The organism is Acetobacter pasteurianus, from assembly GCF_009914215.2.
Taxonomy (GTDB): Bacteria; Pseudomonadota; Alphaproteobacteria; order Acetobacterales; family Acetobacteraceae; genus Acetobacter; species Acetobacter pasteurianus.
In genome coordinates, this window is sequence record NZ_CP039846.2 from 1,207,252 (window position 1) to 1,263,748 (window position 56,497).

At 50.0% G+C, this 56,497-nt stretch carries 56 protein-coding genes and 5 tRNA genes (1 of these 61 cut by a window edge); 29 read left to right on the forward strand and 32 right to left on the reverse strand.

Translation table 11 applies throughout. From position 1 onward, the window contains the following. Positions 1–68: 68 nt before the first annotated feature. Together FCN51_RS19080 and uvrA are read right to left on the reverse strand one after the other, a co-directional pair. Positions 69–908: a creatininase family protein gene (locus FCN51_RS19080; protein WP_160256603.1), complete on the reverse strand. Its 840-nt coding sequence runs from the start codon at positions 906–908 to the stop codon at positions 69–71. Then, positions 908–3,772 carry an excinuclease ABC subunit UvrA gene (uvrA, locus tag FCN51_RS19085; RefSeq protein WP_160256604.1) on the reverse strand — a complete coding sequence of 955 codons (2,865 nt, stop codon included), beginning with the start codon at positions 3,770–3,772 and terminating at the stop codon, positions 908–910. Before uvrA ends, FCN51_RS19080 begins: the two co-directional genes overlap by 1 nt. A gap of 238 nt (positions 3,773–4,010) precedes the next feature. On the opposite strand from uvrA, the gene FCN51_RS19090 reads away from it, so the two are divergent. The 4 genes from FCN51_RS19090 to FCN51_RS19105 are packed head-to-tail and all read left to right on the forward strand — an operon-like array spanning position 4,011 to position 6,318. Further along, on the forward strand, positions 4,011–4,970 hold the full coding sequence (locus FCN51_RS19090) for a tetratricopeptide repeat protein (RefSeq protein ID WP_160256605.1): 960 nt from the start codon (positions 4,011–4,013) through the stop codon (positions 4,968–4,970). A gap of 14 nt (positions 4,971–4,984) precedes the next feature. Continuing rightward, a complete protein-coding gene (locus FCN51_RS19095) occupies positions 4,985–5,689 on the forward strand; it encodes an LON peptidase substrate-binding domain-containing protein (protein WP_003623250.1) in 705 nt (234 codons plus the stop codon). A gap of 26 nt (positions 5,690–5,715) precedes the next feature. After that, on the forward strand, positions 5,716–5,901 hold the full coding sequence (locus FCN51_RS19100) for a Trm112 family protein (protein WP_003623252.1): 186 nt from the start codon (positions 5,716–5,718) through the stop codon (positions 5,899–5,901). A 30-nt stretch (positions 5,902–5,931) separates the two neighbouring features. After that, positions 5,932–6,318, forward strand: a complete 387-nt coding sequence (locus tag FCN51_RS19105; RefSeq protein ID WP_003623254.1) for a hypothetical protein — start codon at positions 5,932–5,934, stop codon at positions 6,316–6,318. Positions 6,319–6,342: 24 nt separating this feature from the next. Here the strand turns inward: FCN51_RS19105 and FCN51_RS19110 are convergent, their stop codons facing one another. Both FCN51_RS19110 and FCN51_RS19115 read right to left on the reverse strand, forming a co-directional pair. Then, a complete protein-coding gene (locus tag FCN51_RS19110; RefSeq protein ID WP_160256606.1) occupies positions 6,343–7,590 on the reverse strand; it encodes a multidrug effflux MFS transporter in 1,248 nt (415 codons plus the stop codon). Positions 7,591–7,726: 136 nt separating this feature from the next. Further along, entirely contained in the window at positions 7,727–8,254 is a 528-nt protein-coding gene (locus tag FCN51_RS19115; RefSeq protein WP_012812260.1) for a Spy/CpxP family protein refolding chaperone, read from the reverse strand. Positions 8,255–8,493: 239 nt separating this feature from the next. Here FCN51_RS19115 and FCN51_RS19120 point away from each other — a divergent pair, with 239 nt between their 5' ends. Then, positions 8,494–8,973: a YaiI/YqxD family protein gene (locus FCN51_RS19120; RefSeq protein WP_003623258.1), complete on the forward strand. Its 480-nt coding sequence runs from the start codon at positions 8,494–8,496 to the stop codon at positions 8,971–8,973. Between the two features lie 96 nt (positions 8,974–9,069). On the opposite strand, the gene FCN51_RS19125 is transcribed toward FCN51_RS19120, so the two are convergent. Beyond that, positions 9,070–9,145, reverse strand: a tRNA-Ala gene (locus FCN51_RS19125). Between the two features lie 91 nt (positions 9,146–9,236). Then, positions 9,237–9,869, reverse strand: a complete 633-nt coding sequence (locus tag FCN51_RS19130) for a Maf family protein (protein ID WP_020944494.1) — start codon at positions 9,867–9,869, stop codon at positions 9,237–9,239. 369 nt (positions 9,870–10,238) lie between these two features. Here FCN51_RS19130 and hemE point away from each other — a divergent pair, with 369 nt between their 5' ends. From hemE to hemJ, 3 genes are read left to right on the forward strand one after another with little or no spacing between them, the layout of a single operon-like run. After that, a complete protein-coding gene (gene hemE, locus FCN51_RS19135; RefSeq protein WP_160256607.1) occupies positions 10,239–11,318 on the forward strand; it encodes a uroporphyrinogen decarboxylase in 1,080 nt (359 codons plus the stop codon). Then, positions 11,315–12,016, forward strand: coding sequence for an HAD family hydrolase (locus tag FCN51_RS19140; protein ID WP_160256608.1), 702 nt, complete (start codon positions 11,315–11,317; stop codon positions 12,014–12,016). Before hemE ends, FCN51_RS19140 begins: the two co-directional genes overlap by 4 nt. Positions 12,017–12,018: 2 nt before the next feature. Beyond that, positions 12,019–12,471: a protoporphyrinogen oxidase HemJ gene (gene hemJ / locus FCN51_RS19145; RefSeq protein ID WP_160256609.1), complete on the forward strand. Its 453-nt coding sequence runs from the start codon at positions 12,019–12,021 to the stop codon at positions 12,469–12,471. 34 nt (positions 12,472–12,505) lie between these two features. Here the strand turns inward: hemJ and FCN51_RS19150 are convergent, their stop codons facing one another. Further along, the gene (locus tag FCN51_RS19150) at positions 12,506–13,081 is read right to left on the reverse strand and encodes an NUDIX domain-containing protein (RefSeq protein ID WP_160256610.1); all 576 of its coding nucleotides are present in this window, start codon (positions 13,079–13,081) and stop codon (positions 12,506–12,508) included. 96 nt (positions 13,082–13,177) lie between these two features. Here FCN51_RS19150 and FCN51_RS19155 point away from each other — a divergent pair, with 96 nt between their 5' ends. From FCN51_RS19155 to FCN51_RS19165, 3 genes are all read left to right on the forward strand, one after another. Further along, the gene (locus FCN51_RS19155; RefSeq protein ID WP_160256611.1) at positions 13,178–14,410 is read left to right on the forward strand and encodes an MFS transporter; all 1,233 of its coding nucleotides are present in this window, start codon (positions 13,178–13,180) and stop codon (positions 14,408–14,410) included. 48 nt (positions 14,411–14,458) lie between these two features. Then, entirely contained in the window at positions 14,459–15,043 is a 585-nt protein-coding gene (locus FCN51_RS19160; protein WP_003623266.1) for an LOG family protein, read from the forward strand. 78 nt (positions 15,044–15,121) lie between these two features. Further along, a tRNA-Pro gene (locus FCN51_RS19165) sits at positions 15,122–15,198 on the forward strand. A 121-nt stretch (positions 15,199–15,319) separates the two neighbouring features. Here FCN51_RS19165 and FCN51_RS19170 read toward each other — a convergent pair. Continuing rightward, entirely contained in the window at positions 15,320–15,763 is a 444-nt protein-coding gene (locus tag FCN51_RS19170; protein ID WP_160256612.1) for a hypothetical protein, read from the reverse strand. A gap of 254 nt (positions 15,764–16,017) precedes the next feature. Between FCN51_RS19170 and FCN51_RS19175 the strand changes: the two genes are divergently transcribed. Next, complete coding sequence (locus tag FCN51_RS19175) at positions 16,018–16,671, forward strand: hypothetical protein (RefSeq protein ID WP_160256613.1); 654 nt, start codon at positions 16,018–16,020, stop codon at positions 16,669–16,671. Between the two features lie 47 nt (positions 16,672–16,718). Here FCN51_RS19175 and FCN51_RS19180 read toward each other — a convergent pair whose 3' ends face one another. Further along, a complete protein-coding gene (locus FCN51_RS19180; protein ID WP_124305392.1) occupies positions 16,719–17,183 on the reverse strand; it encodes a methylated-DNA--[protein]-cysteine S-methyltransferase in 465 nt (154 codons plus the stop codon). Between the two features lie 162 nt (positions 17,184–17,345). On the opposite strand from FCN51_RS19180, the gene mnmE reads away from it, so the two are divergent. The 9 genes from mnmE (at position 17,346) to FCN51_RS19225 (ending at position 25,377) form a co-directional block, all read left to right on the forward strand. Next, positions 17,346–18,677, forward strand: coding sequence for a tRNA uridine-5-carboxymethylaminomethyl(34) synthesis GTPase MnmE (gene mnmE, locus FCN51_RS19185; RefSeq protein ID WP_160256614.1), 1,332 nt, complete (start codon positions 17,346–17,348; stop codon positions 18,675–18,677). A gap of 21 nt (positions 18,678–18,698) precedes the next feature. Then, complete coding sequence (gene mnmG / locus FCN51_RS19190) at positions 18,699–20,579, forward strand: tRNA uridine-5-carboxymethylaminomethyl(34) synthesis enzyme MnmG (protein WP_160256615.1); 1,881 nt, start codon at positions 18,699–18,701, stop codon at positions 20,577–20,579. Next, positions 20,563–21,159, forward strand: a complete 597-nt coding sequence (rsmG, locus tag FCN51_RS19195) for a 16S rRNA (guanine(527)-N(7))-methyltransferase RsmG (RefSeq protein ID WP_003623272.1) — start codon at positions 20,563–20,565, stop codon at positions 21,157–21,159. The genes mnmG and rsmG overlap by 17 nt, the downstream gene beginning before the upstream one ends. Then, positions 21,152–21,949 carry a ParA family protein gene (locus FCN51_RS19200; protein WP_003623274.1) on the forward strand — a complete coding sequence of 266 codons (798 nt, stop codon included), beginning with the start codon at positions 21,152–21,154 and terminating at the stop codon, positions 21,947–21,949. Before rsmG ends, FCN51_RS19200 begins: the two co-directional genes overlap by 8 nt. After that, complete coding sequence (locus FCN51_RS19205) at positions 21,946–22,869, forward strand: ParB/RepB/Spo0J family partition protein (protein WP_003623275.1); 924 nt, start codon at positions 21,946–21,948, stop codon at positions 22,867–22,869. The genes FCN51_RS19200 and FCN51_RS19205 overlap by 4 nt, the downstream gene beginning before the upstream one ends. Positions 22,870–22,938: 69 nt before the next feature. Then, positions 22,939–23,014: transfer RNA gene (locus FCN51_RS19210), tRNA-Lys, on the forward strand. Between the two features lie 425 nt (positions 23,015–23,439). Continuing rightward, complete coding sequence (locus tag FCN51_RS19215) at positions 23,440–24,138, forward strand: glutathione S-transferase (protein ID WP_160256616.1); 699 nt, start codon at positions 23,440–23,442, stop codon at positions 24,136–24,138. A 220-nt stretch (positions 24,139–24,358) separates the two neighbouring features. Continuing rightward, positions 24,359–24,910 carry a phosphate-starvation-inducible PsiE family protein gene (locus FCN51_RS19220; RefSeq protein WP_014457626.1) on the forward strand — a complete coding sequence of 184 codons (552 nt, stop codon included), beginning with the start codon at positions 24,359–24,361 and terminating at the stop codon, positions 24,908–24,910. 50 nt (positions 24,911–24,960) lie between these two features. Beyond that, positions 24,961–25,377 carry a DUF4186 domain-containing protein gene (locus FCN51_RS19225; RefSeq protein ID WP_003623283.1) on the forward strand — a complete coding sequence of 139 codons (417 nt, stop codon included), beginning with the start codon at positions 24,961–24,963 and terminating at the stop codon, positions 25,375–25,377. Between the two features lie 21 nt (positions 25,378–25,398). On the opposite strand, the gene ubiM is transcribed toward FCN51_RS19225, so the two are convergent. The 9 genes from ubiM to FCN51_RS19270 all read right to left on the reverse strand — a co-directional run bounded on the left by ubiM (position 25,399) and on the right by FCN51_RS19270 (position 33,642). Then, positions 25,399–26,583, reverse strand: coding sequence for a 5-demethoxyubiquinol-8 5-hydroxylase UbiM (ubiM, locus tag FCN51_RS19230; protein ID WP_014457624.1), 1,185 nt, complete (start codon positions 26,581–26,583; stop codon positions 25,399–25,401). Continuing rightward, positions 26,580–27,176, reverse strand: a complete 597-nt coding sequence (locus FCN51_RS19235) for a nitroreductase family protein (protein ID WP_020944491.1) — start codon at positions 27,174–27,176, stop codon at positions 26,580–26,582. Before FCN51_RS19235 ends, ubiM begins: the two co-directional genes overlap by 4 nt. 33 nt (positions 27,177–27,209) lie before the next feature. Next, positions 27,210–27,584, reverse strand: a complete 375-nt coding sequence (locus FCN51_RS19240; protein ID WP_003630321.1) for a histidine triad nucleotide-binding protein — start codon at positions 27,582–27,584, stop codon at positions 27,210–27,212. A gap of 6 nt (positions 27,585–27,590) precedes the next feature. Next, positions 27,591–28,025 (reverse strand): phosphoribosyl-ATP diphosphatase, encoded by a 435-nt coding sequence (locus tag FCN51_RS19245; protein ID WP_050818903.1) that lies wholly within the window; start codon positions 28,023–28,025, stop codon positions 27,591–27,593. 8 nt (positions 28,026–28,033) lie between these two features. Beyond that, positions 28,034–28,810: an imidazole glycerol phosphate synthase subunit HisF gene (gene hisF / locus FCN51_RS19250; RefSeq protein ID WP_160256617.1), complete on the reverse strand. Its 777-nt coding sequence runs from the start codon at positions 28,808–28,810 to the stop codon at positions 28,034–28,036. Beyond that, positions 28,810–30,135, reverse strand: a complete 1,326-nt coding sequence (hisA, locus tag FCN51_RS19255; protein ID WP_160256618.1) for a 1-(5-phosphoribosyl)-5-[(5-phosphoribosylamino)methylideneamino]imidazole-4-carboxamide isomerase — start codon at positions 30,133–30,135, stop codon at positions 28,810–28,812. The genes hisF and hisA overlap by 1 nt, the downstream gene beginning before the upstream one ends. After that, positions 30,135–30,836: an imidazole glycerol phosphate synthase subunit HisH gene (gene hisH, locus FCN51_RS19260; protein WP_201762548.1), complete on the reverse strand. Its 702-nt coding sequence runs from the start codon at positions 30,834–30,836 to the stop codon at positions 30,135–30,137. Before hisH ends, hisA begins: the two co-directional genes overlap by 1 nt. Before the next feature lie 100 nt (positions 30,837–30,936). After that, positions 30,937–31,533: an imidazoleglycerol-phosphate dehydratase HisB gene (hisB, locus tag FCN51_RS19265; protein ID WP_160256620.1), complete on the reverse strand. Its 597-nt coding sequence runs from the start codon at positions 31,531–31,533 to the stop codon at positions 30,937–30,939. 75 nt (positions 31,534–31,608) lie between these two features. Next, positions 31,609–33,642 (reverse strand): NAD(+) synthase, encoded by a 2,034-nt coding sequence (locus FCN51_RS19270; protein ID WP_160257164.1) that lies wholly within the window; start codon positions 33,640–33,642, stop codon positions 31,609–31,611. 196 nt (positions 33,643–33,838) lie between these two features. On the opposite strand from FCN51_RS19270, the gene FCN51_RS19275 reads away from it, so the two are divergent. Next, positions 33,839–33,913 (forward strand) — tRNA-Gly (locus FCN51_RS19275). Between the two features lie 140 nt (positions 33,914–34,053). On the opposite strand, the gene FCN51_RS19280 is transcribed toward FCN51_RS19275, so the two are convergent. After that, the gene (locus tag FCN51_RS19280) at positions 34,054–37,251 is read right to left on the reverse strand and encodes a glycosyltransferase (protein WP_160256621.1); all 3,198 of its coding nucleotides are present in this window, start codon (positions 37,249–37,251) and stop codon (positions 34,054–34,056) included. A gap of 318 nt (positions 37,252–37,569) precedes the next feature. On the opposite strand from FCN51_RS19280, the gene FCN51_RS19285 reads away from it, so the two are divergent. Continuing rightward, positions 37,570–38,991, forward strand: coding sequence for a beta strand repeat-containing protein (locus tag FCN51_RS19285; RefSeq protein WP_160256622.1), 1,422 nt, complete (start codon positions 37,570–37,572; stop codon positions 38,989–38,991). 130 nt (positions 38,992–39,121) lie between these two features. Beyond that, positions 39,122–41,941, forward strand: a complete 2,820-nt coding sequence (locus FCN51_RS19290) for a glycosyltransferase (RefSeq protein ID WP_160256623.1) — start codon at positions 39,122–39,124, stop codon at positions 41,939–41,941. Here the strand turns inward: FCN51_RS19290 and FCN51_RS19295 are convergent. After that, positions 41,938–42,897 carry a rhamnan synthesis F family protein gene (locus tag FCN51_RS19295; protein ID WP_160256624.1) on the reverse strand — a complete coding sequence of 320 codons (960 nt, stop codon included), beginning with the start codon at positions 42,895–42,897 and terminating at the stop codon, positions 41,938–41,940. The two genes, FCN51_RS19290 and FCN51_RS19295, sit on opposite strands and share 4 nt — an antisense overlap. Before the next feature lie 111 nt (positions 42,898–43,008). On the opposite strand from FCN51_RS19295, the gene FCN51_RS19300 reads away from it, so the two are divergent. Next, entirely contained in the window at positions 43,009–43,278 is a 270-nt protein-coding gene (locus FCN51_RS19300; RefSeq protein ID WP_003623313.1) for an HU family DNA-binding protein, read from the forward strand. Between the two features lie 74 nt (positions 43,279–43,352). Here FCN51_RS19300 and FCN51_RS19305 read toward each other — a convergent pair whose 3' ends face one another. From FCN51_RS19305 to FCN51_RS19330, 6 genes are all read right to left on the reverse strand, one after another. After that, positions 43,353–44,633, reverse strand: coding sequence for an MFS transporter (locus FCN51_RS19305; RefSeq protein ID WP_003623314.1), 1,281 nt, complete (start codon positions 44,631–44,633; stop codon positions 43,353–43,355). A gap of 236 nt (positions 44,634–44,869) precedes the next feature. After that, positions 44,870–44,944: transfer RNA gene (locus FCN51_RS19310), tRNA-Gln, on the reverse strand. An 88-nt stretch (positions 44,945–45,032) separates the two neighbouring features. After that, a complete protein-coding gene (locus FCN51_RS19315; RefSeq protein ID WP_003623316.1) occupies positions 45,033–45,674 on the reverse strand; it encodes a hypothetical protein in 642 nt (213 codons plus the stop codon). Between the two features lie 57 nt (positions 45,675–45,731). Next, a complete protein-coding gene (gene proC / locus FCN51_RS19320) occupies positions 45,732–46,553 on the reverse strand; it encodes a pyrroline-5-carboxylate reductase (protein ID WP_160256625.1) in 822 nt (273 codons plus the stop codon). Continuing rightward, positions 46,553–47,053: a type III secretion system chaperone family protein gene (locus FCN51_RS19325; protein ID WP_003623320.1), complete on the reverse strand. Its 501-nt coding sequence runs from the start codon at positions 47,051–47,053 to the stop codon at positions 46,553–46,555. Before FCN51_RS19325 ends, proC begins: the two co-directional genes overlap by 1 nt. Positions 47,054–47,110: 57 nt before the next feature. Further along, entirely contained in the window at positions 47,111–47,413 is a 303-nt protein-coding gene (locus tag FCN51_RS19330) for an accessory factor UbiK family protein (RefSeq protein ID WP_026019353.1), read from the reverse strand. Between the two features lie 280 nt (positions 47,414–47,693). On the opposite strand from FCN51_RS19330, the gene FCN51_RS19335 reads away from it, so the two are divergent. Further along, a complete protein-coding gene (locus FCN51_RS19335; protein WP_003623324.1) occupies positions 47,694–47,864 on the forward strand; it encodes a hypothetical protein in 171 nt (56 codons plus the stop codon). Beyond that, the gene (locus tag FCN51_RS19340) at positions 47,861–48,775 is read left to right on the forward strand and encodes a DnaJ C-terminal domain-containing protein (protein WP_160256626.1); all 915 of its coding nucleotides are present in this window, start codon (positions 47,861–47,863) and stop codon (positions 48,773–48,775) included. The genes FCN51_RS19335 and FCN51_RS19340 overlap by 4 nt, the downstream gene beginning before the upstream one ends. A gap of 63 nt (positions 48,776–48,838) precedes the next feature. Here FCN51_RS19340 and FCN51_RS19345 read toward each other — a convergent pair whose 3' ends face one another. Further along, a complete protein-coding gene (locus FCN51_RS19345; RefSeq protein ID WP_160256627.1) occupies positions 48,839–49,255 on the reverse strand; it encodes a hypothetical protein in 417 nt (138 codons plus the stop codon). A 166-nt stretch (positions 49,256–49,421) separates the two neighbouring features. On the opposite strand from FCN51_RS19345, the gene FCN51_RS19350 reads away from it, so the two are divergent. Continuing rightward, a complete protein-coding gene (locus FCN51_RS19350) occupies positions 49,422–49,586 on the forward strand; it encodes a hypothetical protein (protein WP_003623332.1) in 165 nt (54 codons plus the stop codon). A gap of 31 nt (positions 49,587–49,617) precedes the next feature. Here the strand turns inward: FCN51_RS19350 and FCN51_RS19355 are convergent, their stop codons facing one another. From FCN51_RS19355 to FCN51_RS19375, 5 genes are all read right to left on the reverse strand, one after another. Then, positions 49,618–50,370, reverse strand: coding sequence for a 2OG-Fe dioxygenase family protein (locus FCN51_RS19355; RefSeq protein WP_003623333.1), 753 nt, complete (start codon positions 50,368–50,370; stop codon positions 49,618–49,620). Further along, complete coding sequence (locus tag FCN51_RS19360; RefSeq protein ID WP_160256628.1) at positions 50,363–52,996, reverse strand: mechanosensitive ion channel family protein; 2,634 nt, start codon at positions 52,994–52,996, stop codon at positions 50,363–50,365. Before FCN51_RS19360 ends, FCN51_RS19355 begins: the two co-directional genes overlap by 8 nt. Positions 52,997–53,043: 47 nt before the next feature. Further along, positions 53,044–53,673: an RDD family protein gene (locus FCN51_RS19365; protein WP_003630300.1), complete on the reverse strand. Its 630-nt coding sequence runs from the start codon at positions 53,671–53,673 to the stop codon at positions 53,044–53,046. Between the two features lie 56 nt (positions 53,674–53,729). After that, positions 53,730–54,977 (reverse strand): bifunctional glutamate N-acetyltransferase/amino-acid acetyltransferase ArgJ, encoded by a 1,248-nt coding sequence (gene argJ, locus FCN51_RS19370; RefSeq protein ID WP_160256629.1) that lies wholly within the window; start codon positions 54,975–54,977, stop codon positions 53,730–53,732. A 74-nt stretch (positions 54,978–55,051) separates the two neighbouring features. Then, a complete protein-coding gene (locus FCN51_RS19375) occupies positions 55,052–56,110 on the reverse strand; it encodes a peptidylprolyl isomerase (RefSeq protein WP_080587098.1) in 1,059 nt (352 codons plus the stop codon). 88 nt (positions 56,111–56,198) lie between these two features. Between FCN51_RS19375 and secA the strand changes: the two genes are divergently transcribed. Further along, positions 56,199–56,497 carry the start of a preprotein translocase subunit SecA gene (secA, locus tag FCN51_RS19380; protein ID WP_160256630.1) on the forward strand. The gene runs 2,428 nt beyond the window's last position, so only the first 299 of its 2,727 coding nucleotides appear in the window; its start codon is at positions 56,199–56,201; its stop codon lies beyond the right edge, outside the window.

Consider the following 56,497-nt stretch of genomic DNA (forward strand, 5'->3'; position numbering starts at 1 on the left):
TTAATAAGGTCTATTCTAATCTTTTTTAAGTAGAGAACCTATGTTCTATTCTGTAAAATAACTTACACTTATTTATTTCGTGCATCGTTAATGGCAGAAACTGCTGCAGTTATCTGCATATTGATACCTACTTGCCCCAAATTTGCCGATGCTTTACGCGGATCCCCTCCATAAATTCCTTGTGCGCTTGATGGATTACCTGATTTTTGTAATGCATCCAGCCTTACCATTATTGGATCAATAGCCAGCATTAACGATGTGTCACTTATATCTGCGTGCATACCTACATCTTTTGCATATCCATGCTGGCTAAGCCATTGAACATACTGATGTGGTATAACGCTATAATATTGCTTTACATAAAGAGCCTGCGCCGATGTGCCTGCCCATTCCTTATTAAGTTGCGTGGCAACTTTATCCAAAGATTTCTGATACCCGCCATGATCGCCAATAAAAACGATCAGACGGAAGCCCTGAACCTGAAAACTTTTTGCCGCAGATGCTATTAGTTTTTCAAAAACATCTGTCGGAATAGTAATGGTTCCCGGAAACTTCATATGCGAAGTACGGGGTGATGTACTGCCTTCAGGAACATATGCAACAACTGGTGCCACAAGGGTTTTTCCGGATTTTTCGGCTATTCTTTGCGCTATTTCCATAACACGCGTGTTATGTTTGCCAACAGCTATGTAAGGACCACTCTGCTCTGTTCCACCAATAGGAATAATAAGAGTCGTTATTCCACAGGAAATATCAGACTGGATTTCTGTCCATGTCTGTTTTTCAAAGAGCACAGAAGAGGGAAGGGCAGAACACGATGTTTCTGCCACTGCGCTATAAGTTTCTGCTCCGTTTGCAAACAGAGCAGAAAACCCAACACCAGCTAAAGCTAAAAACTGCTTTTTCATTATTTCTTCACTAACATCGGGGCAAGAAACCGGCCTGTGTAACTTTCCGGACATGCCGCAATATCTTCTGGCGTACCTTCGGCAACAATCTGCCCACCGCCATCACCACCCTCGGGGCCAACATCTATAATCCAGTCTGCCGTTTTGATAACTTCAAGGTTATGCTCAATCACAACAACTGTGTTTCCCTGATCAACAAGGGCATGCAAAACTTCCAGAAGCTTTCTTACATCTTCTGTATGCAGGCCGGTTGTTGGTTCATCCAGAATATACAGGGTACGCCCCGTTGCCCTACGTGCCAGTTCCTTGGAAAGTTTAACGCGCTGCGCTTCACCACCAGAAAGAGTCGTCGCCTGCTGGCCCAAAGCAACGTATCCCAAACCAACTTTTTGCAGAATGGCCAACCTATCGCGAATACGAGACTGAGCCGAGAAATAGGGTAGGGCTTCATCCACACTCATGGCCAGTACATCTGCAATGGACTTGCCACGGAACTTGATATCCAATGTTTCACGATTATAGCGCTGCCCTTTACAGGCATCACACGTTACAAACACATCTGGCAGAAAGTGCATTTCAATTTTGATAACACCATCACCCTGACATGCTTCACAACGCCCGCCCTTAACATTGAAGGAAAAGCGACCAGGTTTGTAACCTCTTGCTTTACTTTCAGGCAGTTCCGCAAACCAGTCTCTTATGGGCGTAAAGAGATCTGTATAGGTTGCAGGGTTAGAACGTGGTGTGCGCCCGATAGGGGATTGGTCAATATCAATAATCTTGTCTAACAGCTCCATCCCTTTGATGCGCTTATAAGGCTCTGGCGATGTGCCTGCTCCCATCAACTGGCGAGAAAGCGCCTTATAAAGTGTATCAATAACCAAAGTGGACTTTCCGCTACCAGATACGCCTGTTACACAAGTGAACGTACCAAGCGGGAAACGAGCCGTTACATTTTTCAGATTATGCCCTGTAGCACCTTCAACTGTTAGAATTTTCTTTTTATTTATTTTCCGTCGTTCAGCAGGAACATCAATCTTTTTACGGCCGGATAGATAAGCCCCTGTCAAACTATCGGGAGATTTGGCAACCTGCGCTGGCGTACCTTGGGCAACAACAGTGCCCCCATTTACACCAGCACCCGGCCCCATATCTACCAGCCAGTCTGCGCTTCTGATAGCATCTTCATCATGTTCAACAACAATCAGCGTATTTCCAAGGTTTTTCAAACGCTGCAATGTGCCAAGTAAACGCTCATTATCACGCTGATGGAGGCCAATAGAAGGTTCATCCAGAACATACAAAACACCTGTCAGCCCGGAACCAATCTGGCTGGCAAGGCGAATACGCTGACTTTCCCCCCCAGAAAGTGTTGCTGAACTTCTTGAAAGTGTCAGATATTCCAATCCCACATCATCAAGAAACTTCAAACGTTCCAGAATCTCACGCAGAATACGGCGTGCAATTTCGGCTCTTTGCGGCGTAAGCGTTGGCAGAACTGTATCAAACCAGTCCAAAGCTTGTCCTATTGGTAAATCTGTGGCTTGCGCAATATTTTTCCCGGCCACGCGCACAGAAAGAGCCTCTGGCCGCAACCGCGCCCCCTCACACACATGACACGCTTTTTCAGACTGATATTTGGAAAGCTCTTCTTTAACCCACATGCTTTCTGTGGTACGGAGGCGTTTTTCCAGGCTTTTAATCACGCCTTCAAATGGTTTGGAAACAACGTAGCTTTTCCTGCCATCTTTATAGGTAAAATCTACATTTTCTGGAGTGCCGTAGAGAATACCGTTTTGCACATTTTCTGGAATATCTTTCCATGGTGTGTCCATGCTTACAGAAAAATGCTGTGCCAAACTTTCAAGCGTTTGTTCCAGTAGTGGAGATTTTGCATCTTTCCATGGCGCTATAGCACCTTTTGCAAGACTAAGACTTTCATCCGAAACAATAAGATGCGGGTTGAAGTAGGTTTCTACACCAATACCATCACATGCCGGACAGGCCCCTTGTGGCGCGTTGAAGGAAAACAGACGAGGCTCAATTTCTTCCAGTGTAAACCCACTTACTGGGCAGGAGAAATATGATGAGAAAACAAGTTTTTCGTTCTCCTTGCTTTCATCTTTAGAAACCTCTTCTGCATACACAATGCCATCAGAAAGTTCCAATGCTGTTTCAAGGCTATCAGCAAGGCGTGTTTCAAGCCCTTCCTTCACCACAACACGGTCCACCACAACTTCTACAGTATGGCGTAACTTTCTGTTTAGGCTTGGAACATCATCAATTTCATAAAGTGTTCCATCCACTTTTACACGTGTAAAACCTTTACGCTGAAGCTCAGCCAGTTCCTTCCGGTATTCTCCCTTTCTGTCACGAATAACAGGGGAAAGAAGCATTAGGCGCGTGCCCTCCGGCAACGCCATAATACGATCAACCATCTGGGTGACTGTTTGCGCTTCAATCGGCAACCCGGTAGCGGGAGAATATGGAACACCCGCCCGTGCCCATAGCAGCCGCATGTAATCGTAAATTTCCGTAACAGTCCCAACGGTAGAACGCGGGTTTTTGGATGTTGTTTTTTGCTCAATAGAAATAGCTGGAGAAAGACCCTCTATGGAATCTACATCCGGCTTGCCCATCAACTCCAGAAACTGGCGTGCATAGGCGGAAAGGCTTTCCACATAGCGGCGTTGCCCTTCAGCGTAGATTGTATCAAACGCCAAAGAAGATTTGCCGGACCCGGAAAGCCCTGTCATGACTGTCAGCTTATCCCGCGGAATATCAATATCCACGTTTTTAAGATTATGAACTCGCGCGCCACGCACCCGGATGCTTTGCTGACCGGAAAAATCTGATTTTTTCATGTAAGAAATCTGCCGCCGTTCCTGTTTTGTCCTAGTATGCCGCCTAAGGCCACCTTCATGCAATGCGTGATAAGGCGACGGCAGCCATTGTCTTTAATCTGATATGGGCAAGCCATGCCCTAATTGCCATTGCGCATCATGCTCTGATTGACCATCTAGAACATATAAACAGATAAAAGTCGGCCAGAAGGATATTATCCATACTGACCGCAGCATTGGATTAAGGATACAGGAACATATGGAACACCTTCTCGGCCAGCCGCAGTCTGATACACAAAACGGCACCATAGCACCTCAGAACACGGCACCTGTCATTACAGACGGATCTCAGGCCACATTCATGCAGGATGTGATTGAAGCAAGCCGTTCTGTTCCTGTTCTTGTTGATTTCTGGGCAGACTGGTGCAGCCCCTGCAAGCAACTTGCCCCTGTGCTGGAAAAGGTGGTGACGGCAGCACGCGGCAAAGTGCGCTTGGTTAAAATTGATATCGAAGCAAACCGTGCTCTGGCAGGGCAGCTTGCACAGGTTGGCTTGCCGTTACAGTCCATTCCTCTGGTTGCTGCCTTCTGGAAAGGACAGATTCTGGATCTGTTCCAGGGTGCTTTGCCGGAAAGCGAAATCAAGAAGTTTGTCGAAAACATTCTAAAAAGCAGCGGTGGTGGCATTCTGCCCGCAACAGAACAACTGCGTGAAGCAGATGTGGCGCTGGAAACTGAAATGCCAGCGCGTGCGGCAGAGCTATATTCCTCCGTTATTGGGGAAGAGCCAGAAAACCCACGTGCATGGGCAGGTCTTATCCGCGCCATGTTGGCACTGGATGATGAAGATGCCGCCGTTGCCGCTCTAGCAGACGTACCCGCCAAAATTACCGATAGCCCGGAAGTGGCTGGCGCACGTGCTGCGCTGGACCTGAAAAAGGAAGGGCGCAAGGCCGCAGAGGAAATGGAAAGCATTCGTGCTCGCCTTGCTGCCAACCCGGAAGATTTTGAAGCACGCTGCGAACTGGCAACAGCCTTGAATGCAGCCGGAAAGCGGGAAGATGCCGCAAACGAACTGCTGCATATCATCAAAGTAGACCGGAACTGGAAAGACGGCGCAGCCAAACAGCAGCTGCTACGTTTTTTTGAAGCATGGGGAAATGAAGAGCCCGCAACTGCAATTGCGCGCCGCCGTCTGTCTTCCATGCTGTTTTCATGAGGATGTAAAACTTTTTGGCTGCCGTATTTTTTCAAGATGAAGATGACATTCCCCGGCGTGTTCCCAAGCTGGGGGATGTCACTTTAGCCGATATCCCTCCGGAAATTGGCTTGTTTCCGTTAAGCGGCGTGGTTCTTCTGCCTCGCGGAAGACTGCCGCTTAACGTGTTTGAACCGCGCTATATCGCTTTGGTGGAAGACGCACTGGCAACGCAGCGCCTGATAGGCATGATTCAGCCACGTTGGCGGGAAGAGGAAGATGAAGCCAACAGTGCTCCGCCATTGTACCCCATAGGGTGCCTTGGCCGGATTGTTTCTTTTACTGAACGCGCCGATGGGACTTATGCCATTACGCTTGCTGGTCTTACGCGTTTTCGGCTCCTGCGTGAAACAGAAGAAACACGCGGGTATCGGCAGGCCCGGATAGATGTTTCCACCTTTGCGGGGGATCTGAACGAAATTCCGTCAGCTCCGTTTGACCGGGAAAAGCTTCTCGGCTCCATGCGGCGTTACTTCCAGAAAAAAGGACTACAGGCCCGTTGGTCTCTGCTGGAACAGATGGATGATGATATCCTGCTGGTCACATTGCCCATGATCTGTCCTTTCCCTCCGGCAGAAAAACAGGCATTGCTTGATGCCGAAGATCTAACTGACCGTGTGCGGGTGCTGCAAACACTGCTAGACCTGTCTGGTCCGGAACAGGAAGGCCCGCCTTCCTGAACCTTTTACTGAGGAACAGAGAACTGATGTCTGACACACCTCCGCTTGATTCCCGGCTTCTTTCGGTGCTTGTGTGCCCTGTCACCAAAGGGCCTCTGACTTACAATGCAGAAACTAATGAACTGATCAGCAAAAAGGCTGGTCTTGCCTTTCCTATCCGTGATGGCATTCCCATCATGCTGCCAGATGAAGCACGCCGCCTGGAAAGCTGATCTCACAGCTTTCTCTCTTTCTCCTTTACAATGAACCCGTCCATGCTTCTGGCGAAAAAAACAGGCACCCTGATCGGAAACCTTCTGTTGGTCTCTCCACTGCTGGTGGCATGTCACGGGCCTATTGAAGGGGACAACATTGATGTGCCCCCTGAGCGGCCAGGGCGCTTTTTGCCCGAAGCTGCTCCGGCAGAAGCCAAGGCGGCAGAACAGGAAGAAAGCCTGCGCGAAGCCCAAGCCGCGCGTGAGGGCAAGTCAGAACAAACTCAGCCGCCCAAACCCGAAGAACGTTACGAAACACTGCCCGATGCAGGCTCTGGCGCTGCGGGGTCAATGGAAACAGAAGACGGGCATACCGTTACCCCACAAACCCAAGCAATTTACGGCAAACCGGCGGACAGATCTTCGGGCCATTAACGCCGGAGGTTCTTGCCGCGCTTATTATCCCTCATGTTCATGCTCCGCTTGGTCTGTATGCCTACGGCGCAGGATATTGGCACACACCATGCCGATCACACCGGTCATCATACCAATAGCCGTTGGAATGGCGCCCCCTCCAGGCAAAACACCCACAAGAACGCTGCTCAAAGAGCCAAGGCTAAATTGCATTGTACCCAGCAAGGCAGAAGCACTGCCCGCCTGATGTGCGTGACGTGAAAATGCCATAACGGTGCCGTTGGGCCCGATAAACCCCAATGCGCCAGTAATGCAGGTAATTAGCCCACATGTCAGCCACGGATGGGCAAGGCCCGCCAAACCCGAACACGCTACCACCACAAAAATTCCGCCCATAATCAAGGCCCAGAGAATGGCCGCCTGCAGCAAAGCTGGCATGGCAAATTTATGCACAAGCCTGCCGTTAATTTGTGTTCCCAAAATAAAGGCGGCGGCATTCACACCAAAAAACATACCAAAAGCAGTGGGAGAAAAATGAAGCACCTGTTCAAACAGCACAGGCGCACTTCCCAAATAAGCGAACATCACAAAAGTAGAAAATGTTGTGATAAGCGCATTGGAAAGAAAAACGGGCTCTCGCAGGATAGTGCGATACCGCGTAAAAATTTCAAAGGGTGCCAATCTCATCCGATATGCGGGGGAGAGCGTATCCGGCAGCATACATATAATGCCAATCATGCCCAGAACGGCATATAGAGTGCCACTCCAGAATATCCACCGCCAGTTCCCAAATTCCAGCACGAGGCTCCCCATGCTGGGAGCCAACACAGGCATGACACCAAACACCAGTGTAAGCTGCGCCATAATATGCGCACCTTTTTTGCCAGTCGCCACATCTCTTACAATGGCCCGCGGAATAACTGCGCTGGCAGACCCACCAAAAGCACCAATAAACCGCATGATACAGAACAGGTGATAGTCCCGCACCACAGCGCACATGGCAGATGCGACAGCAAAGACGGCAAGCCCTATAACCAGAGGAACCTTGCGCCCAAACCTGTCTGACAGTGGGCCTTGAGAGAATTGGCCAAAAGCCAGCCCTAAAAACCATGCTCCCAATGTAAACTGAGCAGAACCTGCGCCACCACCCAAATCCCGCTCAACATCAGGAAAAGCCGGAAGGTACATATCTGTAGCAAGCGGGCCAATTGCCGTAACAAGCCCCAAAAGCAGAATAAGCCGTAGCGGCAGCCCATTTTTAAAAAGGGCAGGGGGAGAGGAAGATGTTGTCATGATATCAGGCACCGAAAAAGAACAATCTGTTCTTTCTCTTGATCTGCATCATTTGTCTATGAATGCAGACACAACGCATCAATGCTTTAGATATAAAAAAAGCTGCCAGATTGTCTGGCAGCTTTTTTGTAGAAGCTTACTTGCTTTCGGTTGCTGCCGGCGGCGGAGCCGGAGGAGCACCATTTCCGCACATTGGCGGCATCTGGGGTTCGGGGCGATCAGCAATCTGCTTCAGCTGTTTCTTGGTCAGGATATCATGAACCTGCGTTTCAACCTGCAGACGCTGCGTTGCGCGTTCGGTCTGCATGGTGCTGATCTGCTGTTCGATCTGCTGCAGCTTAGCCTGATCAACCGGACCCGGTGTTGTCAGCACTTCACGTTCCTGCTGGTGCAGGCTGTGAATCTGTTCCATGTCCGCTTTCGGGTCTGAAGGCTTGTTTGCGTCAAAAATAGCTTTCAGCTTTTTCTTCTGGGCGGAGGTCAGCTTAACGCCATCCAGCTTCAGGATCGGGCCACCCATACCGTGATGATGCATCGGACCACAGCCCGGGCCACCCGGCGGAGGGGCGCCAACAGCCGGAGTTGCTTCCTGAGCATGTGCAAAAGAAACTGCTGATGTCATCATTCCCAGCGTCAGCGCTGTGGCCATCAAAACTTTTTTCATCAGATTCGCCTTATAAAATCTTTACCGTAACAAAGTGCATAAACACCTTGTCTGCTTTCTGACTAATGACAAAGGCTTGTGTCTGAAAAAAGGCATAACTTTAAAAGAAAAATGTCCTGCTTTTGCTTATGGGTAAAAATTAAGCGTCAAACCTATGTGCGCCTTACAGAGAGGAAGAATAGCATCAACAATAAAAGCCGTCGTTTGCGATCACAGCCATCCTGCTGCAAATTGACTGCATGACCCGTATTTTTGTTGATTCTGACGCATGCCCCGTAAAAAACGAGGTGTATCGTGTCGCCAGCCGTTACAATCTGCACGTTTTCATTGTTTCAAACAGTATGCTTCTGGTGCCACAGTCACCTCTCATTGAGCGGGTCGTAGTGGAGGCTGGACCAGACGTAGCAGATGATTGGATTGCTGAACGCGTATCGGACGGAGACATCGTGATTACGGCAGATATTCCGCTAGCTGCACGGTGTGTTGAAAAAGGGGCATATGTTCTTGAGCCCAAGGGGCGGATTCTGGATGGCGATGCCATTGGCATGGCGTTGGCAGTACGGAATCTGATGACCGATTTACGTTCTGCTGGACTGATGACGCCGGGCGGAAGTGCATTTGGAAAAGCAGATCGCTCCCGCTTTCTTTCCGCTCTTGATACGCTGGTTATTAAGGCACAAAAGCCCCGCCTACGCCCACTGACATTTCCAAGAGAATGAACACCTTAAATAGCGTTTGAGCAAGAATATCCATAATCCAAACTGCCTTATGGCAGACGATTATTAATTTATTTTATTGGATATTTTTGTGAGAACTGGTGGAGCCAATCGGAATCGAACCGACGACCTCCTGAATGCCATTCAGGCGCTCTCCCAACTGAGCTATGGCCCCACACTGTTCTTGCACACAGCAGCACCTACTTAAGATGCGGTGTGTGCCCAGCCTCTTACATGGTCTGCCCTTAACAGGCAAGCCCCTATTTTCAGTAAAAAATCACCTTCATCTCTCTCAACGCTTCAAGAAGCGGCAGGAGAGGTAACCCCTGAATGGAAAAAGCATCCCCTTCGATATGCGCAAAAAGCTGCAGGCCCGGTCCTTCCAGCCTGTATGCGCCCACAGAAGCCAGACATGCAGGGCCTTCTGTTTGCAGATAGGCATCCAGAAAAGGTTCTGAAAACAAACGCATGGTCAAACGGGGCTGGTCAACATGCTGCCATACCACCTGACCATTCCGGCACAGCACAACCGCCGTGTGCAGGATATGGGTATTTCCCCTTAACGCCAAAAGCTGCTCACGGGCCTGCGCCAGATCCTTGGGTTTATCATACCATATGGAATCGCAGGACAGCATCTGGTCAGCGCCAATAATAAAAGCATCTGGCTGCTGGATAGAAAGCGCCTTGGCCTCTGCCAAGCCAAGTGCCACGGCTTCCGGCTTCCAGCCTTCACGTTTGCCAGCTGCTTTGAGGATGTCTTCGTTTACATCTCCAACCCGGACTTCAAAATCCAGCCCCACCTCCTCAAGCATTTTGCGCCTAGAAAAAGAACCACTCGCCAAAAGCAGTTTCGAATCTCTGTTCTGTAATGGAGTCGGCATTAGTACTAAATCCTGCATCAATTCGAGTCCCGTTCAGGTACTCGTAAAAAAATGGCCTGTGAGTACTCACCTGAGTACCGGGGTACATGTGGATTGTACGGAACTCATAACTGCGACGTACCGAGTACCGGGCACAACCCTCTAAAACGATAAACCGGTGAGTTGTACACAGCCCCGTACGGGTACTTTCTGGATAACTTTAAAAAGTCCTTGTTTTCCAATACCCTAAAATCTGTACACAGTGTGGGAAAGCTGGGGTACATTTTTGGAATACCGGGTACCCCACCATTCACAGTACTTTTAAACAACTACAAACCTATTTCTTTCTTTTTTTATAGGAAGAGGGGCGTGGACAGCGTGAACAAAGACGTGGCAGGACATCGAAGCATGATGACAGACCAACATATTCCCTCCGCCAAACGGCTTTTAAGAACACTCAATGGTGAAGCCCTGTGGCCGCCTCCAATGTGGCTGATGCGTCAGGCTGGTCGCTTTCTGCCAGAATTCCGGGCCATGCGTGCCAAGGCCGACTTTCTGACACGTTGCATGACGCCGGATATTGCAACAGAATTGACATTGCAGCCGATCAAACGCTTTGGAATGGACGGCGCTATTCTATTTTCCGATATTTTGATTTTGCCTTGGGCAATGGGACAATCCCTGGAGTTTGTAGAAGGCAAAGGTCCCGTATTGGGTGCTATTCGCTCTGAACAGGATCTGGCTAAGTTGGATCCTGCACGTATTGCCGAGGTAACAGCGCCTGTTTTGGAAACGCTGACACGCTTGCGTAAAGAATTGAATGGCCCAGATAAAATTGGTATTGCCCAGCCTGGGGCAACCACTCTGCTGGGTTTTACGGGGGCACCCTTTACAGTTGCTTGTTACATGGTTGAAGGGCATGGCTCTCGCGAGTTTGCCGTTACCCGACAGATGGCTTACGCAGAACCGGTTTTGTTTGATCGGTTAATGGATTTATTGACCCAAACAACAGCCGAATATCTTTGCAAACAGATTGAAGCTGGTGCGGAAGCCGTCATGCTGTTTGATTCATGGGCTGGCCTGTTATCTCCATCAGAATTTCGCAAACACGTTATTGCGCCATCTCGTCAAATTGTTCAGACCATTAAAGCCCGCCATCCTTCTACACGTATTATCGGGTTTCCGCGTTTAAGTGGTGTATTGGTTGCTGAATACGCACGGGAAACGGGTGTAGATGTTGTAGCACTGGATACGGGCGCAGATATAAAAATTGTGCGTTCCATGGTGCCCGAACATATCGGTATTCAAGGCAATCTCGATCCGGTTGCAGTCTTGGCCGGCGGAGAGGCCATGAAGCGTGAGGCTTTGGCTATTCGTGAAGCTGGGCGAGGGCGTGCGCATGTTTTCAATTTAGGTCATGGTGTTTTACCGCAAACGCCTGTTGAACATGTTGCAGAATTGGTTAGCACGATAAGGGAAACTGCATGATGGCAGAACAACCATTGGTTCTTTCCCCTCAAGGACATCTCAAATTGATTATTTTTGATTGCGATGGTGTCCTGGTGGATAGCGAAGAAACATGTTGTCGCATCAGTGCGGAAGAAGCCCGGCGCGTCGGTATGCATGTGCCAGACGATCAAGCAGTAAAAGTATTTTCCGGCATGGCATTGCCGGGAATACAACACATGATTGAAAAGGAAACGGGTGCCCAGTTAGGAAAAGACTGGGCTAGCATGATGCAAAAACGCTTTGTGTCTGCCATGAAAAGTGGTGTTGAGCCTATTGAAGGTGTTTATGATATGCTCAACGATATTCGAAAACTTGGTGTTCCTGTAAGGGTTGCATCCAACTCATCTCAAGAAGAAATGGATGCAAAGTTTTCTATTACCAATCTTGAACACTTTTTTGAAAACCGTATTCATTCTGCACGGGATATGGGAATCCCAAAGCCTAAGCCCGATGTGTATTTAAAAGCTGCAGAAGAAGAAGGCGTTTCTCCTTCAGAATGTCTGGTGCTTGAAGACAGTGACACAGGCGCACGTGCAGCCGTTAATGCTGGCATGACTTGCGTTATGCTAAGGGCAGATGAAAAATCCATTCCTGAATGGGAAAACATTTTAAGAATTAACAGCCTTTCACAATTTGCACCATTGGTTCAAAAAGCTTTGCAACTGCAAGGGCGCTGATAATGGTTATAGATGCCCTTTTGCCGTGGTTGCGTTGGCTGATAGCGTTTCACATCATGTCTGTTATGGCATGGATGGCAGGGTTATTTTATCTGCCACGGTTATTTGTTTACCATTGCCAGGTTGCGGTTGGATCTCAGGAAAGTCAGCGTTTCAAAATTATGGAACGCCGGCTTCTTAAAGCAATCATGACACCAGCTATGTGTGCCAGCCTATTTTTTGGCGTGCTTCTTGTGCTTACACCAGGGGGCGTAGATTGGCATGCTGGGTGGTGGCATACAAAACTTACTTCTGTATTCTGTATGTTTGCTTTTCATGGATGCTGTTCACGTTGGTGTAAAGATTTTGCGGCTGACCATAACGGCCATTCAGAAAAGTTTTATCGGATTGCCAATGAAGTACCGACCATCTTGATGATGGTTATTGTTATTATGGTTGTTGTAAGGCCATTTTGAAAAAAGTCCCTGCATATCAGGGGCTTTTTTATTTCTAAATTATGTTTTTAATGCGTAAAAGACCAAATGCAGCCAGGCTGACCATACAAGTTATTTCATTTCGACGTATCATGTCTTCTACTTCCGAAAGAGGGAAAGTATGGCACGTCATGCCTTGTTCTGTATCTTCCAACTGGCGTACACCTTGGGTTAATCCGGTTGCCAAATATACATGCCCTTTTTGCGTAGAATATCCAGCTCCCTGATAAACAATGCCTGCATGTTGCAGTGTTTGAGCACGTAAGCCTGTTTCTTCCCGTAGTTCACCTGCGGCAACGTCTTCCATTTTGGCATCTGGTCGTGCTTCCCACATACCCATTGGCAATTCCCACAGTCGTTTTTTAATGGGATAACGGTATTGATTAACCAGAGTGACAGTTGGGTGGCCATCCGCAGAGGTACCTAAAGGCAGGATAACAACAAATTCGCCTCTTTCTACAATACCGTAGAGCCCATCCTTACCATTTGGTAGGCGGATAATATCTTCCCGCATACGGGTCCATGGATTTTCATAAGCAATGCGGGTGGAAACGGTAATGTAACCTTCATCATCAGGTGAAGACATATTCATGCTGGATTCCTAAGTTTTGCTTTGCATTAGCCTAGCATATGCGAGCAAATTGGTACGGATTCTGATTATGTCACACCATTACCATGAAGGAATGTAATGAACGGAGATAATGATATTGAAGTAGCATCAGATGCAGCAGGAAAAACACTGTGGTCTATCTTTACCATCGTGGTTTTTACTTTGCTTTGTTATATAGAAATCGGTTTGCAAATGGCAGTTGTGCCATTGTTTGTAAAAGAACAGTTAGGATTTAGCTCTGCACTCGCAGGGTTTGCTGTTTCTGTTCAGTATCTGGCCACATTTGTATCCCGTATTGGAGCAGGGCGTCGGATTGATACGCGTGGGCCTAAAAAAGTTGTTATTGCAGGGCTTTGTCTGGGTGCGCTTTCAGGTTTGCTGATCATGCTTGCGCCTTCTGTAGCAGCATGGCCTGTAGGAGCTTTGTTAGTTGTTCTGCTGGGCCGCATTTTTTTAGGTGTGTCTGAAAGCTGGGTGGCTACTGGTGTGATCGTCTGGAACATCCAGAGGGTAGGAGCCGCCGGAACTGCCCGCGTTATATCCTGGAATGGTGTGTGCTCTTATGGTGGTATTGCGCTAGGAGCACCTATTGCCATGATGATTTACCAGTCTCATGCTGCATTAGGTGGTTTTTGGGGCATAGGCCTGTGCTGTATGCTTATGCTGCTTTTAGGGGTGCCGTGGGCGTGGCGGCAGGTAGCCGTAAAACCGCTTTCTCCTGCTACAGGTAAGCGCCATTCTTTTATGACAGTTTTCGGTCAGGTTGCGCCGTATGGCATGGCTTTGGCTGCGGGTTCTATCGGGTTTGGCGCTATTTCATCTTTGCTCACATTGTATTTTGCTGATCAGAACTGGAATGGGGCTGCAACGGCATTATCCATTTTTGGGTGTGTTTTTGTTTTGACACGTTTTGGTTTTACCACTCAAATAACAAAGCGTGGTGGCACAATTGTTGCATTAGTTTCCTTACTCGTAGAAAGTTTGGGCTTATGTGTATTGGCTATGGGGCATTCACCCATTTGGGCAAATATTGGGGCAGCACTAACGGGTGCCGGTTTTTCACTTTTGTTTCCAGCTTTGGGGGTAGGGGCTGTAGCCCGCACAAAGCCAGAAAATAAAGGGATTGCAGTAGGCGCATTTTCTGTTTTTCTTGATATAGCTCTTGGCCTATCTGGACCCATTTTAGGGTTTATTATTCCGTTTTGGGGCTATCAGGGATTGTTTTTAACAACGGCACTTATGAGCCTTATAGGTGTCGGAATATGTGCTTTGGTTTATCGTAAGGAAAATGGATCATCCATTTCACCGTAAGAAACAGATACTTAAAACTTTAGAAACCGATTGGGAGGAACATAAAGAATGACAATTGATGTGCGTGCAGTCGCCGTATTCTGTGGTTCTCGTATGGGGGCAAAGCCCGTTTATCAGCAGGCAGCCCAGGAAACGGGAAAAGAGTTGGCCCAGGCAGGAATCCGGCTGGTATATGGTGGTGGTGCAAATGGCCTGATGGGCGTTGTGGCCCATGCTGTTATTCAGGCTGGTGGCAGTGTTACGGGGGTTATTCCTGAATTTCTGAAAACCCGTGAAAAGATGAATGAAGAAGTTTCCGAACTGATTGTTACGGATTCTATGCATACCCGTAAGCAGATCATGTTCTCACGAGCTGATGCCTTCTGGGTTTTGCCTGGTGGCTTCGGAACGTTTGAGGAGCTTCTCGAAATTCTGACATGGAAGCAACTTAAGCGCCACGATAAGCCTATTGTCCTTATTAACGTAGATGGGTGGGGTGATAAGGTTGTAGCCATGCTTGATGAGGCTGTGAAACAGGGTTTTGCCTCAGTAGACGCAAGGTCTCTGTTGAGTGTTGTACCGAATGCTGCTGCGGCTTTGGAATGCACCCGTGTTACGGAGCCTGCCGAAGCACTGGGCATGGATGTAATGTAAAACCAGACGGGCAAGGGTAGGAAGGATCATTTCTACTCTTGCCTCTTTGGCCAGAGCGCTGTATAGGCAGCGTGTAATCGGAGTGTAGCTCAGCCTGGTAGAGCACTGTGTTCGGGACGCAGGGGCCGGAAGTTCGAATCTTCTCACTCCGACCAGACTTTCCCTTAAAATGTTATTATGCAGCATAATGCGCATGATATGCGTATTGCATAAAAAAAGCTTCTGCTCAGAATAGGATTCCAAACAGAAGCATTTCTTGTAAATTATATTGTGTTATCAGGCACTTTTAACAGCATAAGACTGTACATCTGGTGTATTTGTATGCTGAAAGTTCTGCAATGTGTCTTCCAGAGAAGGCCCAATAAGCAGAGAATCCCAGCGGTGCATTTCTGTCTTTTTAGCAGCAAGAGCCGCGTGGTTGATTTCTTCCAGCTTAATGGCGGCATAAGACCCTAAACCAATGCTAGTCAAAAAAGCTGCTAGACCAATCAAGCCTGGGCCAGAAAACACATAATCATTCCAACGTGCTGTCTCAGGCAACATCTGCCACAGATATACAGAAAAGGGCGTGTTATCTACAAAATCAGCCTGGTTTACTGTGAGACCAGAATGAAAAATGGAAAACTTAAGCCCACATGCAATAAAAATAAAAGTGGAGCAGATGGCCAGGCTAAGGGCAGCAAGCCACAGGGAAACAAAAGTTGCTTTTTTCCATGCCATGAGTCCGGCCTCCTAATTTGGGGTGTTAGGGGGCAAAGCTGAAGATGAGTCTTCTCCGCTTCCTCCAATGATTAAAATGTATATCAGGAATGCAAAAAACGCAACATGAATCTGATCTTTTATCCTACCTGATCGGGCAAAAAAGCAGTGGCAAACTGTCTTTTAATGCCCATGTAATAGTTAGAAGAAAGACATATTACGGTATTATACCGTGTAAGCAGTATCCAAAGTTAAGTGCAAAGGGCACCGATGTTATGTGGACTGCAATATCCAAAAAAATAGGGCTGGCGGCCCTTTTGGTATGCGGGCTTAGCGTTCCTGTATTTTCAGCACATGCTCACCCTGGGCCAGGCGGTGGTGGCTTTGGTGGAGGGGGCGGCTTTGGCCACGGTGGTCCAGGCGGCGGTTTCGGCGGTCCTGGAGGAGGTTTTGGTCACGGTGGCTTTGGCGGGCCCGGTGGTGGCTTTGCTCATGGTGGCCCAGGCGGTGGTTTCGGTGGTCCTGGAGGAGGCTTCCCTCATGGGGGATTTGGCGGCCCACGTGGAGGCCCCGGTGGATGGGGTGGCGGCCCATGGGGATGGGGTTACCCATATTATGGGTGGGGTTATGGTGGACCGTGGGGCTACCCTTACTGGGGTGGCGGCTGGGGCTGGGGAGCACCATTTATGTTCGGTTCGGTGCTTGGTCTGGCGATAGGAAGTGCCGCTGCATCCGAATATAATTCGGCGCCGCAGCAGAGTATCTATGCACCCCCATCCTATTATTATAATGGCGCCCAACAGGGAGGCAGCGCACCTTCTTATCCACCGCCCACAAGTTATGGGAATGATACGGATTTATCTTCTGTGGTCAGATGCAGTGCCGGGAAATTTTTTAATACCCGCACAGAAAGTTGTGACACAAAATAAGCAACAGAAGGTTGGTCTTGTAACGCGAGAATCCGTATCAAAATAGTTTAGGCGTGGTGTGGAAATGTGGCGCCCTCTAAGCGGAGCAGCCACGCCTTATCATCCACACCACCATCGCCAGAATACCCTCCAAGGTTGGAAGTTCCCACGACGCGATGGCAGGGGATGAGAATAGGAATTGGGTTTCTCCCGACAGCCTGCCCAACAGACTGAGGGCTGCCACCAATTTTTTTGGCGAGTTCTCCGTATGTGATTGTTTCGCCTACAGGGATTTCCTGCAATGCCGTCCAAATTTTTTTCTGATAAGCTGTTCCATAAGGATCTAGCGGAAACGGGAAAGAGCCTACGGCCTGAGGGTCATCAAACCAATTATCCAACCATTCACGCGCTTGGCAGAGCAGGGGCGTTTCGGTTTGATCTCGGCCCCATCCCCAATCCAAAGAGATAATTTTTCCGTCTTCCTCAGATAAAGTAATTGGCCCTAAAGGGGAGTGCAGCGAGAGTTGGGGCATGAAAAGATAACCTTACTTTTGTTCAAAATCTTTTGGTGTTGTGTAACCGGAATGTGCTTCATCACAAGGGCAAGGGGGAGGCTATCATTTTTTAACCCTACGTTTGCATGAAAAACTGCATTAGAAGCAGCAGGAAGAAACAGGCATACGATAACGGGAAGGATGGCCGCGTTGGGGTATCAGGCTGAAGATACAATCTTTGCGCTTTCAACAGGAATAGAGCGTGCGGCAATTGCCGTTTTGCGTGTAAGCGGAGCAGGCAGCCGAGACATCCTTTTGCAAGTTTGTGGCAAGGAGCCAGACGCGCGCAAGGCTGTTCTTCGCAAAATCTGGAACAATGCTTCTACTCAAGATGACTTGCTGGATGAGGCACTGCTTCTCTGGTTTCCCGGTCCGCGAAGTTATACAGGTGAAGATGGTTTTGAACTGCATCTGCATGCAGGACCTGCTATTATTCGTGCTGTTTCCGAAGCGTTGGTGAATGCGGGTGCGCGACCGGCAGAGCCAGGTGAATTCACACGACGTGCGTTTGTAAATGGCCGCATGGATCTGGTTGAAGCCGAAGGCATTGCCGATCTGGTTGCAGCTGAGACTGACGGGCAAAGAAAGCTGGCCTTGGCTCAAGCTGATGGCGCATTAAGCCACTTATATTCAGGTTGGTCTGAGCGCCTAAAAAAGATTCTTGCTTTTCAGGAAGCCCTTATAGATTTTCCCGATGAAGATTTACCGCCTGAAGTGGAAGAAGGTATCAATCAGGAAATCCAAAAACTGCAGTCTGAAATGCAACAGCATATTGCCGATGGTGAGCATGGTGAGCGGATACGGCAAGGAGTTGTATTTGCTATTACAGGCCCACCAAACGCAGGCAAAAGCAGCTTGTTAAATTGGCTTACGGGTAGGGATACAGCTATTGTGTCTTCCAAAGCAGGTACAACGCGTGATGCCTTGGAGGTTGCTTGCATTCTTGCGGGTATAAAGGTGACGTTTGTTGATACGGCCGGCCTGCGAGAAACGGATGATGAAATTGAGGCAGAAGGTGTGCGGCGCGCATTGTTTCACGTGAAACAGGCAGATTGTGTATTGCAAATGTTCCCGGCGAATGAACCTCCAGATGATGTGTTTCCTGGTGCTGTTTTGATAGGCAATAAGGCAGATATTGGAGAAATTCCAAAAACCATTCAGGGTAAGCCTGTTCTTGCTATCAGTTTGAAAACAGGAAATGGGCTACCTGAATTGTATGCTTTCCTGAAAAGGAAAGTTGAGGAGCTCACAGCAGCCTCTACATCCGGTGCGCCGCTTCTTACGCGTGCACGGCATAAGGCCGGTGTGCAGGAGGCTATACAATGCCTGCAGGCGGCATTGCAGCAAGACTGGCCAGAACTGCGTGGCGAAGAGTTGCGATTAGCTATGCGGTCATTGGGGCGGCTAACGGGGCATGTTGGTGTAGAAGATCTGCTGGATACGATATTCGGCCAGTTTTGTATTGGAAAGTAAGGTGTGCAGGAAGGGCAGGCAATGAACAAGGCTTACGATGTTATTGTGGTGGGAGGCGGCCACGCTGGGTGCGAGGCTGCTGCTGCTGCTGCGCGTTGTGGTGCCAAAACGCTTTTGTTGACGCACCATAAAAATACAGTTGGCGCTATGTCCTGTAACCCTGCCATAGGCGGGATAGGAAAAGGGCATCTGGTGCGTGAAATTGATGCGCTGGATGGCGTTATGGCGCGTGCTGCAGATAGAGCTGGTATTCATTTCAAATTACTCAATCGGTCTAAGGGGCCAGCGGTGCAGGGGCCAAGGGCTCAGGCGGATCGTCTTTTATATCGTCAGGCTGTGCAGGATATTCTGGCAAACACAGAAGGGCTTGATATTGAGGAAGGTGCTGTAACGGATTTGATTTGTGATGATCAAAATTGTGTTGCTGGCGTTGCTTGTGAAGACGGGCGCCAATGGGCTGCTGGCGCTGTTGTGTTAACTACAGGCACGTTCCTGGATGGAGTTATTCATATTGGGCATAAAAGCCAACCAGCAGGAAGGATCGGAGAACAACCCTCGGTTGCATTGGCATCGCGGTTAAAAAATCTGGGTCTGCGGATTGCGCGGTTGAAAACAGGAACGCCTGCACGCCTCAAGCGCGATACGATTGATTGGGCATCACTTGCTGTTGATAGGGGGGATACATCCCCCGAGCCATTCAGCCGACTCACGAAATCCATCACAAACCCGCAAATGGTATGTGGCGTAACGGCAACAGTTTCAAAAACCCACGATATTATCAGAGAACATTTACATCTTTCAGCCGTGTATGGCGGGGCTATTTCGGGCCGAGGTCCAAGGTATTGCCCTTCTATTGAAGATAAGGTTGTACGGTTTTCGGAAAAAACAGGGCACCAGATTTTTCTGGAACCTGAAGCGCTTCCTGAACACGAAGGGGGAGATCTGGTTTACCCTAATGGTATTTCTACCAGCCTACCGGCGGATGTGCAGGATGCTATGATCCATTCTATTCCTGGTTTGGAGAAGGCTGTTATTGCGCAATACGGCTACGCTGTAGAATATGATTATGTTGACCCACGTGAACTGACGGTTTCTTTAGAACTTAAAAAGTGCCCTAATTTATTCTTGGCTGGCCAGATTAATGGCACCACCGGTTATGAGGAGGCTGGGGCTCAAGGCCTTCTGGCGGGTGTAAACGCGGCAAGAAGGGCAGGTGGGCAGAAAGCAGTTAGCCTAGACCGTGGAAAAGCTTATTTGGGCGTTATGATTGATGATCTGACAACGCAAGGGGTAAGCGAACCTTATCGTATGTTTACATCTCGTGCTGAATATCGTCTGACGTTGCGGGCCGATAATGCGGATGTGCGTTTAACCCCGATAGGGTTGAAGTGGGGCTGCATAGGTGCTGAAAGGCGTGCAGTCTTTGATCGGGATATGCAAGAGATAGACCAACTGACCCAAAAAGCAGAATCAGAAAGTTGGCCCCCACAGGCGCTTGCTCAGGTTGGTATTAAAGTAGCTCAGGATGGCCGCCGCCGAAACCTTCTGGAGGTCATGGGGCAGGCGGTGCATGAGGATACCATAGAAACTTTAGCGCCTTGGGTGCAGGAGTATTCTGAGCGTGCGCGTAGCTATGTGAGAACAGAGGCACGCTATAGCGGTTATCTGGTTCGGCAAAAGCGTGAGATCAAACAGCTTGAGGCGGAAACAGAAATCCGTTTTCCTCAGAATATGGACTTCAGGAAAATAGGTGGCTTGAGCGCTGAAATGCAGGAAAGGCTAGAGCAGGCACGGCCTGAAAGCTTTGGTGCAGCACAACGTATACCAGGCATAACACCTTCTGCCCTTATGGCTGTTCTGGCGTATCTCAAAAAAGGGCAGCACCATGCACAAGTGGCCTGAGGGTGTTCATGTTTCACGTGAAACAGAAGAAAAGCTTTCTGCCTTTGTGAGCCTTCTGGAGAAGTGGAACCCTCGTATCAATCTTGTTTCTTCCAAGGATATTGAGAATGTCTGGAGCCGACATGTTCTGGATAGTCTTCAACTTGTTCCTTTGATACAAGGCCAAAACCGATTCATTGATATGGGTTCCGGGGGAGGCTTTCCTGCTGTTGTGGTGGGGATTGCAACAGGCATACCCGGGGTTTTGATTGAATCGGACCAAAGAAAGGCGGCTTTTTTGCGTGAGGCTGCACGGCTTACCCAAACGCATTTGGAAGTTTTGCCATGCAGGCTTGAAAGTGTAAAAGTTCAGCCCGCACCTGTAGTAACGGCGCGGGCCCTAGCCCCGTTGGTGAAACTGTTGGAGTGGGCGCACCCGCTGTTACAGCCGGAAGGGAAAGCTGTTTTCCTTAAAGGGCAACAGGCTGTGCAGGAAATCCAAGAAGCGGAGCGGGTTTGGAAAATGGATGTTCGAACATATCCAAGCCAGACAAGTTCTGATGGTATGATTCTGGAAGTGAGAAATTTTAATCGTGTCTAAGGTTAAGAAAAGCGGGAAAGCCTGCCACGTTTTTGCTGTTGCAAACCAGAAAGGGGGCGTAGGCAAAACTACTACGGCCATTAATCTGGCAGCATCTCTGGCGGCTGATGGTGCTAAAGTTGTGCTTCTGGATATGGACCCTCAGGGGAATGCTTCAACGGGTTTGGGGGTCGATTATGATTCCCGCAAAGGTGGTTCTTACGCGCTTCTCATGCATGAAAAAGCTGCAGATGACCTTTTGCAGCCTACCGAAATTGATAATCTTTCAGTCATTGCAGCCAATACAGAGCTGGTAGGGGCTGAAATTGAGCTGGTGGATGCGGAGCACCGTGAAACCAGATTGCGTACGGCACTAGAGCCTTTGCGTGAGACCGTAGACTTTGTGATTATAGATTGCCCCCCAAGTTTGGGGTTGCTGACATTGAATTCTTTTGTGGCCGCAGATGGTGTGCTGGCTCCACTGCAGTGTGAGTTCTTTGCCTTGGAAGGCTTGGGCCATCTAGTGAAGACTATCGGGCGTGTGCAGAAAAATCTGAACCCAGATCTGAAAATGGCTGGCATTGTGCTGACCATGTATGACAGGCGGAATAATCTGTCTGAGCTTGTGGCTGCGGATGCACGAAGCTTCTTTGGTAAAGATGTTCTGGAAACGGTTATCCCGCGTAATATCCGTATTTCAGAAGCCCAGAGCCACGGTCAGCCTGTTATGTTGTATGATTCCAGAGCAAGCGGAACAACCGCTTATCAGGCATTGGCAGCAGAAGTCATGAAGAGGACATCGGCATCATGAGTGGTCAGTCATCGCGCAAATCCTCCGCACGCCCCAAACTTGGGCGTGGATTGGCTGCTCTGTTGGGTGATGCTGCTCCTGTAGATGAGCCTGCATCTTCTCCCAATAAATCTGCTAGCAAGGCTGCACCTACAGCCAGTTCATTACCCGTTGAAGTGTTGGCGCCAAGCCCATTTCAGCCGCGTCAGGATATGGAACCAGAAGCTTTACAGGAGCTTGCTGAATCCATTCGGGAACGGGGTATCCTTCAGCCTATTCTGGTGCGGCCTGATCCAGATAAAGCCGGGCATTACCAGATTATTGCGGGGGAACGCCGCTGGCGTGCTGCGCAGTTGGCGCAGTGCCATGAAGTGCCAGTGCATGTAAGGAACCTGTCAGAAGCAGATGCCATGGCAGCTGCTCTGGTTGAAAACCTTCAGCGTGCAGACCTGAACCCGGTTGAAGAAGCTGAAGGTTTTAGCCGGTTGATGGAAGAATATAGCTTAACCCAGGATGAACTGGCAAAAGCTATAGGCAAGTCTCGCCCGCATGTAGCCAATACGCTGCGTTTGTTGCGTTTGCCCGATGTCGTGCGGCAAGAGCTTAAAAAGGGAACTCTTTCTGCTGGGCATGCACGTGCGTTGCTGGCGCATCCAGACCCTATCCAGGCAGCCGCAGAGGTTATTTCTAAAGGGTTATCTGTCCGCCAAACGGAGGCTTTAGTTCAGAAAGCCCTTGAGCAGGCAAAAAATACAAAAGTTGAGCCCAAAGAACCTAAAGTTATGAAGGATCCGGAAATTTCTGCACTAGAGCGAGATTTGGGAACACGCTTAGGGCTTAAGGTTCAGGTTCATTTTGATGGACGCAAAGGAGGCTCTTTGCAAATCCATTATAAAAGTCTGGATCAGCTCGATGCCGTGTTGGCTATGTTAAAAACGTAAATTTTCAGGCTTGTCTTAATGATTTAGAGGTGGTAAAAACTGCCTCACTTCAGCAGTTATATGCTGTAAGGGCGCATAGCTCAGTTGGTAGAGCAGCTGACTCTTAATCAGCGGGTCCAAGGTTCGAGCCCTTGTGCGCCCACCAAACCTTTTCTAAATTTTGGTGGTTTTCAGATGTTAGGCTGGCAAGTAAGTCCAGCCTTCTGTTTTTTACAGATAGAATCCCTACCAGTTGCCACCATTCTTCAGTCCTTCTCTACATATCTGCGTATTTTTTCGCTGTTATATTAGCCGAGCTTTCAAGCATTTTACGGCAGTGGAAAAGCGCAGGATGGGCGTTCTTGTCTGCGCTGGTGAATGCGCAGGGCAATATGGCAGCGGTTTTTTTGGGGGGGGGGACAGCGCAGAGCCTGCTATCGCGTTTGCCGGACATATGGAACCAAGCCCGTGAATATTTCTTTTAGCTAGTAACTAGGCTTCGTATGGAGCTCATATGCCACAACTTGTCTGTTGCGGTGGGAAAGGGGCCGGACGGGGTTTTTATGCCTGTTGAAAGAAGGGCCGTACCTTATGATTACCGTGCATCATCTGGATAACTCTCGTTCACAACGGATCCTGTGGTTACTGGAAGAACTGGAGCTTCCTTATGATATCCAGTTCTACAAACGTGATCCCAAAACCATGATGGCCCCAAAAAGTTTGCGAGCCATTCACCCGTTAGGCAAGGCTCCCATCATAACGGATACAAATGGAAACGTGACGCTGGCAGAAAGCGGAGCGATCATCGAATACATTATCAATACATACGGTAATGGCCGACTGGCACCAGCGTGTGACACGCCCGAATACGTCCGTTTCATATACTGGCTCCATTACGCAGAAGGTTCTGCCATGCCGCCATTATTGCTCAAGCTGATATTTGGGATGCTGCCGAAGCAGGTTCCTTTGCCTATTCGGCCTTTTGCATTTTTGATTGCAAAAGGCGCGCAAACACAGCTCATCAATCCGCAGGTAAAACTGCACATGGATTATTGGGAACATAGTTTGTCTGAGAATGAATGGTTTGCCGGAAATGACTTTACCGCTGCGGATATTCAGATGAGCTTTCCACTTGAAGTAGCAGCTGAACGCGCTAGAGCAACCAAGAATAGACCTCAGGTGGAAGCGTTCCTACATCGTATTCATAATCGTCCAGCCTATCAGCGTACCCTACACCGGGGAGGAGCGTATGCTTATGCAACAGCAGAAAGCAGTAGGGCTGCGTCATAACATTGATTATCTGTTTGATCGCGGCTCAAATGGACAAAACCCAGCTTGCTTTATTGGGCAATTAGGAAGGACCTATAGTGAAAGGTCGTCCGTTTACAGGGCGACAGAAAGCCTCTCTAGTTTATTATGGAACGAATGTATTTTGCCGAATTAAGCAAAACTTTTTCAGAATATTCTGCTAAAAATTACAGTGCCCTTTTTACCAAATGTATAGAGAAACATGAGCAGTCCAGACCATAATCAGATGTCCCAAGATCCTTTTTCTCGTGAAGCAACGCGGTTGCGGAAAAGTTTTTTCGAGATGAATCTTTATGAAGGATTTGAACTTCTGATTATGCTGGTTCTTACCGGCTTGATCATGGTTATTACAACCATTGCAACATGGCACCTTACCAAAGAAGTTTGGTATCTGGTGATGTCATCGCAAATAGATGCTTCAAACATGCCTGCTTTTCAGGAGGTGTTTGGTAATATTTTTACGGTGATTATTGCGTTGGAGTTCAAAAGTTCGCTGCGGATCAGCTTGTCGCATAGTCGGGATGTTGTACGAGTGCGCACAATTGTGCTCATTGCGCTTTTGGCTGTTTCTCGCAAATTTATTATTCTGGATCTGCACGAAGTGAGGCCAGCTGAAATGCTAGCATTTTCTGCGGCTGTTTTGGCCTTGGGCGTTGTGTACTGGCTCATCCGTGAACAGGATATCCGTGTGGCAACGGGTAAGGGTGAACTTGTTGCACAGGCTCCTGTTCCCCCTGTAAAAACAGATGAGTGATAACCACATTATTATGATGTTGTATTTTGCTTTTCAGGAACATCATAACAGTGCAGCAGGGTGATCTTTTCCCGCAGGAGCAAACACTTCCTCCGGTGTCAGATACCTTGTGGGCACGGCTTACAAGATCATCTTTTCGGAGTAGGTTTCATTTAAACTGTCAGGATATGACGTATCTGACAGAAAAAGGTTTGCCCGTTGTTATGGAGCATGGGCGAGATTTTATTGCTCGGCGTCTTGCTCCTGCCAATCCGAAAAAAGATGGCAAACAAACACCGTGGAAAGGACATCCTGTTTTTGTGGCACAACATGCTACAGGAACGTGTTGCAGATCCTGCCTGGAAAAATGGCATGGTTTTGTAAAACACCAGCCTCTTTCCTTAGCACAGCAGGCTTATGTGCTTGCTGTTATTATTGGTTGGTTAGAGCGTGAACTAGAACGTGAAAATAAAAAAGGCAGCCCCTAATCAGGCTGCCTTATTTTGTCATCAAGCAGTCGTTTTTTTATCCATCAAAAGCGTGGTAACGGCCTGTTTGAAGGGTGTAAACCTGTCTGCCAGACGGATGCAGGCTTGCCGAATGGGCTTAAATGGCAGTGCATCATGCGTGTAAAGCGAGGCTATGCCGTTTGTGCCTGCAAATAACAAAGCAGTTGCCCGTCTGTGTTGCCGTTCATACTGCCGCAAGGCCTGTGCGTTTCCGGCATCGGCCTGAATGTTAAAGGCTTTGCCAATACACTGCGCCAGTGTTTCTTGCCCCTTCAACCCTAGGTTGAAACCATGCGCCGTAATGGGATGCATCCCCACAGCAGCATCGCCAACCAAAGCTAAACGCCGGCCTGTGAAGCGATGTGCATACACCCCTTTAAGCGGATAAGCATGCCGTGTGCTTACCAGGCGCATTTGCCCCAGTCTGGCTCCAACCCGTCGGGTAATTTCTGCATTGAATTCATCACGTGGTGTTGCGAGCAGACGCTGGATTTCGTCTGCTGGGAGTGTGAGAACCAAAGAGGAGGCCATACCGTTTACAGGCAGCAAAGCGATTGTCTGCCCTTCATCAAACCATTGTAGGGCGATGTTATGATGCGGTGATTCATGCGCCATGCGGCACACCAGCATGGATTTGTGGAAATCATGCACAATGGCGCCAATACCTGCGCGTCTGCGTGTAGGAGAAAAGCGGCCATCAGCTCCCACAACAAGACGCGCCTTGATCTGTCCGCCGGAATGATGGACGGCGGCATAATCTTGGCCTTGTCTTACCGTTTCTACGCTGGTGTGTGGCTGTAGGTGAATGCGCTCTTTTTCACTTGCTGCGGCAAACAGGGCGCGCCGAATGTGGTTATTGGAAACCAGCCAGCCCAGAGCTTCTTCTCCGCGCCCATTTGTATCAAATGTAAGCGGGTGACGAAAACTTCCTGTTTCAACATGGGCTTCGCGCAAAGGGCAGATAACGCTTTGCGGGATATGGTCCCATGCTTCGCATTCTTTAAGGATACGCTTGGAATAATGCGTAAGGGCTATTTCCCGCCCATCAAAGGAAGGTTCTTCCCATGCTGGCAGTGAAGAACGTTCCAGCACGGTTACAGAAAGACCAGCTTTTTCTAAGGAAAGAGCTGTTGCCAATCCAACGGGGCCACCACCAATAACAACAGCATCTGTTATATGTGTCATGGTGTTTTTCCATCAGCTGCAAAACTTACTGGCTGGCCTTGCCAAGTTGCCGTGAACTGAGCTGGATCTGGGCGTTTGGGTGTAGGAAGCGGCGCGTCTGGCGTGCCGATAAATAAAAACCCTGCCAATTTATGCGGTGCAGGAAAACCGAGTTCTTCAGCAAGAACCTGATCGTTCACAACATCACCAGAAACCCAAACAGCACCAAACCCTAATGCGTGCAGTGCATTCAGGATATTCATGGCACCTGCGGCTACAGTCATTTCCTGTTCCCATAACGGGATTTTATGTTCTGGCCGCAAGTGCATGCCCAGAACGAGTGTCATGGGTATTGTGGAAAATCTATTAAAGCGCTTTTCTTTTTTAAATTCAGGCACTTCAGGGTCAAGCCGAACCATACTGGCAACAATACGTTCAGCCAGTAGGGGGCGTGCATCATCTTTTACAATAACATAACGCCATGGACGCAGTTTTCCATGATCTGGAGCCCGCATGGCAGCCGCCAGAACCTCTGCCATTTGCGCCTCAGATGGTGCCGGAGCCTTAAGGTGATCCGTAGATGCACGGGATAAAAGCATGTCCATGGGTGTCATAAGGATATGTCCGTCTGGATAAGAAACAAAAGATCAGGCCGGGAAGGCTGGCAATGCTTTTCCGCCCAGAAGATGGATATGAAAATGGGGAACCTCTTGCCCACTATGGAGGCCCGCATTCGTAATCAACCTGTAGCCGTTTTCTTCCAGCCCAAGGTCAAGAGCAATCTGGCCCGCAGCGCGCATAACGCCTGCAATTTCCTCTGCTGGTGCAGTCTGGCTGAAATCCATAAAAGAAACATAAGGATTTTTGGGAATGATCAGAACATGAACAGGGGCTTTGGGCGCAATATCATAAAATGCCAGAACCCATTCGTTTTCAAAAATAGCCTTGCAGGGAATTTCTCCGCGAAGGATTTTTGCAAAAACGTTTTGCGGGTCATATGGCCCTCTACCTGTTACAGCCATTTCTGATTATTCCTTTACAGATTTTGTGGTTTTGGAACGGGATGCTTTTTCTGCAATGCCACTTGTACCTTCACGGCGCTGAAGTTCAGCCCAAACCTGATCTGGAGTAATGCCAGCGTCTACCCACAAAACAATAAGGTGGTAGAGCACATCAGCACTTTCACCAATCATAAGGTCTTTTCGGCCAGCTACGGCTTCAATCAGACATTCTACAGCTTCTTCCCCAAACTTCTGGGCAATCTTGTAAGTGCCGCGGGAAAGCAGGCGCGCTGAATGGCTTACGGATGGGTCTGTGCCCTTGCGGCTCTGCACAACATCGTAAAGGCGGTTTAGAACGGAAATATCTGCTTCTGAAATTTCAGGAAGCGTTAGAGCCTCTTTGTTTTTTTTAGATTTTGTATCTGTTTTTGCTTCTGTTTTAGAAGGTGCTTTTTTCGTCATGATACGGATTAACCTGCAAAAGGAGCGGGGGAAGGGCGAACCGGCAAGCCTGCTTCTGACAATGCCGCTTTAACCTGAGGAATGGTGAACTGGCCAAAATGGAAAACACTTGCTGCCAGAAGGCCTGTGGCGCCAGCTTTGGCACCTTCTACAAAGTGTTCCAACTTGCCTACGCCGCCAGATACAACAATCGGAAGCCTTATGACCTGTGTTGCAGCTTTAAGAAGTTCCAGATCAAACCCTGTTCCTGTGCCATCCCGATCCATGGATGTGAGAAGGATTTCTCCGGCACCACGTTCTGCAACCTCCCGGCACCAGTCTATGGCATCTATTCCGGTAGGGGTGCGGCCACCGTGGGTAAACACTTCCCATTTTCCTGGTGCAGTCTGGCGTGCATCTATAGCCACCACAACGCATTGGCTGCCAAATTTGTTGGCGGCTTCATTTACCAGTTCAGGACGGTTAACCGCCGCCGAGTTCATGGCACATTTGTCTGCCCCAGCCAAAAGAAGGCGGCGCATATCATCCGTTGTACGCACACCACCTCCGACTGTGAGAGGCAGAAAGATTTTTTCCGCTGTTTTGCTTACAACTTCTAAAATCGTATCACGGTTTTCATGGCTGGCGGTGATGTCCAGAAAGGTCAGTTCATCAGCCCCGGCAGCATCGTACACTGCGGCCTGTTCAACCGGGTCCCCCGCATCGCGTAGAGAAACGAAGTTAACGCCTTTGACCACTCTGCCGTTTTTAACATCCAGGCAAGGAATAACACGTAGTTTGAGCATCAGCTTAAGACCTTCAGGGCTTCAGCCGGGGTTACACGCCCATCATACAATGCGCGGCCTACAATCACGCCTTCAATACCTGGAGCTTCCTGTGTGGCTTCCCGCAGGGCGATCAGATGTTCAATGCTGCCAACGCCACCGCTGGCGATAATGGGAATGGAAACCGTATTGGCCAGAGTAACAGTTTGTTCCACATCCAGCCCTTCCAGCATGCCATCACGGCTGATTTCCGTGAAGATGATGGAGGCTACACCAGCTTCTTGCATACGCAGGGCTAGTTCGGTTGCCTGCATGTCAGAAACTTCGGCCCAGCCTTCGGTTGCTACGCGGCCAGATCGGGCATCAATGCCCGCAACAATGCGGCCCGGGTAGGCGCGGCAAGCTTCACGCACAAGAGCAGGATTTTTTACGGCAACAGATCCCAAAATAACGCGGCTGATTCCGGCTTCCAGCCATGCTTCAATGGCCTTCATATCACGCAGGCCACCGCCAAGTTGCACGGGAATATCTGTTGATTCCACAATGGAGCGTACCGCATCTGCATTTTCAGATTGTCCGGCAAAGGCACCGTTCAAATCCACTACGTGCAGCCATTTAAAGCCGGCGGCTTCCCACGCCAGCGCCTGTGCACCGGGGTTATCTGAATACACGGTGGCATCATCCATTTCCCCGCGGCGTAAACGTACGCAGGCGCCATCCTTAAGGTCAATGGCGGGGTAAAGGGTCAGAGGGTGCGTGGAAGAAGATGCTGTCATGTTTTCAGGCCGCGTTTGCTGAAAGGAAGAAGGAAGGAAAGGCTGGTCTGTATCCAATGATTTGGTGAAGTACAGACCGCGCAGGTAAGTGTCGCCCAAGCGGGTATAAAGTGGATGTGTGCCCCAATGCAGAAAACCAGCCTTACGGAAAAGGGCAATGGCCCCTTCCTGCGTTTCAGGCACTTCGGTATTCATAATCCGAAAGCCCATGCTGCGGGCGGCATTTTCCACTTCGTGCAATAAGGCCGTGCCTAAGCCCTGACGCTGCGCATATGGTGCAATAAACAAATGCGCCAGAGTAACGCACATGGCTTGCAGCTCATTATTACGGGCACTGCGCACAAGCTGTGCACATCCTACAATCACGCCGTTATGCCGGATAACAAACAGCATGCGTTCAGGCACAAGCAACAGACCCCTGAAGTAGCGCTCCAGCACCTGCCGCCCTTGTGGCTGAAGCCAGCCAAAGCCACCACCATCCAGAATGGAAGCGTCTACGGCTTCACATAAGGCCTGAAGGTCATCTTCTTCTAGGTTAAGAATGCGTTGAACACGTTTATTCCGGGTCATTATACGAGCACTTTCGGATCCCACCTTAGAAAATTGGCGAGAATCTTGAGGCCAACTGTCTGGCTTTTTTCAACATGAAACTGTGTGCCAGCAACATTCCCCTTACACACTATGGCAGGCACGCTGCCACCGTAATCCGTAGTGGCAAGTAGAACATTGGTAGCGGTATTCTGCAGGGCGTAGGAATGCACAAAGTAACCGTGTGGAGCAGCGCCCAAGCCTTGGGTGAGGGGGTGCTGCGTATGCAGTTCCAACTCGTTCCAGCCCATTTGAGGAAGGCGAAGACCTGTGGCTTCCATGAGAGTGATTTCCCCCGGAATCCACCCAAAGCCTTCTGTTACTCCATGTTCTCGCCCGCGTTCAGCCATAAGCTGCATACCTACGCAAATGCCCAAAAAGGGTGTGCCTTTGGCTGTAGCGTTCAGGATGGAATCTTTTAGGCCGGGAATGGCTTCCAACCCACGGGCACAATCTGCAAATGCGCCTTGCCCGGGCAGGATGATACGGTCTGCTTGCAAAACAGCCGTGGGCTCGTTGGTAATAACAACATCGGCTGCAATGCCCGAAAGCTCAGCAGCCCGCAGGGCAGCACGGGCAGCGGACGCCAGATTGCCGCCTTCATAATCAACAACGGCGATGGAAAGAGGCTGGGTCATGGAACCCTCTTGTTGCTGGTGACCCTGTCTGAATCCTGTAGCCATATCAGGCGCAGCCCAGACAGGTTTGCGTTCTTCTCGGTTGTGCCCAGCGCTGCAGAACAGATGTGTCGGGCAGAGCTGGGTTAATAACCCGTATAAAAAATTATAGCACGCCTTTGGTGGAAGGAATGCTGCCTTGCGCTCGTGGGTCTGGTTCCACAGCCATGCGCAACGCCCGCGCAAGTGCCTTGAACGCGGCTTCGGCAATATGGTGGCAATTTTTGCCCGCTTTTTCTCTCAGGTGCAGCGTCAGCATGGCGGACATGGCAAAAGCCCGGAAAAATTCTTCCACCAGTTCGGTGTCTAAGTCCCCAATGCGATCACGGGTAAACGTGGCTTCAAATGTCAGAAACGGCCGACCGGAAAGATCAACTACGGCTTCGCACAAAGCTTCATCCAGCGGTACAAGGGCATGGCCAAAACGGCGCACGCCACGTTTGTCCCCCAAGGCCTGCTTTAGGGCCATGCCAAGGGCAATACCTGTATCTTCAACACTGTGATGACCATCAATATAGAGGTCACCCTTCACGGTTACTTTCAGATCAAACAGGGCATGCTTGGCTAATGCCGTAAGCATATGATCGAAAAAACCGAGTCCGGTTTGAATATTGGCCTGCCCGGATCCATCCAGATCAAGGGTAATGGCGATATCGGTTTCGCTTGTAACGCGATGGATGGTGGCTTGGCGCGATGCTTTCATAATGTTGGCCAGTATAGCCCAAGATGGGGCGTAACGCTATCTGGGCAGCGGTAAGCAGAAACCCTTCTTTGTGGCTCAGGCTTCGGGCACATTCTGCTTCAGATCATCCAGCCAGAGGCGAGCATTGCCATCGGAGGGTGCGCGCCAGTCTCCGCGGGGAGAAAGGCTACCGCCGGGCATGACCTTAGGGCCATTTGGCATGGCCGAGCGTTTGAACTGGCTGGTTGCAAAAAAGCGCCGCACAAATGTTTCCAGCCAGCGGCGAATGGTAGGCAGGTCGTAGCTTTTTTGCTCGGATGCAGGAAAACCCGGGGGCCATTGGCCAGTTGAGGCATCCTGCCAAGCCTGTTCTGCCAGAAAGGCCACGCGTGATGGGCTGAAACCGTAGCGCAGGATATAAAACAGCGCGAAATCATGCAAAGCGTAAGGGCCTATAATGCTTTCCGTGCTTTGTGGGCCATTTTCACCAACGGGTATGAGTTCGGGGGAAATTTCTGTGGCCAGAACGTCTGTCAGCACCTTGCCAACCGCAGGGGCAAAATGGCCCGAAGCAATGCACCAGCGGATGAGGTGCTGGATAAGTGTTTTAGGTAAACCTGCATTTACATTGTAATGCGCCATTTGGTCTCCCACACCATAGGTGCACCATCCCAGTGCCAGTTCGGAGAGATCTCCTGTGCCAATAACAATGCCATGATGCTGGTTGGCGAGCCTGAACAGGAAATCCGTGCGCAAGCCTGCCTGAACATTTTCAAATGTAATGTCATGCACGGGCTGCCCATCTGCATAAGGGTGCCGCATGGTGTGTAGCATCAGTTCCGCAGCCGGGCGGATATCCAACGTTTCTTGCGTGATGTTCAGTTGGGCCATCAGTGCATTGGCGCTGGCAAGGGTTTTATCCGTGGTGCCAAAGCCGGGCATTGTATAACCGCGCACAGCACTGCGCGGCCAACCTAACTCATCCGCTGCACGTACAGCCACCAACAGGGCGTGCGTAGAATCCAGCCCACCGGAAATACCGATAACCATGGTTTTAACGCCGCTTGTTTTAAGACGCTGCTTGAGAGCGGATACCTGAATGGTAAAGGCCTCAAAGCAATCCTGCGCCAGACGTTCTGGAGCAGCGGGCACAAAAGGAAAGCGGGAGAGGGGGCGTTTGAGCCCAATATTTACAGAGGGAGGCGCTAAGATAAAGCGAATGTGCCGCCATGCATCTGTATCTGCTTGATGTGCTGCATCAGCAAAGCTGCCCATGCGCAGGCGCTCTTGCCGTAAAAGTGTCAGATCCACATCGGCAATTACAGTGGTTGCGCCGGAGGGAAAGCGTTCGCTGGCGGCAAGTAAGGTGCCATTTTCAAAAATGGCAGTTTGGCCATCCCATGCCAGATCTGTGGTGGATTCGCCTTCCCCTGCTGCGGCATAAAGGTATGCGGCAATATTACGGGCAGAAAGCGATTGGCACAGCATATTCCGGGTTTCTGCTTTGCCAACCGTAATGTCGCTAGCTGAAAGGTTGGCAATAATTGTGGCACCAGCCAGTGCAGCATGTGCCGAAGGTGGGATAGGCACCCACATATCTTCACAGATTTCTACACTCAGGCAGAACGAGGGTACATCCTCTGCTTCAAACAGGAGATCCACCCCAAATGGCACGGTATGGCCATTGATCTCTATTGTCTGCCCGCGAATATTTGCGCCGGAGCGAAAATGTCGTGCCTCGTAAAATTCTCGGTAATTGGGGATATAGCTTTTAGGCACCACCCCCAGAATTTTGCCGGAATGTATAACAACTGCGCAGTTATAAAGTGCGTTCTTCCATAACAGCGGTGCGCCTACTACCAGCACAGGGCACAGCGCAGCAGAAGCTTGAGCCAAGGAAAGAAGCGTTTTTCTGGTTTCTGCCAGAAGGGCTTCCTGTTGCAGCAGGTCTTCCAGCGTATATCCGCAGAGCCCCAGTTCAGGAAATACACACAAAATAGCACCATCTGTGGCGGCTGTTTTGGCGGATTCCAGAATACGTTGTGCGTTTATGGCTGGGTTTGCCAGCGCTACAGGCAAGGTGCAGGCGGCTACGCGGGCAAATCCCTGATGATAAAGGGACCGGAACATCGAAGCAGACACGGTTTTCCTTCCTTGCGGCGCAAAAGCGTTTGAGCATCAGTATCAGCACAGGCTGAAAAGCACCAACAGCCCTTTCCAACACAAGTGAGAAAGGGTGGAAGAAAGAAAATGCAGATTCAGGCATTTTTTTTCATTTTCCCTCTTGCCTATCTGGGCGATCATCCGTAAAAGGAGGCCATCCAATGCGGGCGTAGCTCAGGGGTAGAGCACAACCTTGCCAAGGTTGGGGTCGTGGGTTCGAATCCCATCGCCCGCTCCAGATTTTCTCAAGAAAATCAGAGCGGTTTACAGAATTCCAGAAATGGGGTTCTGTTTTTTTTTGCGCATTTCACAAAAGCCAAAAGCTAAGCCACACAAACAGTATGCTTGTTTGCGGGCTCAGCATTTTATCCGTAGGTTTTAGCTTGTTGTGATCTCACGCTGTTTGGCGCTTTTTTGCACCAGCCTAATCCACGGGTGCCGTGCTTCTACCAATGAGACCACGCGCTGTTTGTGTGCCATCTTTTCGGTCACATTGTTGGTCATGGATGTCTGGTGCACGCGATATTCAGCCAGCACTTCCGGCACGTGGGTGCCTCGCAAACCATATTCTGCCATGGTGCACCAGAGGTCATAATCCTCCCACCCCATTGCATCCCGGCTTACATAGTAACCACCTGCGGCAGACCATGCCCATTTGGCGACCAGAGCCATGGCATCAATGTAATTTCCAGCTACCAACTGCATGGGCTGGAAAGGTTCCTGCCCTAATGTTGAGTGTTGGGCAGGATCTCCAAATTGCTGAATAATTGGATAGGCATAGGCCGTTAACGCATCCGTAGCATTTAAAAGTGTTTCGCATGCATGGGGCAAAAGTCGATTGTCTGCATCTAAGGGCAGGAAGAATGGAGTTTCAGCATAGGCAACGCCACAGTTTCGCGCTCCGCCTAACCCTGCATTGGTATTGGTTTGAAGTAGAACGAGGCGATTAAAGCGTGCCGTCTGTTTTTCCATCCAGCCTTTAATCAGGCTGAGTGATCCATCTGAAGACCCATCATCAACAACAACAAGATCAAGGACTGGAAGGGTTTGTAGCCGAACGGATTCTAGTGCCTCAAGAATAAAACTTTCGTAGTTATAAGATGTAATAATAACGGTAACGTTTGCTTCTTGCAGGGCATCATGCAGGAACAATACGTTGCAATCTGGAATATCCGGTAGGTTGCGTGCCAGATAATTGCCGCGTGCAATCTGTATTTCAGCGGTTTTGGCGGCCTGTTTTTCTCCTTTCAGGCTTTCCATAATAGTGCCCAAAAGAATGGCCTGGCGTTGGGGGCCAAAGTGCCACAAAGCAGCATGATACGCATTTTGCGCCATACGGTGCCGCAAATCCGGATTCTCAATAAGTGTGCGTAACGCGGTTTCCCACTCTTCTGGCGTGGTGGCGAACAACCCGGTAAGACCGTTTTTCACGCATTGGCGGAAAGGGGCTGTTGGGGAAACAATGGACGGCACGCCAGTCAAAGCGGCTTCAAAGAATTTTAATTCACTTTTGGCGTTACAGAATGGATTCTGTGTTTCCAGCGGTGCAATTGAAATATCAAAACGGGCTAGTTCAGAAGGAAGAGCAGGCAAAGAGCACATGTCTCGCCATTCTATCTGATCATATACGGGCTCAAATTCAGGAAACTCGTTCATGAGCAAAACTGGACGGTGGTTTCCGGTTTCACGGAACAGCACAAGCCGGAGGTTGGGTTTTTCCTGCAACAGGCGTGCAAGAACGCGGCTTACTTGTGCAAAGTCTTTTTGATGTGTGCGCGAGCCCGTTGCGTAGCCAATACGGATAATCTGTTCATCCGGGTTAAGCTGGCACATGCGATAAGCTTTGCGGCTGAGGGCCAAGCACTCCGTATTGTATATATTAGGTACAGTATAGGTAACGGGCTGATACACCCGCATGGCATCTGCCAAGGTATCTGTTGGTGCAAAACCAATATCTGTGCGCAAAAGGGTGCGCTGCATATCTGTAAAGACGGTTTCAATACGTTCTTCCGTGGCGCCAATGCTGCGTATGCCATCAATGATATCCATACGTGCAAGGCCAGGAATAAACGTAAGATCATCTGTATCAAAAATAACTGGTATGTTTTGTTCTCGTGCCAGCCGCAGCATGATGTCTACATGGCCACTGAATTCCACACGCCATAGAACCATGACATCAGCCCAGTTGATATCATCGGGGCCAACATCTGCGCAGCGCTTCCATTGTGCAGGAAAACCGGCAAGGGAGCAGGCGGCTGCATTGCGAATACAGCGGTAATTTACGCCTGGGGAATCTGGCTCACCGGCAACAAACAGAACATTAAACCCAGAACCCTGTGACGGTTGTTCAAGAGCGGGAATTGAAGCTGTTTCTGGAGCTTCGGGAAAGGCAAGAGGTGCAGTTAAACTATATTCAAGCACAAGAGGTTGCGGAGCCGGAGGGGCTTGCGGCACAGGTTCTATTTGAGGTGGTTGGGGTAGGTCCGGCACGTATGGAACAATCACCCCTTTTACCAAGGCGCGCGCAATAGAACGAATAATGCCGGAAGGTGTTGAGAGATACGTTTTAAGGGCATTTTGTGCTTCAGTTCGGTCAAGAACCTCCTGAGCGAACCGACTCCACAAGTTATGAATCTGCTGTGTATAGGATAGGTAGGTCTGTTTTAATGACTCTATATATGTATTGAGAGCCGTTATCTGGTTGTTGAGAGCTTCCGTTTGTTGCTGATAACGGAGGTCTCTCTGTTTAACTGCGTCAATAAAGGCAGTTAAACGGTCTGTAATCTCTTGTTTTTCTTGAATAAGCGCCTGTTCGTTTTTCTGAGTTTGCTGAAGGGTTTTTTGAAGCGAGTCGATTTTCTGTGCACTTTGGTCGTTCTCATGGTGCGTCAGCATCTGCTGGGAGAAAATGTGACTGCGCGTTTCTACCAGATCCTGTTTGAGTGTATTTATTTGGGTATGTGCAGCAGCTAGAAGTGCCTTGTTAAACCAGAAGTCTCCAGTAAAAGCGAAGCGTTCACGCAGCAGGCATTTGGTAGTTTTTTCCGCATTTGAAAGGCGGGAATCCGGCGTGAGCAGGGGAAACAGGCAGGCAATTTCTGTTGTGGCCAGAAGGCCCAAGCCTTTTCCTTGTATGAGCGCAAAGGATGGGAAGAGAGCAGAAAGGTGTTCCCAGGCTTCTGCGCGAGGCGAATCCTTTATGTTTTCTAATAAAAAGAGAGTGCCTTCAGGAGCTGTATTGAGAATCTGTTGAATAGATTCGGCCGATTGCCACATTCTGGCAGCTATATAAATAACCTGATTTTTACGAATGATTGAGGATGGAAGTTCTGATTGGAAAGTAAGTTTGAAAGGTGATGGGTGAATATTGGAGCTAAAATTTAAAGTTTCTTTAACAGAAAGACTGCTCCCAACCAATAATAATCCGCTAAAAAATGCCTCCTTAAGAATCCATGTCAGGAAAGGTATATTTTCACATCCAGATGTACTGTTTTGTATCAGTACAATAGGGGTGAAAAGTGGAGAATCTTCCAATGACGAAAGAGATTCTGAGAGAGAAGAAGGCGCTACAGGCATGAGTCCGGCACGAGTCCAGTTTTAATGATGAAAAATAACAAACAGCTCTAGTGGGCTATGTTTATACAACTCTCAGGAAAATTATAAATATTTGTCACTATAGATGAGGTGTTTTTCATTTCATCAAGGAGAGAAATTTCTTACAGTGCTAATGATTGGCAGTGCCCTGCAGTGTCAGTCGTTAGCGAGGGAATAACACTATAATCTGCTTGCGTTTCGTGCAGTATTTTGCGAAGCAGGAAAGAATAGCGTTAGATTGCCGTAGGCGGGTTGGAATTTCTGGCTGGCGCGGCAAAATGTAAGAAAAAGGACGGATACATGCCGATTATCACGGTTGTCGGTGCGTCTGGTAATGTTCAGGTTACCGTAGACGGCGCACAGAATTCGGCCCTGTACAACCAGGCCACTGACCTGTCGAACCAGTTGAACTCAGTCATCAGCACGCTTGATGCACAGAATCTTTCTGCTGGGGACACAACCTTTAGCGATAGCAACAAAGCCGGCTATGGGGTTATTACCTCTGCTGGTTCTTACCGCGTTGCTGGTAATGTTGATTATCTGAGCATTGGTTCCGATGCCAGCAGCCAGCCGGGTACTGCCCTTGATGGCTGGGTGAACGTGAATGCGTATGGTGGCACTGCCTCCAGCATGACCGTTCTTGGCGGCACCAATACAGGTATTGCTTTCCGTGCAGGCGATCAGAGCGGCCAGTTCCTGGCTGGATCTGGCGATAACCTGTTCGAAGGTAACAGCCTGTCTTCCGCTGGTAACTGGAACATCATGACCGGTAACGGTGATGATACTGTTAACAGTGGCGCTGGTAACAACACCATCTCTGCCGGCTTGGGCCACAACACCATCGATCTGGGTTCGGGCATGAACTATGTTCATTCCGACGGCCAGGACACCATTACAGCAACCTCTGGTCGTCAGAGTGTTACTCTGTCCGGCAGCAGCTCCACAGTGCAGTTGTCTGACAACTCTCTGGTGGTAGATGCTAATGGTAGCCAGCAGATCACGGTTGGTGGTGCTTCTACCGTTACCGGTGGTTCTCTGGATTACATCAACTTCTCTGGTGCAACAGGCACTGTTGAAGGTGGCCAGAACAGCACGATTTCCGCTGCTCATGGTAACCTGCAGACCGAAAACACCGATTCTGCACTGATCAATGTTTCCGATGATCTCACCTTCATTGGTGGCACGGGTGAAACCACCATTACGGCTGGTCACGCCACGATCTTCGGTTCCAACGGTCTGGATATCCATGTTGGTGCAAGCCAGCAGGGCTCCATCGATGGCGCTGGCGCGAACAACCTGTTCGTTGCAAACGATGGTAACGAAACGCTGGATGGTGCATCTTCTGCATTCGGTTTCCAGGCATTCGGTAACAACGCAGGCACAACAGGCACCCAGACCTTCATCGGTGGCACGGCTTCCGATACGCTGGTTGCCGGTGTAGGCAATGCCACCCTGGAAGGTGGTAGCGGTGCAGCTAACGTGTTCGGTTTCCGTAACAGCGTTGCTGGTGCAGACTACACCATTCAGGATTTCGGCAGCGCTGCTGGCAACTCCGTTCTGTTGGTTGACTACGACTACACTAAAGCTTCTTTCCAGGCAGATGTTCTGGATAAAGCAACTCATAGCGGTAACAACACCACAATTACTCTGTCTGACCACAGCCAGATTACGTTTGTGAATGTTGATAGCCTGAACGAAAGCCAGTTCTCTGGCCTGAAGTAAGTCTTTAGAACAGATTTACGTTCTTGCTTAAAAGGAAAGCCGGGCCTTATGGTCCGGCTTTTCTTTTTGGAACAGGTTGTATAAAAAGATAATGTGATATTTTTAAAGTATTGTGAAAGAATTAAAGCTTATGGCGTATTCTAAACTGCCGTGTAACGCGCCTGAAAAGCAGCAATCTACTGAAGAAGCTCTTACTGCCAGTTATCGGGCCAGTATGCGTATTCAGGCTATGCGTATAAATGGCATAGCGCATGAAGCGTCTTCCCTTCGGCATGAACTTTCACAGTCTCAACATCAGCTTAGCATCTGGCAGCATACGTTATCTTGGCGTCTCACGGCTCCGTTGAGGGTTGTCCGGCACTTAAGTAAGGGGCAGTTACCAACAGGTCGAAAAATCTCAGACGTTTACCATAGGCTGCAAGAAATTTATCAGGATGAAGGTGCTGCAGGGGTACGGTTTCGTATTTCTCATCGCTTGGCACGTTCATCTATTGGTCGTGCTGCTGAGCGTCTATTTGAACGCAAACCCACCAAAGTTGTTGCGACGGTTGATGGTGGAGCTAAGCAAACTACAAATATTTTAACGCATGAAGAAAAAATAAATCAGGTTTATTCCGCGTATGTAAGTCAGGACCGCTTAAAGGATTTTACACCACGGATACTCATCATTGCAGAGTTATCTTTACGCCAATGTGCCAAATATCGGGTTTGGCAGAAAGAAGAGCAACTACGGTCTTTAGGCTGGCTTGTAGACGTTGTTGATTGGCGAGAAACGGAAGAAGCTCTTTCAGCCCTTCAAGTATGCACAGAGGTGATTTTTTACCGTGTTCCCGCTTTTCCCGCAGTTGAATTGCTTCTTAAGGAAGCGCGGCGCTTAGAACTTTCCCCCTGGTGGGAAGTAGATGACCTTATCTTTTCTGCGGAAGATTATAAGCAGAACGGTAATCTGGCTACATTGGATAAGCAGGAGCAAGAAGAGCTTCTTTTTGGCGTTCGGCTTTTTCGTAAATGTTTGCTGTCCTGCGATAAAGCCATCGCCTCTACGCGCGTATTGGCTCAGGCAATGCAGAAAGCCGGTATTCAGCATACCGTTGTTATAGAAAACGCGCTGGATCAGCAGACCTTGGATGTGGTGGCCGACATTCGGCAAAACGGTGTGCCCCAACATAATACGCAACGCGAGATACGTATTGTCTATGGTTCAGGCACACGCACACATGATGCTGATTTCAGGCTGGCAGCAGCAGGCATTCTTGCTGCCATGCAAGCAGACCCACGCCTGACACTTCATATTATCGGAGATCTCACCCTACCATCAGAGTTTGATGCGTTGGGTGAGCGTGTACAAACCCAGACAGGGTTGGATTACGCTGCTTATATGCAATTATTGGCACAAGCAGATATTACGATTGCCCCATTAGAACCTACAATTTTCAATGATGCCAAAAGCAATATCAAATTTCTGGAAGCTGCTGTTCTAAGCCTGCCAGTGATCTGTTCACCGCGTGATGCGTTTATGCAGATTGTACAGGATGGCAAAAATGGTCTTGTTGCACAGACAGATGCAGAATGGCGCGATGCTATTTTAAAGCTGGCGGCTGATAGCACATTCCGCAAAACACTCGGCGATCAAGCGCGTACAGATGTTCTGGGCCATTATAGCCCAGAAGCCATTGTGAAAAATCAGGTTTTGCCAGCGTTTGGAAAGCCGGACGTTCAGCAGCCAGCAGAATTCCGCATATTATGTGCCAATATTTATTATGAACCCCGGTCTTTCGGGGGGGCAACATTTGTTGCAGAGGAAATGGCCCGTAGGCTCCAGCAGCAGAAAAATACAAAGGTTGCTGTGTTTACATCTCGTCCTGCTCTAGCGCAGCGAGGCAAGGCGAGTATTCGCTATTGTATGGAAGGCACAGATATTCTGGGTGTTATCACACCCCCGGATCATGATTCTGTAGCGGGGTTGGATAATACAGATGCCACGTTGGCCTTTAAAAAGTGGGTAGAGGCCTTTCGTCCTTCTGTTGTGCATTTTCATGCAACACAGGGGTTGGGATTAGGTTGTGTAAGAGTATGTATGGAAAAAAATATTCCTTACGTCATTACTTTGCATGATGCGTGGTGGCTATGTGAACGGCAGTTCATGGTCAAAGCCGATGGACATTATTGCTTTCAGGAAAAAATCAATCTGCATACGTGCCAACTTTGTGTGCCGCATGCGCGGCATCTTGCGGAACGTCAGGTATTGATGACAACGGCTATGCAGCACGCTGCGCTCTTGCTGACCCCAAGTGCCGAACACCGTGCGCTTTTTGTTGCGAATGGAATTCCAGCAGACAAAATTCGCATTAACCGGAACGGATTTTTGTGGCCCAAATCTCCTCATCCACCACGAGCAACTGGCCAGAAGCTGCGGTTTGGCTATGTTGGGGGAACGGAAGAAATAAAAGGATACTCTCTTGTAAAGCGTGCTTTTGAAGCGCTGAAACGAGATGATTGGGAACTGATTATCGTTGATAACAAGCTTAATCTGGGTATCAAATCTGTTTACACAGGGGCATGGAAAACACAGGGGCAGGTTTCCACCATTCCAGCCTATACGCGTGAAACCATAGACGCGTTTTTCAAGAGCATTGATGTGCTTCTGTTTCCTTCTCAGTGGAAGGAAAGCTATGGTTTAACTGTGCGTGAAGCATTGTCGCGCGATGTATGGGTGATCTCTACCGCCCCAGGCGGGCAGGCAGAGGATATTGAGGATGGGGTGAATGGCACCCTTATCCCTATAGATGGCAGGCCGGAAACCTTGCAGATGGCGGTAGAAAACCTTCTGGATACACCCGGGTTTATGCAGAATTATGTGAACCCTAACAAAGCCAGCCTTGCCACGTTTGAGCAGCAAAGCGCAGAGTTGGGAAACTGGTTGCGCGAAGTAGCTCAAGTTTCAGGTTAACGCATAGACCGTTTTAGAGAGCCTACTTTCCAGCGTAAGCTATCTGCCTTGCTGATAAGGTTATAAAGCGCGCGGCCTTTTGCTGTTGTGGCAGCTGGCACGGGTCTGGATTCGTTTTTGCAAAAGCTGTCTGTAATCCATTGTGGGTCAAACCCACAGGCTGATGGAATAACTTCCGGCCACCGGTGCAAGTTCGAGATGGCAAAGCTGTTGTTGCGTAAGAGTTCTCGCTTGATAAAAGGCACCTGCCCAGAGGCGGCAACGGTATACCAGTGCGTGTGCATAGGGTTTGTAGGTAGAACGCGCGCGAGGGGTGAGTGTAAATCGCTCCAGGCTGCCTGAAGGGGAATACCAGCCTCTTGCAGTGCAACGGATAACCCTAATTCTCCATGCCAGATAATTTCATTCCGGCTCATCTGTTCAAAGGGTAGGGAGAAAACGCGTTGCACTGGTGCGGCTTGGAGTGTTTGCTGTGAAAGCCCAACAAACCATGATTGTAAGTGCGGCGTAACAAGCCGTGAGGCAACAAGCCCCCAAGCGGGTAGAGTATATGCGCGGGCGTGTTTCAGCATGTCGGCAAGTGGTCGAAATGGCCCGAAGACACTGTCGTTCGCTAAAAGTATGTATGGGGCTTGAGATGCAACGTTTTTTTGGAACAAAAAGCGCCATGCGCCAAAGTCCATCCCTCCATTAGGGCGTTGCCAAACGTGAATACTGTTTTTTTTACAGAAAACAATGGTTTCTTCATCTGGTGGTGTTTCACCAGAAAGAACCAGATGCAGAATAAAGCCGCAGTCCAAAATGTTTTTTAGGTAAAACCGTGTAAAAATTGGTAAAATACCATCTGGTGCGAATGCAGCAAAAAGACACACAGACCCCGGCGGTAAACCTGTGTCTGAAAAGTCACATGATCCGTTTTTGCTGACAGGATCGGGAGGATTTAAAAGATGCTGCATTTTTTAAGTTGGTTTTTTCATCAAAATGTGACTACAAGCCCTTAAAGCATAGGCATGATAGCCAAATAATTCTTGTGCATACAGTTCTGTCTGAAAGGGAGTTAGTACTTCATGAGCAAGGCCTTTATTGCAGCAGTGATCCAGGACTCGATCAACTGCACCGGCGTTGCCGCCAATCAGGCAGCGAATGACCTTATTGATGCAATTGTAGAAGAACTGAAGCGCGAAGGTGGTTTTACACTTCCTTCTTTTGGTACTTTTACAGTGCGTAAAACCAAAGCTCGTAAGGCTTTGAACCCCCGCACAGGTGAGCAGGTGAAGGTCAAAGCTGGCAAAACGGTACGCTTTAAAGCAAGCCCGAATCTGAAAAAGGCTGTTTAAGCCTGCACAGTTGTGTAGCTGAATAAGCTTTTGAAAGAGCCTTACGGACATTGCTTCGTAAGGCTCTTTTTTTATCAGGAATGATCGGGAGTAATGTTTTCCAGCCTGTCCAGCTTGCGGAGACCGGGGAAGAGCGCCATCCAGATTCCGCTAATGCACAATGTGCCAATACCGCCTAATACAACGGCGGGAACCGGGCCAATAGCAGCGGCCAGCATCCCGCTTTCAAACTCTCCCAGTTGGTTGGACGAACCGATAAAGAGCATGTTCACGGCAGAAACGCGGCCACGCATTTCATCTGGTGTGCCAAGTTGAACCAATGCGCCACGCACCATAACGCTAATAACATCAGCTCCGCCCAATATTGCTAACATGACAACTGAAACGGCAATGGAGCGAGAAAAACCAAAGGCGATAGTGGCAAATCCAAAAATGGCAACGGCTGTAAACATCCATAATCCTGCATGCCGTCCTAAAGGATGACGCGCCAGAATAGCGGCCACCAATAAAGCACCAATACCGGGAGCCGCACGCAGCAAACCTAACCCCCAAGGGCCGGCATGCAGAATATCATTTGCAAAAATGGGAAGCATGGCTGTTGCCCCCCCTAACAGAACAGCAAACAGATCCAGAGAAATAGCGCCCAGCATGGTGGGTTTGCGGCGTAAAAAAGCAATACCGCCAAAAACAGCACCTAGCGTTGCAGGTTGTTTGGCGCGTGTTGGAAATTGTAATTTCATGGAAAAAGTACAAAACGCTGCAATAGCAAAGCTAAGCGCACACAGCGCGTAACATACTCCGGCACCCAAACCATACAGTAACCCGCCCAAAGATGGCCCTGCGATACAGGCTACTTGAAATAGGGAAGAAGAAAGAGCTGCTGCACGAGGGAAGAGTGCAGGTGGCACCAGAGAGGGGAGAAAGGTTTGTTGTGCAGGCGCTTCAAAAGCGCGGCAGATGCCAAATATCACCACAAGCCCATAGATCATGAAGGAAGTGAGGTGATGTGAGAAGGATGCATACGCCATGAATGCCGTAGCAAGCGCTTCAATCACTTGGCACGAAATAACAATACGCTGCCTGTTATGCTGGTCTGCTGCGTGCCCGGCAGGGAATATAAACAGCACCATAGGTAAAAATTGCGCCAACCCCACAAAGCCTAATGCGGCTGCACTGTGCGTAAGGGCATAAACCTGCCACCCTACAGCCACGGCTTGAACTTGAGATGCAAAGGCAGAAAGTGTTCTGCCTCCCAGAACAGCAGGAATACCTGATTGTTTTAAAAGTGAAGGTGACGGCGCAGAAGGGTTTGTCATGAGAACGGGGGCAGTCTGATAGAGCAACAGAAAAAGCACTAATGGCGTTTTCTACCAGAGAAAGGAATATCCCGTAACGTCAAGAGTAAGTGTGAGTATAAGAAAATGTGCTCAGAATAGTTTTATTTTTCTGGATAAGATGTTTGGGAATTTGAATGTAGCAGTGATTTTTTACTTGTTTAATAAAATATAAAACACAAAAATTCTTAAAATTAAACGGTTTCACTTTTTTGTATAAAACAGGAAATGCGAATATTTTTTGGAGATATCAGTTCTGGCTGGGGCGGGAGGATTCGAACCTCCGCATGGCGGAATCAAAATCCGCTGCCTTACCGCTTGGCTACGCCCCATCAGCATTAAGCTGCCAGTGCCGCTCTTTTAAGGCAAACTGGCAGCTCTCGTAAAGTCTGTTTTTCAGATCTTTATCAGAAGAAAGAATTAGTGGCCTTCTGCAAAGCTGGAATCTGCATCGGGCAGCGCTTCAAGATCAGGTAATCCATCATCCAGAGAAGCCGCTTCATCACCCGCAGGGAAGAGGCCAAAGCGGGCAGCTTTGTCTAAAGCCTGATCCAGAGCTGCCATTGTGCTGCCCATATCCGGGCTGTCATCTTTTTCCCATGCGCGCAAAGTGTGGGTCCATATGCCCACAATCATGTTCACGCGCACAAAGCCACCCAGCCCGTTGGCGTTAATGCCTGCGGCATCTGCCATCCAGCGCATGCTTTCAAGCGTGGCCCCGCCCAGAATAATAGCTAGGGGAGGATCCATAGGCAGGCTGCGCAGCACAGAGCCAAGACCATCGCGATATTGCTGGAACACATCCAGCCGCCGCATCAACAGGTCAAACAGGCGTTCACGCGTGTTACCGCTTACTGTGTCATCAGCCAAAGCCACATCATCGGCCATGCGGCCAAGACGGAGCAGGATGGACGCCTTAAGCGGAAAGCGTTGCCGTGCTTCACGCAGGGAAAGGCCTGCATCACGCGCGGCATCCAATACAGAAATGCTAGACCAGCCACGCTCTGCAGCAAGCGTTAGAGCAGATGAAACCAGCGCTGCATCAAAATCATCATTGTCCATTTAAAAACCCGCGGGAGAAGAAAGAGAAAATATAATCAACAGTCATAAAGGCAAAAATCAGGATGCAAGTTCCTTGGCGCGCTTAACTGCAGCCGCAATGGCGCTTGAAACAGCGTGTGGCCATGCATCAGATGCCATCAGAACCTTCAGGGCCGCTTCTGTTGTGCCGCCGGGGCTTGTAACGTTCCGGCGTAATTCTGCCGCATCGGTGGGGAGCTGATGCAACATTTGCCCCGCTCCATAAATGGTGCCGCGCGCGAGCTCACGGGCTGTTTTGGCATCCAACCCTTGCTCCACGCCTGCCTGTTCCAGCAGTTCTGCCAGAAGGAAAACATAAGCGGGTCCGCTACCGGAAATGGCAGCTACGGAATCGATCAACCCTTCCTGTTCAACCCATACGGTTTTACCCACAGCGCTGAGGAGTTGATCACACTGCTTTTTCTGCTTTTCAGAGGCTTCGGGCGGTGCATAAAGCCCGCTCATACCAGCGCCCAGAGCAGAAGGCGTATTGGGCATGCTTCTGATGATCATTGGAGAAGCCGCTGCATTTCCTTCCCGGCAAGCTGCCAGCAGGCTGGCAATAGTGCGGCCAGCCATAACGGAAAGCAGTGTGCCGTTAGGGAAGCGCTGGGCCAGCTCTGCCAAAACGCCATTGGCTTTTTGGGGTTTGACAGCAACCAGAATAATATCGGGCTTAAAATCAGCTGGAATAGCATCAAGAGAGCGCACAACACGGTGAGGAGCAGGAAGCTCCGCAAGGTGCCGATCCATAACTACAGAAGGGGCTAGCCCGCGTGCCAACCAGCCTTCCAGCATGGCACCGCCCATTTTACCGCAACCAACCAAAAGAATGGAGGGCAGGAGGGGGGTGTTTGTCATTATGCTTCTCCCTGACAATCAATCATGGCTGTTGCGAGTGCTGTTTTGGCATCCAACCCTGCGTGTAGAAAAAAGCGGAAAGCAGGGTAAAAGCGTTCGCATTCAGCCAATGCAATATCAATCATGTCTTCAAATACATCGGTAACAGATGGCGTGCCGCGTAACAGCAACGCATGGCGAAAGAGCAAAACGCCATCTTCTGTATCCAGGCTAAAGTGCCCAACCCAGATCTGCTCATTCGCCAACCCGATCAGTTCGTACAGATCAGAATACTGCGTGGGTGCTGCCTTAAGATCGAACGCACAGGTAAACAGAATAGCGCCCAGTTCGGCAGACCATGAAAAGAACAATCCGTAATCACACCAGCGGGAAGGGGCTTCTGCCGCCATTTCTGTGGGTGTGCAGCGTTCGAATGTCCACCCATGTCCACCAATCACCTGCTCCATGAGGTCAAGCGGATTGGTGAGCATGGATGATGCTTCAGAGGTCAATGCTGGCATGGGGTTACTCCGTGCCTGCGGAAAGGCAGATAAAGAATATTAAGGGGAAGTAGTGCTTCAGTCCTGATGCTGATGCCCGTGTTCGTGCGTGTTATGGGCCAGCTTGTGTTCCAAAGCAGTTACGCGTTCTTCCAGCGCAGCAAGGCGGCGTTCGGCTTCTTCCTGGCCAATGCGGGCTTGGGCAGCCAGATCACGCATCACTTCAAATTCTTCGCGGCGCACAACCTGCAAGCCTGTCAGCACTTCATCTACGCGGCTGCGGACAATAGCATGGATTTCTTCGCGCACACCTGTAAGGGCGGAAAAAGCTCCACCGGCCACGCCGGCAAGATCATCAAAAAAGCGCGGTTTGTCAGCCATGACCGGTTTCTCCATCATTCTGGTTTGCGGCATAAATGTTAGCAAAGTGTGTTTATGCCGATATCTTACGTTCTGGGCTTTATAAAGAGTATGAGCGTCAGATGCCACGCCTTACTTTTAGCGGCTGCGGGATATATGGGTATCAGCCATTCATATGGTGCCGGGCATCCATTGACCGCGCCTGCGAGCGTTCCCATTATTATAAATAATGTAATGAAAAAGCTGAGGGCACGTGCATGCTCTTTTTATGCGGCCTTCAGGGATATGGAGAAAGTGATTTATGAACAATTTAACGGCGGAGGCATATCTTAAACCCCGCCTGGAAGCTTTTGTGAAAGAGGCAGAACAGGCCGGGTATTCGCGTGATGTGGTGATTGCTCTGCTTATGAGCCTGTTGGATACGGATAATTTTTCCGATTCCAGCCCAGCTAAGCAGGGAGGTGCTGCATGAGCGCGCGTGATCCATATGACGTGCTGGGTATTTCCAAAAGTGCCAGCCAAGATGACATTCGCAAGGCTTACCGCAAATTAGCCAAAAAATATCATCCGGACCTGAATCCGAATGACAAAAAAGCGGAAGAAGAATTCAAAGCCGTTAATCAGGCGAACGATCTGCTCTCAGATCCAGAAAAACGTGCGCGTTTTGACCGGGGTGAAATTGATGCCGCCGGGCAGGAGCGCCATCCCGGTTTTGGTGGTGGCGGTGGATTTAATGATTTTGGCGGTGGTGCCGGTGGCTTCCGCTACAGTGGCGGCCCTGGTGGAGCAAGCGGCTTTACTGAAGAAGATCTGAGTGATCTTTTCGGGGGCATGTTTGGCGGTGGCGCACGGGCGCGTCGTTCTGGCCCTCGCAAGGGGGAAGATCGGTCCTATACGCTCAAGGTCAGCTTTCTGGATGCGGTGAATGGTGGTAAATCCCGTATTACCTTGCCCCAAGGCAGCACACTTAATGTGACGATCCCTCCGGGGATAGAAGACGGCAAAGTGTTGCGCCTGCGTGGTAAAGGCGCACCAGGCGTGCAAGGCGGTCCAGACGGGGATGCGCTGATTACCGTTACCGTGATGCCTGACCCTACATACACGCGGGAAGGGAATGACCTGCGGGAAAATTTGGATGTAGACCTTAAAACCGCTGTGCTTGGTGGGGCTATTATGGTGCCAACCCCAACAGGAACGGTGAAGATGAACATACCTGCGGGGTCGGATACAGGCAGCGTATTGCGGTTACGCGGTAAAGGCGTGCAGGCGCATGGATCACGCCCAGCGGGTAATCTGTATGTGACGCTGCAAGTAAAAATCGGCAAGCCAGATGCCGCTTTGCAGGAGTTTCTGAAAAACTGGAAACCTGCAGAAGAAAAATAATTCAGGCCGATAAAATCTTTCCCCGCTCAGTTCTTTTGGGCGGGGAAAGGCGTGGAGTTTCAGTTATTCACCGTCATCGCGGTAAAGAGGAACTTCCATTTTATGTCCGTCTTTTTTAAGCAGCACCAGTTGGGCTGTATTTTCTGAAAGGCGAGTTAGCGTAGCGGTTACGTCTTCTTGCTGTCCTTCCCATACCGCATTGGATTTACGCGCTAGGGCAAAGTGGTTTTGCTTGACAACTTTGCTGATATTGTCTGGCACAACAACCAATAAACGTGCTGCAGGACCAACAGCGCGGTTACCCATAATGGTAATGGGTTCCATAACCATTGTGACAGCCCATTTACCCATAAAACTTGCAATGGAATAAGGCTGGGTCGGCGCAGCTTTTTCTGTTGCGGCAGGCTTATCCGGGGTTTGGGCGAACACGGGAGAGACAAGGAGGCTGGTGGCAAGCAGTGCCGAGGCAATCTGTTTCAAGTCTGAAACTCCAAATGAATTTCTTCTTATGTGAACCCCCGGCGGGGGTGGCGTCCACCCATTTTAGGACATGGGGCAAACCCATAGCTCTTGACGAAAAGGGTAATCGTAGCCAGATAAGTGCCACAGACAAACCAGCATTGCATAAAATGAAAAGGGCACAGGTATGAGTGAAGCAGAACGGCAAAACAGTGTAGTTTCTCCGGCTTCTGCAGCTTCTGCTTATGATACCATTTCTTTTAAAGAATGCTGCCAGATGGCAGGTGCCATGTTTTTTGTATTTGCCTGCCTGGCATTAGGCCTGCACGCTATTTATTATGCGGGATACTAATAAAAAGGCCGGATAAACCGGCCTTTTTCTTTTACTCGTGGCGAAGTGTCACAACCAATACATCACGATAAGCGGGTAAGGCGGGGTCTACAGCCTGCACAGGCGTTACTCCATGATACACGCGGCTATCGTTTACAAATGCGGTATCCAGAGGGTTGGTGAGTGTAAACCCACCCACGCGTTGGCGGTTAAGATCGTGAATGGATGTTTCCCCGCGCGCAATATTTTCTCTGCGGATCATCACAACACAGACCCAATCCACTCCATCCCGGTGCAGGCCTTCCGGCGTAGGCTGCCCGGCAGTATCTTTGCTGGCTTCAATGCGGAACTGATGAATTTCTGCATGCCATGCTGAAGGACGTTGCTTGGCAGGGGTCATATCCACTGCCAGCCGATGCATAAGCTTTAGAATGGACAACAAAGCTGGGTTATTGCCAATTTCTGGCAGCACAGGCTGAAACCAGCGTTCAATCCCTCCATTCAGTGTATTGTAATCTCGACTCTGATAATGGGGCTGATGAGGTTTGCGCAGGATTTCCTGATCAGAAAGTGAGAACGTGGCGTAGCGGCGGCGGCGATACCGTCCGCCATCCGCCATATATCGGTCACACCCCAGATCATTCCAGCTTGCGGCAAACTGATCCCAATCAGCTAACCCAAAACCTTGCAGAATGGGGCGCATGCTGGCCGCTTGCAGGAAGGCAAAGCCCTCCTGCGCTAGCGGTTTTTCAATACAATCAAGGGATATTGCACCCCCTGAAAGGTTCAGGCCGGTTTCAGGCATGTGGTGGTTCTTTTGCTGCAGGCGGTGCCTCTGGGGCAGAAGGTTTGGCTTCTTCCTGCGCCTGAGCTGCACGTTGGTTGATTTTTTCAAGCAGTTCCGGCGGCATTGTGTCCATTGCCAAATGGACCGGCGTGCCGGGCGGTGTGGTGGAGTAAGATGTTGGCGTGTAGAATTTTACACCCTGCGCTGCCATGCGGTTTGCAATACGGCGGTAAAACTCACGCTGTACTTTCCACTTCATCATAGGTGCGGTTTTGATGGAGCCCACCAGCACAGCACCGTTTCCGTCGGAACTATCAACACCCAGATCAACATAATCGGACAGGATGATGTTCTTGTAAGCATCTTCCTTGCGCATTTCCTGAACGGTGTCCTGCATGATCTTGGCAACGCGTTCGCTGCTTTCGGTCAGATCTACCGTCTGATGCACAATAACCTGGTTAAATCCACGTGCCGTATTGGCAATGGAGGTTACGGACGAGAAGGGAATGATGTGTAGGTCACCATCCACAGAGCGCACGCGCAATGTACGGATGGAAAGATGCTCAACAATACCGGCAATCCCTCCGGTGGTTACCCAATCCCCAACCTGAATGGCATCTTCCGCCAGCATGAAGAAGCCGGTGATAACGTCTTTAACCAAGCTCTGAGAACCAAAGGAAAGACCAACACCCAAAATACCGGCACCGGTTAGCAAGGGCGTGACGTTAATACCAATTTGGGAGAGCGTGGTAACCGCCACAAAGATGATGATAACGGCCAGCAGGACAGTGCGGATAATAGGCAGCACTGTACGCAGACGTGCCGCGCGCGCGGCCTGTGCGCTGGAGGTGTAACGGGTAATCTGTTTTTCCAGCAGACCGTTCACCACTTCCCACGCCACAGCGGCAACTGTCATGCCGATAAGCAGACAGATAGCTGCGCCAATCAGACGGCCACCAAGAGCGGAATCAAAGAAGAAGCGGAAGCTGGGGATGCTCCAGCTTTGAGCAAGGCAGACAATGGTAATGAAAATAATGGCAATGGTGATAATCCGGCGCACGAACGGATAATAGAAATCCGCTCGTTTTTGCATGCCCGGATAACTGGCTTCCAACGTGGGGCTGATGCGGAACAGCCTGTCCTGCAGGCCATATGCCAATAGGGCAATAACGCGGGAAAGCACCAAGCAGAGAAACGTCAGCAGTGTTCCACGCAGGATCCACTGATACCCGCCTTTAAGATGTGCGGCCCATACAAACCACAGCGCCATGTCCAGGAACATCACGGGTACCCACCACACATGCGCCAGCGTACCAGCAAAAGCCCATAGGGCATTTTTACGCATGTTGGGGGAGGGTTGCAGTGCCCGTGCCACAATATGGCGCAGGCGCCAGATAAAGGCAGCAATAATCAGATGCTGGATCAGCACCACAGCACGCTGCATGGCGTCCACACCGCGGGGGCTGAGGTCAAACTCACTTCCCAAGGTGGAAAGACAGATCACAATGGAAGGGGCTGCCACCAGCACGTTCCACCACCGTGTCAGCAAGTGTGCTGTTTCATCCGATGCAGGAATAAGCCGGATAGCAGGGGAACGTGGCGCCAATGTTGTTTCCACAACCAGATAAAGCCCACGCGCAATGGCATAAGCATTGATAAGGGTGAGGGAAACAGTGTGGGCTTGTGCTGTAGTGGTAAGGAATTCTGCACCCAGATAGCCGACAAGCAGGCACACCCCAACGGGCAGCAGCTTGATAAGAAAATGCAGTACATTATATGGCACCCGTACTAGGTAACGGAGCACTTCGGTGCCGCGCCGCTGGTCATTTTCACGCGTTTGCGTGGTATCCGCATCGTTTGCTGCTGCGGCATCGCTGCTATCGGCTGCTGCGGCAGTTTCGGCTGAGGCTTCCAGACGTTTTTCCCTGTTTTCTGCATGCTGCGTTACAGAGTTCAGCGGTTTGCGCATTGCAATGCTGGTGGCACGCTCCAACACGAGGGCGAGACCAATAATCAGTAGAGCGCGACTAAACGCATCAATCAGAGTTTGCCGAGAAGCCGGATTGCGGATTTCATTTTTGAACCACGGCCCAACAACACTTAAATCTTTGAAAAGGCTGGTGAAGTTGTTTAGGTAGCCATGAATAGAGCTTTGCAGCGTATCCAGTTCTGAATGGACATCGCTGTCTATCACAGCGTTATCGGCTTGTGGTTTAGCCGCAGCGGGCGCTGGAGCCGCTTTGGGTGTGGCGGCTGGTTGTGCAGCAGGTAAGCCCTTGGCCATGAGGGAAAGAGTTTTGGAAAACTGTTCCCGCTTCTGCGGATCGTTCAGAACGTTCAGTAACTGCTGAGCATCCTGTTGTGTCAGACCATTGGTTTGAGGAACCGCTGCTGCCGTATCTGCCCGCGCATGCGTAACAGGGAAAAGAAAACCCAATCCCAACGCAAATAGGCAAAAAAGACGACAAAGCCATGCAGCCAAAGAAGGCGACTGAGGCGGAGAGGGTGAAAAGGATAGACTCTGATCCGGGCTATTGGCCGCCATGGGGGCGCTGCATCCTTTGCTGAACGGGTAAGATAATAAGGGCGCGCAAAAAAGTGCCGCCCAATCTGCCTCTAGGGTAGGAGGCAAATTGGGCGGCATCAAGATGATGCGTGCTGATAGCAGTTGTTCAGGAAGGAGCGGGTCAGTTACCGGTGTGGTTGAAAGGGTGCAACTTGCTGCGTTTCTGCCCGAATAACCAACGTGCCGGCTATAAGGTCATGCAGCCCCTGCTTGCGCCGCGTAAACGCAACCATGATGACGCCGATATATAGCAGCGGGAAAGAGATAAAGGCCTTGATGACAAAGCGCAGAATAGCCTGTGCCAAACTGATCTGCCCACCTGAAAGTGTTACTACTTCCAGCCTGCATACCCGTTTACCGGGGGTGCCACGGAGGGAAGATGCCTCAAACAACACATAATAGATTGCCGGAATAAGAGCGAGCAGCAAGCTGGCAAGTGGCCAAGGACCTGTATGAATGTGCGGGATAAGAACCGAGATGTTTTCAGGCTGCACGAAGGAGGCAACATCCACCACATTCATGCTTTGCCCAGAGCCATCAATGGGGAGTTCCTGCCAATCTACAGTGACATTGGGCGCAACAAAAAAGCCCAGAACGGTTTCTATGGCTCCAAGGATAATGCCATCAATCAGAAAGGCCCATACCCGCCACCAGAAGCCAGCATAAATCCATACAGGAGCGGGTGTGCCGGGCTGCATTCCATAAAAATCGCCAGAAGGTGCCCCCCAGCCGGGAGGCGGTGCCGAATTGGACATAAGAACCTGCTCCGCAGGAAAGATAAGTAAATAAGCAGTGGGGCAGAAAGTGGTGTTTAACTGCGGTAAGACCCGTTGATATCAATATAGCCGTGGGTCAGATCACAACTCCAGGCCTGAGCAGTGCCTGCGCCAAGGCCGAGATCAACAGCAATGTCGATTTCCTGCCCTTTCATATGCGCCACCACAGGGGTTTCATCATACCCATCCACAACGGTGCCGTTACGGGCAATGCATACACCGCCAATAGAAACAGAAAGCGTATCGCGGTCTGCGGGTTCCCCACATTTGCCAACAGCCATAACAACACGGCCCCAATTGGCATCTTCTCCCGCTACGGCAGTTTTCACCAGTGGGGAATTGCCAATAGCCATAGCCACGCGCCATGCTGATTGATCGGAAACAGCACCGCTGACCTTAATGCTCATCAGCTTGGTAATGCCTTCACCATCCCGAATGACCAGCAGGGCAAGATCGTGCAGAACGGCGTTCAACGCAGTGCGGAAATCAGCCAGTTCCGGGTCTGCCAGAGCATCTGTGGTGGCGGTAATGTCCGGATTCTGCGCCGCTCCGGTAGCAAATAGCAGCACCATGTCGGAGGTTGAGGTATCCGAGTCCACTGTAATGCAATTGAAGGTTTTCTGGATACCAGCGCTCAACAGGGCCTGTAGCACCGGAGCAGGTAGTTTGGCATCCGTTGCCACAAAGGCAAGCATGGTGGCCATGTCTGGCGCAATCATGCCACTACCTTTGGCAATGCCCTGAATAATAACTTCCGTGCCTTTAATGGTGGCTTTACGGACAGCAGCTTTAGGGAAGGTATCCGTAGTCATGATTCCGCGTGCGGCATCTTCCCATCCGGTTTCAGAAAGGGCGGTATGCAGCGCGGGGAGGGCAGAGGTAATGCGCTCGGCGGGCAGGATTTCCCCAATGACGCCGGTAGAAGCCAAATAAACATTTTCGGCAGAGCAATCGGCCAGTCTGGCAGTTGCTTCTGCTGTGGCTTCGCATGTTTTGCGTCCGGCTTGGCCGGTAAATACGTTGGCGTTCCCGGCGTTTACAACTAGTGCACGGGCTTCGCCTTTGGGTAGAATAGCGCGGCACCAGTCTACAGGTGCGCCGGGGCATTTGGATTTGGTAAATACGCCCGCCACTGTGGTGCCGGGGGCCATTTCTGCCAGAACCAGATCTGTGCGGCCCTTATAACGAATACCAGCTGCAATAGCGCCAAGGCGAATCCCACGCACAACACCAAGTTCCGGCATTGGCAGGGCCAGGGGGGAAACGGGGATTGTCTGCGCCATCTGGCGGTATCCTTAAGGGTATCTGAGCAAAAACCTCGCCCTAAATAAGGGGCGAGGTTTGCGGTTTAATGGTCTTATTTCTGAGGTGCAGCGGCAGGTGCAGGCGCATCAGCCAGCGGCTTGCCGGTGTTGGGGTCAAAACGTACGATCTTGACCTGATTGGTGGCTTTATCCACGGCTTCACGCACATATTTCTGGATAAGAGCCTGACGGATTTTGTCACGCACTGCGTCCAGTGTGGGAACCGGGTCTGTACGTGTGTCCAGCACCTGAATGACATGGTAGCCATACTGGCTTTTCACCGGAGTGCTGCTGATTTCGCCCTTTTTCATGGCGAAGGCGGCATCGGAGAAGGCCGGGATCATGTCTGTTTTCTTGAACCAGCCCAGATCACCACCGTTCTGCTGGGCGCTGCCCTTATCGGTAGAAACTTGAGCAGCCAGTTTACCAAAATCTGCGCCAGCCTTCAGCTTCTTGATTACATCATTCGCTTCGGCTTCGGTTTTCACCAGAATATGGCGGGCATGCACTTCTTTTTCAGCCGGCTTGCCTGCGTAGTTCTGATCATAATACTGCTTAACGGCATCATCAGTCAGATGCGGCATAACCTGCTCAGACAACCACGCATTTTGCAATGCGGTGTTGGATGCGTTCACCATCATCTGCTGGGTTTCAGGCTTTTTATCCAAGCCTTCTTTCTGGGCTGTAATCAGAATGGCTTTCTGATCTGCCAACTGGTTGACCAGCATGGGGAAAATCAGGTTCGGGGGTAGCTGGCGCATCTGCGGCGGCAGAGAGATCATGGCCGTCTGCACATCAGACAGCGTGATTTTTTCACCATTCACGGTGGCTACCACGGCGTTGGGGTCTGCTGGCTTTGCAGGTGCGGCCGCTGCTGCGGGGGCCGGGTCTGCTGCAAAAGAGGGCGTGCAAAGGGTGGTAGTAGCAAAAAGAGCTGCTGCTGCCAGTCCAAACGCGTGGGGAATAAGCCGCATGTGTATTAAAACCTTTAAAGCCATTAAAACCTGTTTATCCTGTATGAAGGAGGGCTTTCCACCCGGCAACCCCTGTTTCAATCCTGCTTCCACCGGTACGGTTGGTTGACCGCAACCCGCCCCGGTCCTATTTTGCACGGCAAGCCAGCCATGCCAGTGTCCCTTGCTGCATTACCATTTGGGGTAGTGCAGGGGTAAGGGGCCGCATTGTTCCGGAAAGGTGTTCATGCTTTCACGCTTTGTCCGCGCCCTGTTCGGCACCGCCAACGACCGGACGCTTAAGATATTTCAACGCCGGGTGCCGGAGATCAACGCGCTTGAACCACAGGTGCAGGCGTTGGATGATACCGCCCTTTCTGGCAAAACGCAGGAATTCCGAGACCGGATCGCCAAGGGCGAAAGTCTGGATGATTTGCTGCCCGAAGCTTTTGCTGTGTGCCGTGAGGCCTCACGCAGGGTGTTGGGGATGCGGCATTTTGACGTGCAGCTGATTGGCGGCATGGTGCTTCATTCTGGCCGCATTGC

Bases quoted from the DNA above. Each gene is read 5' to 3' on its own strand.
- FCN51_RS19180 (WP_124305392.1), bottom strand. From the start codon at position 17,183: ATGCCCCAACTCTCGCTGCACTCCCCTTTAGGGCCAATTACTTTATCT.
- FCN51_RS19115 (WP_012812260.1), bottom strand. From the start codon at position 8,254: ATGAAAAAAGTTTTGATGGCCACAGCGCTGACGCTGGGAATGATGACA.
- hisA (WP_160256618.1), bottom strand. From the start codon at position 30,135: ATGACCCGGAATAAACGTGTTCAACGCATTCTTAACCTAGAAGAAGAT.
- ubiM (WP_014457624.1), bottom strand. From the start codon at position 26,583: ATGACACATATAACAGATGCTGTTGTTATTGGTGGTGGCCCCGTTGGA.
- FCN51_RS19270 (WP_160257164.1), bottom strand. From the start codon at position 33,642: ATGTTCCGGTCCCTTTATCATCAGGGATTTGCCCGCGTAGCCGCCTGC.
- hemJ (WP_160256609.1), top strand. From the start codon at position 12,019: ATGGTTATAGATGCCCTTTTGCCGTGGTTGCGTTGGCTGATAGCGTTT.
- mnmG (WP_160256615.1), top strand. From the start codon at position 18,699: ATGAACAAGGCTTACGATGTTATTGTGGTGGGAGGCGGCCACGCTGGG.
- mnmE (WP_160256614.1), top strand. From the start codon at position 17,346: ATGGCCGCGTTGGGGTATCAGGCTGAAGATACAATCTTTGCGCTTTCA.
- FCN51_RS19350 (WP_003623332.1), top strand. From the start codon at position 49,422: ATGAGTGAAGCAGAACGGCAAAACAGTGTAGTTTCTCCGGCTTCTGCA.
- FCN51_RS19215 (WP_160256616.1), top strand. From the start codon at position 23,440: ATGATTACCGTGCATCATCTGGATAACTCTCGTTCACAACGGATCCTG.
- FCN51_RS19110 (WP_160256606.1), bottom strand. From the start codon at position 7,590: ATGACAACATCTTCCTCTCCCCCTGCCCTTTTTAAAAATGGGCTGCCG.
- FCN51_RS19315 (WP_003623316.1), bottom strand. From the start codon at position 45,674: ATGGACAATGATGATTTTGATGCAGCGCTGGTTTCATCTGCTCTAACG.
- uvrA (WP_160256604.1), bottom strand. From the start codon at position 3,772: ATGAAAAAATCAGATTTTTCCGGTCAGCAAAGCATCCGGGTGCGTGGC.
- FCN51_RS19285 (WP_160256622.1), top strand. From the start codon at position 37,570: ATGCCGATTATCACGGTTGTCGGTGCGTCTGGTAATGTTCAGGTTACC.
- argJ (WP_160256629.1), bottom strand. From the start codon at position 54,977: ATGGCGCAGACAATCCCCGTTTCCCCCCTGGCCCTGCCAATGCCGGAA.
- FCN51_RS19170 (WP_160256612.1), bottom strand. From the start codon at position 15,763: ATGGCATGGAAAAAAGCAACTTTTGTTTCCCTGTGGCTTGCTGCCCTT.
- FCN51_RS19160 (WP_003623266.1), top strand. From the start codon at position 14,459: ATGACAATTGATGTGCGTGCAGTCGCCGTATTCTGTGGTTCTCGTATG.
- rsmG (WP_003623272.1), top strand. From the start codon at position 20,563: ATGCACAAGTGGCCTGAGGGTGTTCATGTTTCACGTGAAACAGAAGAA.
- hisF (WP_160256617.1), bottom strand. From the start codon at position 28,810: ATGCTCAAACTACGTGTTATTCCTTGCCTGGATGTTAAAAACGGCAGA.
- FCN51_RS19245 (WP_050818903.1), bottom strand. From the start codon at position 28,025: ATGACGAAAAAAGCACCTTCTAAAACAGAAGCAAAAACAGATACAAAA.
- FCN51_RS19090 (WP_160256605.1), top strand. From the start codon at position 4,011: ATGGAACACCTTCTCGGCCAGCCGCAGTCTGATACACAAAACGGCACC.
- FCN51_RS19365 (WP_003630300.1), bottom strand. From the start codon at position 53,673: ATGTCCAATTCGGCACCGCCTCCCGGCTGGGGGGCACCTTCTGGCGAT.
- FCN51_RS19340 (WP_160256626.1), top strand. From the start codon at position 47,861: ATGAGCGCGCGTGATCCATATGACGTGCTGGGTATTTCCAAAAGTGCC.
- FCN51_RS19290 (WP_160256623.1), top strand. From the start codon at position 39,122: ATGGCGTATTCTAAACTGCCGTGTAACGCGCCTGAAAAGCAGCAATCT.
- FCN51_RS19240 (WP_003630321.1), bottom strand. From the start codon at position 27,584: ATGGCTGTAACAGGTAGAGGGCCATATGACCCGCAAAACGTTTTTGCA.
- FCN51_RS19120 (WP_003623258.1), top strand. From the start codon at position 8,494: ATGACCCGTATTTTTGTTGATTCTGACGCATGCCCCGTAAAAAACGAG.
- FCN51_RS19235 (WP_020944491.1), bottom strand. From the start codon at position 27,176: ATGACACCCATGGACATGCTTTTATCCCGTGCATCTACGGATCACCTT.
- FCN51_RS19220 (WP_014457626.1), top strand. From the start codon at position 24,359: ATGAGCAGTCCAGACCATAATCAGATGTCCCAAGATCCTTTTTCTCGT.
- FCN51_RS19130 (WP_020944494.1), bottom strand. From the start codon at position 9,869: ATGCAGGATTTAGTACTAATGCCGACTCCATTACAGAACAGAGATTCG.
- FCN51_RS19105 (WP_003623254.1), top strand. From the start codon at position 5,932: ATGAACCCGTCCATGCTTCTGGCGAAAAAAACAGGCACCCTGATCGGA.
- FCN51_RS19330 (WP_026019353.1), bottom strand. From the start codon at position 47,413: ATGGCTGACAAACCGCGCTTTTTTGATGATCTTGCCGGCGTGGCCGGT.
- FCN51_RS19355 (WP_003623333.1), bottom strand. From the start codon at position 50,370: ATGCCTGAAACCGGCCTGAACCTTTCAGGGGGTGCAATATCCCTTGAT.
- FCN51_RS19280 (WP_160256621.1), bottom strand. From the start codon at position 37,251: ATGCCTGTAGCGCCTTCTTCTCTCTCAGAATCTCTTTCGTCATTGGAA.
- FCN51_RS19175 (WP_160256613.1), top strand. From the start codon at position 16,018: ATGTGGACTGCAATATCCAAAAAAATAGGGCTGGCGGCCCTTTTGGTA.
- FCN51_RS19295 (WP_160256624.1), bottom strand. From the start codon at position 42,897: ATGCAGCATCTTTTAAATCCTCCCGATCCTGTCAGCAAAAACGGATCA.
- hisB (WP_160256620.1), bottom strand. From the start codon at position 31,533: ATGAAAGCATCGCGCCAAGCCACCATCCATCGCGTTACAAGCGAAACC.
- FCN51_RS19360 (WP_160256628.1), bottom strand. From the start codon at position 52,996: ATGCCGCCCAATTTGCCTCCTACCCTAGAGGCAGATTGGGCGGCACTT.
- FCN51_RS19100 (WP_003623252.1), top strand. From the start codon at position 5,716: ATGTCTGACACACCTCCGCTTGATTCCCGGCTTCTTTCGGTGCTTGTG.
- FCN51_RS19155 (WP_160256611.1), top strand. From the start codon at position 13,178: ATGAACGGAGATAATGATATTGAAGTAGCATCAGATGCAGCAGGAAAA.
- FCN51_RS19150 (WP_160256610.1), bottom strand. From the start codon at position 13,081: ATGAATATGTCTTCACCTGATGATGAAGGTTACATTACCGTTTCCACC.
- FCN51_RS19335 (WP_003623324.1), top strand. From the start codon at position 47,694: ATGAACAATTTAACGGCGGAGGCATATCTTAAACCCCGCCTGGAAGCT.
- FCN51_RS19300 (WP_003623313.1), top strand. From the start codon at position 43,009: ATGAGCAAGGCCTTTATTGCAGCAGTGATCCAGGACTCGATCAACTGC.
- FCN51_RS19325 (WP_003623320.1), bottom strand. From the start codon at position 47,053: ATGCCAGCATTGACCTCTGAAGCATCATCCATGCTCACCAATCCGCTT.
- FCN51_RS19080 (WP_160256603.1), bottom strand. From the start codon at position 908: ATGAAAAAGCAGTTTTTAGCTTTAGCTGGTGTTGGGTTTTCTGCTCTG.
- hisH (WP_201762548.1), bottom strand. From the start codon at position 30,836: ATGGCTACAGGATTCAGACAGGGTCACCAGCAACAAGAGGGTTCCATG.
- proC (WP_160256625.1), bottom strand. From the start codon at position 46,553: ATGACAAACACCCCCCTCCTGCCCTCCATTCTTTTGGTTGGTTGCGGT.
- FCN51_RS19140 (WP_160256608.1), top strand. From the start codon at position 11,315: ATGATGGCAGAACAACCATTGGTTCTTTCCCCTCAAGGACATCTCAAA.
- FCN51_RS19205 (WP_003623275.1), top strand. From the start codon at position 21,946: ATGAGTGGTCAGTCATCGCGCAAATCCTCCGCACGCCCCAAACTTGGG.
- hemE (WP_160256607.1), top strand. From the start codon at position 10,239: ATGATGACAGACCAACATATTCCCTCCGCCAAACGGCTTTTAAGAACA.